This window comes from Halomonas sp. SS10-MC5, assembly GCF_015992245.1.
Classification (GTDB): domain Bacteria; phylum Pseudomonadota; class Gammaproteobacteria; order Pseudomonadales; family Halomonadaceae; genus Halomonas; species Halomonas sulfidoxydans.
Window position 1 is genome coordinate 2029487 of sequence record NZ_CP065435.1, and the last position, 54096, is coordinate 2083582.

60 protein-coding genes and 2 tRNA genes (1 of these 62 running past the window's edge) are annotated in these 54096 nt (G+C 65.4%); 44 read left to right on the plus strand and 18 right to left on the minus strand.

Annotation, left to right across the window (positions count from 1 at the left end):
• The 11 genes from urtD to I4484_RS09610 form a co-directional block, all read left to right on the plus strand.
• Window positions 1-531, plus strand: partial view of an urea ABC transporter ATP-binding protein UrtD gene (urtD, locus tag I4484_RS09560; protein ID WP_197450714.1) — the 3' portion only. Its footprint begins 309 nt before the window's first position; the window shows 531 of its 840 coding nt (coding positions 310-840); its start codon lies off the left edge, out of view; it ends in the stop codon at window positions 529-531.
• Complete coding sequence (gene urtE / locus I4484_RS09565) at window positions 531-1229, plus strand: urea ABC transporter ATP-binding subunit UrtE (RefSeq protein ID WP_197450715.1); 699 nt, start codon at window positions 531-533, stop codon at window positions 1227-1229. Before urtD ends, urtE begins: the two co-directional genes overlap by 1 nt.
• Window positions 1230-1498: 269 nt before the next feature.
• Complete coding sequence (locus I4484_RS09570) at window positions 1499-2392, plus strand: urease accessory protein UreD (RefSeq protein ID WP_197450716.1); 894 nt, start codon at window positions 1499-1501, stop codon at window positions 2390-2392.
• A gap of 18 nt (window positions 2393-2410) precedes the next feature.
• Complete coding sequence (ureA, locus tag I4484_RS09575) at window positions 2411-2713, plus strand: urease subunit gamma (RefSeq protein WP_159551673.1); 303 nt, start codon at window positions 2411-2413, stop codon at window positions 2711-2713.
• A gap of 149 nt (window positions 2714-2862) precedes the next feature.
• Entirely contained in the window at window positions 2863-3183 is a 321-nt protein-coding gene (locus tag I4484_RS09580; RefSeq protein WP_197450717.1) for an urease subunit beta, read from the plus strand.
• Window positions 3180-4883 carry an urease subunit alpha gene (gene ureC / locus I4484_RS09585; protein WP_197450718.1) on the plus strand — a complete coding sequence of 568 codons (1704 nt, stop codon included), beginning with the start codon at window positions 3180-3182 and terminating at the stop codon, window positions 4881-4883. The genes I4484_RS09580 and ureC overlap by 4 nt, the downstream gene beginning before the upstream one ends.
• Before the next feature lie 70 nt (window positions 4884-4953).
• Window positions 4954-5484 carry an urease accessory protein UreE gene (gene ureE / locus I4484_RS09590; protein WP_197450719.1) on the plus strand — a complete coding sequence of 177 codons (531 nt, stop codon included), beginning with the start codon at window positions 4954-4956 and terminating at the stop codon, window positions 5482-5484.
• Entirely contained in the window at window positions 5462-6193 is a 732-nt protein-coding gene (locus tag I4484_RS09595) for an urease accessory protein UreF (protein WP_197450989.1), read from the plus strand. Before ureE ends, I4484_RS09595 begins: the two co-directional genes overlap by 23 nt.
• 130 nt (window positions 6194-6323) lie before the next feature.
• On the plus strand, window positions 6324-6962 hold the full coding sequence (ureG, locus tag I4484_RS09600) for an urease accessory protein UreG (protein WP_197450720.1): 639 nt from the start codon (window positions 6324-6326) through the stop codon (window positions 6960-6962).
• A gap of 40 nt (window positions 6963-7002) precedes the next feature.
• A complete protein-coding gene (locus tag I4484_RS09605; RefSeq protein ID WP_197450721.1) occupies window positions 7003-7605 on the plus strand; it encodes a HupE/UreJ family protein in 603 nt (200 codons plus the stop codon).
• A 163-nt stretch (window positions 7606-7768) separates the two neighbouring features.
• Window positions 7769-7993: a lipopolysaccharide assembly protein LapA domain-containing protein gene (locus I4484_RS09610; protein WP_197450722.1), complete on the plus strand. Its 225-nt coding sequence runs from the start codon at window positions 7769-7771 to the stop codon at window positions 7991-7993.
• 25 nt (window positions 7994-8018) lie between these two features.
• Here the strand turns inward: I4484_RS09610 and I4484_RS09615 are convergent, their stop codons facing one another.
• Window positions 8019-8939 (minus strand): YihY/virulence factor BrkB family protein, encoded by a 921-nt coding sequence (locus I4484_RS09615; protein WP_197450723.1) that lies wholly within the window; start codon window positions 8937-8939, stop codon window positions 8019-8021.
• A gap of 395 nt (window positions 8940-9334) precedes the next feature.
• On the opposite strand from I4484_RS09615, the gene I4484_RS09620 reads away from it, so the two are divergent.
• The 4 genes from I4484_RS09620 to dcd all read left to right on the plus strand — a co-directional run bounded on the left by I4484_RS09620 (window position 9335) and on the right by dcd (window position 12971).
• On the plus strand, window positions 9335-9889 hold the full coding sequence (locus I4484_RS09620) for a hypothetical protein (RefSeq protein ID WP_197450724.1): 555 nt from the start codon (window positions 9335-9337) through the stop codon (window positions 9887-9889).
• A gap of 174 nt (window positions 9890-10063) precedes the next feature.
• Window positions 10064-11188: a hypothetical protein gene (locus tag I4484_RS09625; protein WP_197450725.1), complete on the plus strand. Its 1125-nt coding sequence runs from the start codon at window positions 10064-10066 to the stop codon at window positions 11186-11188.
• 161 nt (window positions 11189-11349) lie between these two features.
• Window positions 11350-12153, plus strand: a complete 804-nt coding sequence (gene apbC, locus I4484_RS09630) for an iron-sulfur cluster carrier protein ApbC (protein ID WP_197450990.1) — start codon at window positions 11350-11352, stop codon at window positions 12151-12153.
• Between the two features lie 251 nt (window positions 12154-12404).
• A complete protein-coding gene (gene dcd, locus I4484_RS09635; protein WP_197450726.1) occupies window positions 12405-12971 on the plus strand; it encodes a dCTP deaminase in 567 nt (188 codons plus the stop codon).
• A gap of 274 nt (window positions 12972-13245) precedes the next feature.
• On the opposite strand, the gene purN is transcribed toward dcd, so the two are convergent.
• Both purN and purM read right to left on the minus strand, forming a co-directional pair.
• Entirely contained in the window at window positions 13246-13971 is a 726-nt protein-coding gene (gene purN, locus I4484_RS09640) for a phosphoribosylglycinamide formyltransferase (protein ID WP_197450727.1), read from the minus strand.
• A complete protein-coding gene (gene purM, locus I4484_RS09645; RefSeq protein WP_197450728.1) occupies window positions 13968-15044 on the minus strand; it encodes a phosphoribosylformylglycinamidine cyclo-ligase in 1077 nt (358 codons plus the stop codon). The genes purN and purM overlap by 4 nt, the downstream gene beginning before the upstream one ends.
• A gap of 157 nt (window positions 15045-15201) precedes the next feature.
• Between purM and I4484_RS09650 the strand changes: the two genes are divergently transcribed.
• Both I4484_RS09650 and hda read left to right on the plus strand, forming a co-directional pair.
• Window positions 15202-16278 (plus strand): AI-2E family transporter, encoded by a 1077-nt coding sequence (locus I4484_RS09650; protein ID WP_197450729.1) that lies wholly within the window; start codon window positions 15202-15204, stop codon window positions 16276-16278.
• A complete protein-coding gene (gene hda, locus I4484_RS09655; protein ID WP_197450730.1) occupies window positions 16275-16976 on the plus strand; it encodes a DnaA regulatory inactivator Hda in 702 nt (233 codons plus the stop codon). Before I4484_RS09650 ends, hda begins: the two co-directional genes overlap by 4 nt.
• A 6-nt stretch (window positions 16977-16982) precedes the next feature.
• Here the strand turns inward: hda and I4484_RS09660 are convergent, their stop codons facing one another.
• The 3 genes from I4484_RS09660 to I4484_RS09670 form a co-directional block, all read right to left on the minus strand.
• Window positions 16983-17528 (minus strand): carboxypeptidase-like regulatory domain-containing protein, encoded by a 546-nt coding sequence (locus tag I4484_RS09660; protein WP_197450731.1) that lies wholly within the window; start codon window positions 17526-17528, stop codon window positions 16983-16985.
• Window positions 17529-17675: 147 nt separating this feature from the next.
• Window positions 17676-18035, minus strand: a complete 360-nt coding sequence (locus I4484_RS09665; protein ID WP_197450991.1) for a phasin family protein — start codon at window positions 18033-18035, stop codon at window positions 17676-17678.
• A gap of 123 nt (window positions 18036-18158) precedes the next feature.
• Entirely contained in the window at window positions 18159-19160 is a 1002-nt protein-coding gene (locus tag I4484_RS09670) for a sensor domain-containing diguanylate cyclase (RefSeq protein ID WP_197450732.1), read from the minus strand.
• A gap of 264 nt (window positions 19161-19424) precedes the next feature.
• Here I4484_RS09670 and I4484_RS09675 point away from each other — a divergent pair, with 264 nt between their 5' ends.
• Window positions 19425-20147: a helix-turn-helix domain-containing protein gene (locus tag I4484_RS09675; RefSeq protein ID WP_197450733.1), complete on the plus strand. Its 723-nt coding sequence runs from the start codon at window positions 19425-19427 to the stop codon at window positions 20145-20147.
• 14 nt (window positions 20148-20161) lie between these two features.
• On the opposite strand, the gene I4484_RS09680 is transcribed toward I4484_RS09675, so the two are convergent.
• Window positions 20162-20656, minus strand: a complete 495-nt coding sequence (locus I4484_RS09680; protein WP_197450734.1) for a hypothetical protein — start codon at window positions 20654-20656, stop codon at window positions 20162-20164.
• Window positions 20657-20931: 275 nt separating this feature from the next.
• On the opposite strand from I4484_RS09680, the gene I4484_RS09685 reads away from it, so the two are divergent.
• Window positions 20932-22311 carry a lyase family protein gene (locus I4484_RS09685; RefSeq protein ID WP_197450735.1) on the plus strand — a complete coding sequence of 460 codons (1380 nt, stop codon included), beginning with the start codon at window positions 20932-20934 and terminating at the stop codon, window positions 22309-22311.
• A gap of 9 nt (window positions 22312-22320) precedes the next feature.
• On the opposite strand, the gene I4484_RS09690 is transcribed toward I4484_RS09685, so the two are convergent.
• From I4484_RS09690 to I4484_RS09700, 3 genes are all read right to left on the minus strand, one after another.
• Window positions 22321-23391: an endonuclease/exonuclease/phosphatase family protein gene (locus I4484_RS09690; protein ID WP_197450736.1), complete on the minus strand. Its 1071-nt coding sequence runs from the start codon at window positions 23389-23391 to the stop codon at window positions 22321-22323.
• A gap of 66 nt (window positions 23392-23457) precedes the next feature.
• Window positions 23458-24960 (minus strand): glycerol-3-phosphate dehydrogenase, encoded by a 1503-nt coding sequence (gene glpD / locus I4484_RS09695; protein WP_197450737.1) that lies wholly within the window; start codon window positions 24958-24960, stop codon window positions 23458-23460.
• A 160-nt stretch (window positions 24961-25120) separates the two neighbouring features.
• A complete protein-coding gene (locus I4484_RS09700; RefSeq protein WP_197450738.1) occupies window positions 25121-25879 on the minus strand; it encodes a DeoR/GlpR family transcriptional regulator in 759 nt (252 codons plus the stop codon).
• A gap of 150 nt (window positions 25880-26029) precedes the next feature.
• On the opposite strand from I4484_RS09700, the gene glpK reads away from it, so the two are divergent.
• From glpK to I4484_RS09715, 3 genes are all read left to right on the plus strand, one after another.
• Window positions 26030-27517, plus strand: coding sequence for a glycerol kinase GlpK (glpK, locus tag I4484_RS09705; protein WP_197450739.1), 1488 nt, complete (start codon window positions 26030-26032; stop codon window positions 27515-27517).
• A 119-nt stretch (window positions 27518-27636) separates the two neighbouring features.
• A tRNA-Val gene (locus tag I4484_RS09710) sits at window positions 27637-27713 on the plus strand.
• 17 nt (window positions 27714-27730) lie between these two features.
• A tRNA-Val gene (locus tag I4484_RS09715) sits at window positions 27731-27807 on the plus strand.
• A gap of 47 nt (window positions 27808-27854) precedes the next feature.
• Here the strand turns inward: I4484_RS09715 and I4484_RS09720 are convergent.
• Entirely contained in the window at window positions 27855-28352 is a 498-nt protein-coding gene (locus I4484_RS09720; RefSeq protein ID WP_197450740.1) for a GAF domain-containing protein, read from the minus strand.
• 90 nt (window positions 28353-28442) lie between these two features.
• Here I4484_RS09720 and I4484_RS09725 point away from each other — a divergent pair, with 90 nt between their 5' ends.
• Entirely contained in the window at window positions 28443-28742 is a 300-nt protein-coding gene (locus I4484_RS09725; RefSeq protein WP_197450741.1) for an MTH1187 family thiamine-binding protein, read from the plus strand.
• A gap of 79 nt (window positions 28743-28821) precedes the next feature.
• Here I4484_RS09725 and I4484_RS09730 read toward each other — a convergent pair whose 3' ends face one another.
• From I4484_RS09730 to I4484_RS09740, 3 genes are read right to left on the minus strand one after another with little or no spacing between them, the layout of a single operon-like run.
• Window positions 28822-29646 (minus strand): MetQ/NlpA family ABC transporter substrate-binding protein, encoded by an 825-nt coding sequence (locus I4484_RS09730; protein ID WP_197450742.1) that lies wholly within the window; start codon window positions 29644-29646, stop codon window positions 28822-28824.
• Window positions 29647-29671: 25 nt separating this feature from the next.
• Window positions 29672-30325 (minus strand): methionine ABC transporter permease, encoded by a 654-nt coding sequence (locus I4484_RS09735; RefSeq protein ID WP_197450743.1) that lies wholly within the window; start codon window positions 30323-30325, stop codon window positions 29672-29674.
• Window positions 30306-31397: a methionine ABC transporter ATP-binding protein gene (locus I4484_RS09740; protein WP_197450744.1), complete on the minus strand. Its 1092-nt coding sequence runs from the start codon at window positions 31395-31397 to the stop codon at window positions 30306-30308. Before I4484_RS09740 ends, I4484_RS09735 begins: the two co-directional genes overlap by 20 nt.
• A 435-nt stretch (window positions 31398-31832) precedes the next feature.
• Between I4484_RS09740 and I4484_RS09745 the strand changes: the two genes are divergently transcribed.
• The 7 genes from I4484_RS09745 (at window position 31833) to I4484_RS09775 (ending at window position 37857) form a co-directional block, all read left to right on the plus strand.
• The gene (locus I4484_RS09745) at window positions 31833-32462 is read left to right on the plus strand and encodes a riboflavin synthase subunit alpha (RefSeq protein WP_197450745.1); all 630 of its coding nucleotides are present in this window, start codon (window positions 31833-31835) and stop codon (window positions 32460-32462) included.
• 210 nt (window positions 32463-32672) lie between these two features.
• Window positions 32673-33965: an NCS2 family permease gene (locus tag I4484_RS09750; protein WP_197450992.1), complete on the plus strand. Its 1293-nt coding sequence runs from the start codon at window positions 32673-32675 to the stop codon at window positions 33963-33965.
• Window positions 33966-33986: 21 nt separating this feature from the next.
• The gene (locus tag I4484_RS09755; protein ID WP_197450746.1) at window positions 33987-34532 is read left to right on the plus strand and encodes an adenine phosphoribosyltransferase; all 546 of its coding nucleotides are present in this window, start codon (window positions 33987-33989) and stop codon (window positions 34530-34532) included.
• A 7-nt stretch (window positions 34533-34539) separates the two neighbouring features.
• Window positions 34540-35019, plus strand: a complete 480-nt coding sequence (gene gpt / locus I4484_RS09760) for a xanthine phosphoribosyltransferase (RefSeq protein ID WP_111412089.1) — start codon at window positions 34540-34542, stop codon at window positions 35017-35019.
• 23 nt (window positions 35020-35042) lie between these two features.
• Entirely contained in the window at window positions 35043-35726 is a 684-nt protein-coding gene (ung, locus tag I4484_RS09765) for a uracil-DNA glycosylase (RefSeq protein ID WP_197450747.1), read from the plus strand.
• A gap of 114 nt (window positions 35727-35840) precedes the next feature.
• Complete coding sequence (upp, locus tag I4484_RS09770; RefSeq protein WP_197450748.1) at window positions 35841-36470, plus strand: uracil phosphoribosyltransferase; 630 nt, start codon at window positions 35841-35843, stop codon at window positions 36468-36470.
• Between the two features lie 142 nt (window positions 36471-36612).
• Window positions 36613-37857: a uracil-xanthine permease family protein gene (locus tag I4484_RS09775; protein WP_197450749.1), complete on the plus strand. Its 1245-nt coding sequence runs from the start codon at window positions 36613-36615 to the stop codon at window positions 37855-37857.
• Window positions 37858-37901: 44 nt separating this feature from the next.
• Here I4484_RS09775 and I4484_RS09780 read toward each other — a convergent pair whose 3' ends face one another.
• The gene (locus I4484_RS09780; RefSeq protein ID WP_197450750.1) at window positions 37902-38483 is read right to left on the minus strand and encodes a cupin domain-containing protein; all 582 of its coding nucleotides are present in this window, start codon (window positions 38481-38483) and stop codon (window positions 37902-37904) included.
• A 142-nt stretch (window positions 38484-38625) separates the two neighbouring features.
• On the opposite strand from I4484_RS09780, the gene mobA reads away from it, so the two are divergent.
• From mobA to I4484_RS09810, 6 genes are all read left to right on the plus strand, one after another.
• Window positions 38626-39255: a molybdenum cofactor guanylyltransferase MobA gene (gene mobA / locus I4484_RS09785; RefSeq protein WP_197450751.1), complete on the plus strand. Its 630-nt coding sequence runs from the start codon at window positions 38626-38628 to the stop codon at window positions 39253-39255.
• Window positions 39255-39833 carry a molybdopterin-guanine dinucleotide biosynthesis protein B gene (gene mobB / locus I4484_RS09790; protein ID WP_197450752.1) on the plus strand — a complete coding sequence of 193 codons (579 nt, stop codon included), beginning with the start codon at window positions 39255-39257 and terminating at the stop codon, window positions 39831-39833. The genes mobA and mobB overlap by 1 nt, the downstream gene beginning before the upstream one ends.
• 57 nt (window positions 39834-39890) lie before the next feature.
• Window positions 39891-40700: a cyclic pyranopterin monophosphate synthase MoaC gene (gene moaC, locus I4484_RS09795; RefSeq protein ID WP_197450753.1), complete on the plus strand. Its 810-nt coding sequence runs from the start codon at window positions 39891-39893 to the stop codon at window positions 40698-40700.
• 2 nt (window positions 40701-40702) lie between these two features.
• Window positions 40703-41173, plus strand: coding sequence for a molybdopterin synthase catalytic subunit MoaE (gene moaE / locus I4484_RS09800; RefSeq protein ID WP_197450754.1), 471 nt, complete (start codon window positions 40703-40705; stop codon window positions 41171-41173).
• A complete protein-coding gene (gene moaA / locus I4484_RS09805; RefSeq protein WP_234283499.1) occupies window positions 41157-42170 on the plus strand; it encodes a GTP 3',8-cyclase MoaA in 1014 nt (337 codons plus the stop codon). Before moaE ends, moaA begins: the two co-directional genes overlap by 17 nt.
• Before the next feature lie 153 nt (window positions 42171-42323).
• Window positions 42324-42614 carry an H-NS histone family protein gene (locus I4484_RS09810; RefSeq protein WP_111412080.1) on the plus strand — a complete coding sequence of 97 codons (291 nt, stop codon included), beginning with the start codon at window positions 42324-42326 and terminating at the stop codon, window positions 42612-42614.
• Between the two features lie 119 nt (window positions 42615-42733).
• Here the strand turns inward: I4484_RS09810 and I4484_RS09815 are convergent, their stop codons facing one another.
• Window positions 42734-44317, minus strand: coding sequence for a ribonuclease J (locus tag I4484_RS09815; RefSeq protein WP_197450994.1), 1584 nt, complete (start codon window positions 44315-44317; stop codon window positions 42734-42736).
• Between the two features lie 243 nt (window positions 44318-44560).
• On the opposite strand from I4484_RS09815, the gene purU reads away from it, so the two are divergent.
• Together purU and I4484_RS09825 are read left to right on the plus strand one after the other, a co-directional pair.
• Entirely contained in the window at window positions 44561-45415 is an 855-nt protein-coding gene (gene purU, locus I4484_RS09820) for a formyltetrahydrofolate deformylase (protein ID WP_197450755.1), read from the plus strand.
• Window positions 45416-45436: 21 nt separating this feature from the next.
• A complete protein-coding gene (locus I4484_RS09825; protein ID WP_197450756.1) occupies window positions 45437-46108 on the plus strand; it encodes an energy-coupling factor ABC transporter permease in 672 nt (223 codons plus the stop codon).
• A gap of 4 nt (window positions 46109-46112) precedes the next feature.
• On the opposite strand, the gene dinB is transcribed toward I4484_RS09825, so the two are convergent.
• Window positions 46113-47162 carry a DNA polymerase IV gene (gene dinB, locus I4484_RS09830; RefSeq protein ID WP_197450757.1) on the minus strand — a complete coding sequence of 350 codons (1050 nt, stop codon included), beginning with the start codon at window positions 47160-47162 and terminating at the stop codon, window positions 46113-46115.
• Between the two features lie 136 nt (window positions 47163-47298).
• Window positions 47299-47946, minus strand: a complete 648-nt coding sequence (gene lexA, locus I4484_RS09835) for a transcriptional repressor LexA (protein WP_197450758.1) — start codon at window positions 47944-47946, stop codon at window positions 47299-47301.
• Between the two features lie 198 nt (window positions 47947-48144).
• On the opposite strand from lexA, the gene I4484_RS09840 reads away from it, so the two are divergent.
• The 6 genes from I4484_RS09840 (at window position 48145) to I4484_RS09865 (ending at window position 54018) form a co-directional block, all read left to right on the plus strand.
• Window positions 48145-48810: a TetR/AcrR family transcriptional regulator gene (locus tag I4484_RS09840; protein WP_197450759.1), complete on the plus strand. Its 666-nt coding sequence runs from the start codon at window positions 48145-48147 to the stop codon at window positions 48808-48810.
• Window position 48811: 1 nt separating this feature from the next.
• Window positions 48812-49330 carry a L,D-transpeptidase gene (locus tag I4484_RS09845; protein WP_197450760.1) on the plus strand — a complete coding sequence of 173 codons (519 nt, stop codon included), beginning with the start codon at window positions 48812-48814 and terminating at the stop codon, window positions 49328-49330.
• A gap of 109 nt (window positions 49331-49439) precedes the next feature.
• Window positions 49440-50453, plus strand: a complete 1014-nt coding sequence (gene nagZ, locus I4484_RS09850) for a beta-N-acetylhexosaminidase (protein ID WP_197450761.1) — start codon at window positions 49440-49442, stop codon at window positions 50451-50453.
• A gap of 51 nt (window positions 50454-50504) precedes the next feature.
• Entirely contained in the window at window positions 50505-51083 is a 579-nt protein-coding gene (locus I4484_RS09855) for a hypoxanthine-guanine phosphoribosyltransferase (RefSeq protein ID WP_197450762.1), read from the plus strand.
• A gap of 204 nt (window positions 51084-51287) precedes the next feature.
• Window positions 51288-52559: an aspartate aminotransferase family protein gene (locus I4484_RS09860; protein WP_197450763.1), complete on the plus strand. Its 1272-nt coding sequence runs from the start codon at window positions 51288-51290 to the stop codon at window positions 52557-52559.
• Window position 52560: 1 nt separating this feature from the next.
• Window positions 52561-54018, plus strand: coding sequence for a DUF1338 family protein (locus I4484_RS09865; protein WP_197450764.1), 1458 nt, complete (start codon window positions 52561-52563; stop codon window positions 54016-54018).
• The last annotated feature ends 78 nt before the right edge of the window (window positions 54019-54096 follow it).

Here is a 54096-nt window from a genome sequence, read left to right on the forward strand (position 1 = left end):
ATCGCCAGCCTCGGCATCGGCCGCAAGTTCCAGAAGCCCACGGTGTTCGAGGCGCTCACGGTATTCGAGAACCTGGAGCTGGCGATGGCCGCCGACAAACGCATCCTGCCCACGCTCACGGCACGCATGAACGGCGAGATTCGCGACCGCATCGACGAGGTGCTGCTGACCATCGGCCTGGCCGAGCTGCGTGAGCGTCAGGCGGGCATTCTGTCCCACGGCCAGAAGCAGTGGCTGGAGATCGGCATGCTGCTGATGCAGCGGCCGCGGCTTCTGCTGGTGGACGAGCCGGTGGCGGGGATGACCGAGCAGGAGATGGAGCGTACCGCCGAGCTGCTGACCGGGTTAGCGGGAAAACAATCTGTTGTCGTCGTCGAGCACGATATGGGTTTCGTGCGTTCCATCGCACGCAAGGTGACGGTGCTGCATCAGGGTAGCGTGCTGGCCGAGGGCAGTATGGACCAGGTGTCGAGCGACCCGCAGGTGGTCGAGGTCTACCTGGGCGCCGAAGCCGAGGAGGAGGCGGTCTGATGCTCGAAATCGACAAGCTCAATCAGTTCTATGGCGAGAGCCACACCCTGTGGGATCTCGACCTGGCCGTGCCGGCGGGCCAGTGTACCTGCGTAATGGGGCGCAACGGGGTGGGCAAGACCACCTTGATGAAGGCGATCATGGGGGAGGTGGCGGTGGCCTCCGGCAGCATCCGCTATGCCGACGATGTCGAGCTTACCCGGCGGCGGGTGGAGGATCGTTCGCGGCTGGGGATCGGCTACGTGCCCCAGGGGCGGCAGATCTTCCCGCTGCTCACCGTGGAAGAGAACCTGCGTACCGGCCTGGCGGCACGCGGCGATGGTCGGCGCACCATCCCGGAGCGCATCTTCGAACTCTTCCCGGTGCTCGAGGAGATGAAGCACCGTCGGGGTGGCGATCTCTCCGGCGGCCAGCAGCAGCAGCTGGCCATCGGTCGGGCGCTGGTGATCGAGCCACGCCTGCTGATTCTTGACGAGCCGGGGGAGGGGATCCAGCCCAATATCGTCACCCTGATTGGCGAGGTGATTCGCAAGCTGATCGCCGAGGACGGTCTGACCGTGCTGCTGGTGGAGCAGAAACTGCCCTTCGCCCGCAAGTATGCCGATCGCTTCGCGATCATGGATCGCGGCCGGCCGGTGGCCAGGGGCGAGATCGGTGAGCTCACCGATGCCCTGATCAAGGAGCACCTGACGGTCTAGCCGTTTTGCCAAGGTGGGATTTTTCCATGCACCGTTCTGCGCCATGGCCAAGGAGTCGTCAGGCGCTCATGCGCGGAAACTGTGCGCCGCGCTGGCTTTCGCGCGCCAATCTGGTGCGAAGATGGTCCGTGCAGGTGTGGCTGTATACAAAATAAGCCAATGAATCGTATCCGTTTTTCCTGCATTTCACCGTTCTGGTACAGCGGTTGCCATGAATAGGGCAAAGCCTCGACGAAGAGGCCGAACCCTGTTGCTGAAGGCCGATGCCAATGACGGCTCGTTTCGACGCCAAGACACTGCTGCCGCCCTGTGCTTCCGGTCACCGCTTCGATGCCGGCCGTCGCTGGGTGGCGTCGCTGGAACTCGGCTTCGACCGGCGCCAGGGGGCCACCCGCCTGGTGCGGGCTCGTCATCAGGGCCCGCTGCGGGTGCAGCGGCCTTTCTATCCCGAGGGCCGCGGGGGCTCGTGTCATGTCTACCTGCTGCATCCGCCCGGAGGGCTGGTCAGCGGCGATCTGTTGCACGTCTCGGTTCAGGTCGAATCGGGCGCCCGTGCGTTGGTGACGACGCCTGCGGCCAACAAGCTCTATCGTGCCGACAGCCATGGCGTGGCCTGGTCCCAGCGTACCGAGCTGCAGGTGGCGCCGGGCGGCGTGCTCGAGTGGCTGCCCCAGGAGACCATTGCCTTCGATGGCTCGTGCGGTGAGCAGCACACGGCCATCGAGCTGGCCGGCGATGCGCGTTGCCTGGGCTGGGAAGTGTTGGCGCTGGGCCGACCGGCGAGCCGGCTGCCCTACGTGTCGGGCCGCATCGAGCAGCGCTTTCGGTTGTGTCGCGATGGCAAGCCGCTGTGGTTGGAGCGTCAGCCGCTCGACCCGGAGCACCCGCGCTTCAAGGGGCGCTGGGGGCAGGGGGGCGCCAGCGTGCAGGCCACGCTATGGGCCGTGGGCCTCGACGACGAAGCCAACGCCATCGAAGCGCTGCGAGATGCGATCCCGCCAAGCCCGCGCTGGGCGGTCACCGTGCGCCATGGCGTGCTGTTGCTGCGCTACCTGGGTCATGAGCGTAACGAGGCCTGGGACCTTTGCCAGCAGGCCTGGGCCTGTCTCAGGCCGCTGTTGATCGATTCTCCTCCCCATCCCCCCCGTATCTGGTTCACCTGACGATTGCAGGAGACTCGCATGGAACTGACCCCGAGAGACAAGGACAAGCTGCTGCTGTTCTCGGCCGCCCAACTGGCCGAGCGACGCCGGGCCCGCGGCCTCAAGCTCAACTACCCGGAGGCGGTGGCGCTGATCAGCTTCGAGATCATGGAAGGCGCGAGAGACGGCCGCAGCGTGGCCGAGCTGATGAGCTACGGCCGCGAGATCCTCGGCCGCGACGATGTGATGGAGGGGGTAGCCGAGATGGTGCACGAGGTGCAGGTGGAGGCGACCTTCCCCGATGGCACGAAGCTGGTCACGGTCCACACACCCATCGTCTAGCGGAGGTCGAAATGGCTGCGCTCGGCCATACCGCGTTGAACATCGGCTCGCCATGCTCATTGAACACCCAGTCAACTCCGCTGGCTCGCCTCTGTTCGCCTTGTCTGGCCGTCGCTCGCTCATTTCCGCAACGTTGTTAAGGAGGCGTCATGATTCCTGGGGAGTACCAATTACAGGACGGCGAGATCGAGCTCTGCGCCGGGCGCGAGCGGATCACGGTGGAGGTGGCCAATACCGGCGACCGGCCGATCCAGGTCGGCTCCCATTATCACTTCGCCGAGACCAACCCGGCGCTGGTCTTCGACCGCACCAAGGCGCGTGGTTTTCGCCTGGACGTGGCGGCGGGCACGGCGATTCGCTTCGAGCCGGGTCAGACGCGAGAAGTCACGCTGATTCCCTTTGCCGGCACGCGCCATATCTACGGCTTTCGCGGCGAGGTGATGGGTAAGCTGGATGGAGACGCTTCATGAAGATTTCACGCCAAGCCTATGCCGATATGTATGGCCCCACGGTGGGCGACCGGGTACGCCTGGGCGACACCGAGCTGTGGATCGAAGTCGAGCGCGACGCGACCCATTACGGGGATGAGGTGAAGTTCGGCGGCGGCAAGGTGATCCGCGACGGCATGGGCCAGAGCCAGCGCCTCGACGATACGGTGATGGATACCGTGATCACGAACGCGCTGATCCTCGACTGGTGGGGCATCGTCAAGGCGGACGTGGGCATCCAGGCCGGCCGTATCGCAGCCATCGGCAAGGCGGGCAATCCCGACACCCAGCCCGACGTCGACATCGTCATCGGCCCCGGCACCGAGATCATTGCCGGTGAGGGGAAGATCCTCACCGCCGGCGGCATCGACGCGCACATCCACTTCATCTGCCCCCAGCAGGTGGAAGAAGCCCTGATGAGCGGCATCACCACCATGCTCGGCGGCGGCACCGGGCCGGCCACCGGCAGCAACGCCACTACCTGCACGCCGGGCGCCTGGCACATCGGCAGGATGCTGCAGGCGGTGGACGCGCTGCCGATGAACATCGGCCTGCTGGGAAAGGGCAATGCCAGCCTGCCCGAAGCCCTGGAAGCCCAGCTTGAGGCCGGCGCCATCGGTCTCAAGCTGCACGAGGACTGGGGCACTACCCCGGCCTCCATCGACACCTGCCTGAGCGTGGCCGAAAAGTACGACGTACAGATCGCCATCCATACCGACACGCTCAACGAGTCGGGCTTCGTCGAGGATACGCTGGCCGCCTTCAAGGAGCGCGGCATCCACACCTATCACACCGAGGGCGCCGGTGGCGGTCATGCGCCGGACATCCTGATTGCCTGCTCCAAGCCCTACGTGCTGCCGTCGTCGACCAACCCGACCCGGCCCTACACGGTCAACACCATCGACGAGCACCTCGACATGCTGATGGTGTGCCACCACCTCGATCCCAACATTCCCGAGGACGTGGCCTTCGCCGACTCGCGCATCCGCCGCGAGACCATTGCCGCCGAGGACATCCTGCAGGACATGGGGGTGATCTCGATGATCGCCTCGGACTCCCAGGCCATGGGGAGGGTCGGCGAAGTGGTGTGCCGCACCTGGCAGACCGCGCACAAGATGAAGGTGCAGCGTGGGCTGCTGCCGGAGGACGAAGCGCTCGGCGCCGACAACTTCCGCGCCCGACGCTACATCGCCAAGTACACCATCAACCCGGCGATCACCCACGGCATCGCCCATGAGGTGGGCTCCATCGAGGTCGGCAAGCTGGCCGACCTGGTGCTGTGGAGTCCGGCCTTCTTCGGCGTCAAGCCGGCGCTGATTCTCAAGGCGGGCATGATCGCGGCGGCGCCCATGGGTGACCCCAACGCCTCGATTCCCACGCCGCAGCCGGTGCACTACCGCCCCATGTTCGGTGCCTTCGGCCGGGCGGCGAGCCTGTCGCGGTTGACCTTCGTCAGCCAGGCGGCGCTGGACGCCGGCATCAAGGAGCGGCTGGGCCTGCAAAGCGGGCTGGCGGCATGCAGGAACGTGCGCGGGGTGCGCAAGAGCGACATGAAGCTCAACGATGCCTGCCCCGAGCTCAGCGTCGATCCGCAGACCTATGAGGTGCGTTGCGACGGGGAGCTGCTGACCTGTGAGCCGGCCACCGAGCTGCCCTTGGCCCAGCGCTACCACTTGTTCTGAGCTACGGGCTACGGGCTACGGGCTACGAGCCCGAAGCCCGCGGCTCGTGGCCCGATACTGGGGTTGAATAATGCTGAAACTGACTGAACGCCTGGGACCCATCGAGGGGCGCCAGGCCGGCGATACCCTGACGCTGCCCTATGAGCTGCGCATTCGTGGCCGGCTCAAGGCGGTGAGCGATGCCGGTCGCGAGCTGGGCCTGTTCCTCGACCGCGGCCCGGTGCTGCGCGCCGGCGAGGGGCTGCGCGCCGAGAGCGGTGAGATCGTGCGGGTCAGGGCCGCTGCCGAGCCGGTGGTGACCGCCAGGGTCGCGGCGGGCCTGCCGCTGGCGCGGCTCGCCTATCACCTGGGCAATCGCCATGTGCAGCTGGCCCTGGGAGAGGACGGGCAGGGTGGTTACGTGCGCTTCCCGCCGGACCACGTTCTGGAAGAGCTGGCCGAGTTGCTGGGGGCGAGCCTGGAGCGGCACGAGGCGCCCTTCGACCCCGAGCCGGGCGCCTACCACCAGCTCGGCCATTCACATGCGCATGACCACGATCATGACCATGAGCACGGCCACGATCACGGTCACCACGGCCATGGCCATCACCATGCCCATTGAGGCGGCCTCATTGAGGATGGCGCAGGGCGACGATCTGGCGCTGCTGGGACTGCTGCAACTGGTCAGCCCGGCGCTGCCGATCGGGGCCTTCGCCTTCTCCCAGGGCCTGGAGAGCGCCTTCGAGCTGGGCTGGGTAAAGGATGAGGCGAGCCTCGGCGACTGGCTGACCGGCGTGCTCGACGACGGCCTGTCCCGCTGCGAGCTGCCGGTGCTGGCGCGTCTGCAGCAGGCCTGGGCGAGGGAAGACGAAGAGGCGATTGCGTGGTGGGACAGCTGGCTCGCCGCCAACCGTGAGACCGCCGAGCTGGCGGCAGAGGACTCGCGACTGGGTGCGTCGCTCTCCCGTCTATTGGGCAGCCTGAACCTGTTGCCCGAGGGGCCTTCGAGAGAGTCGCCAGCGATGCCGCCGGGCGCCGGCTATGTGACCGTGTTTGCCTGGGCCGCCCAGGTACGCGGGGTGGCCCCGCGCCAGGCCATGCTCGGCTTCGCCTGGGCCTGGCTCGAGAACCAGCTCGCCGTGGCCTGCAAGGCGCTGCCGCTGGGGCATACCGCGGCCCAGCGACTGGTCGAGCGGCTACGCCCGGCGCTGGTGGCCGCGGTGGATGAAGCGCTCGCGCTCGAGGACGACGAACTCGGCCCCGCGCTGCCCGGGCTGGCATTGGCCAGCGCGCTGCACGAAACCCAGTATTCGCGATTGTTTAGAAGCTAGTAGGAAGTAGGAAAGAGAGAAGAGAGAAGAGGGTAGGCAGGGCGTGAGTTTTCTTCCCTCTTCGAGTCGCGAAGCGACGTCTTCCTTCTCGTGACTTTCCGAATGTCGAATTCATGAAAGGAGCAAGACGATGACACATTGCCTACGCGTCGGCGTCGGCGGCCCGGTGGGCTCCGGCAAGACGGCCCTGCTCAAGCAGCTCTGCCTGGCGCTGCGCGACTACTACGACATTGCCGTGGTCACCAACGATATCTACACCCGTGAGGACGCCGATTTCCTGCTGCGCCACGAGGCGCTGCCGGCCGACCGCATCCTCGGCGTGGAGACCGGTGGCTGCCCGCACACGGCGATCCGCGAGGATGCCTCGATGAACCTCGCCGCCATCGACGAGCTGCAGGAGCGGCACCCCGGCCTGGAGCTGGTGCTGGTGGAGTCGGGCGGCGACAACCTCTCGGCCACCTTCAGCCCCGAGCTCTCCGACCTCACCCTCTACGTGATCGATGTTTCCGCCGGTGACAAGATCCCGCGCAAGGGCGGGCCCGGCATCACCAAGTCGGACCTGCTGATCATCAACAAAATCGACATCGCCGAGCAGGTGCACGCCTCGCTGGAAGTCATGGAGCGCGACTCCAGGAAGATGCGCGGCGAGCGTCCATTCGTCTTCACCAACCTCTACGACGGCGTGGGGCTCGAAGCGATCATCCGCTTCATTCTCGATCGCGGCATGTTGCCGGAGCGTCGTCCCCAGGCCCAGACGGTCAACGCCTGAGCCTAATCCCTTTTTCCTTATCGGCAAGGAGAGCGCCACCATGAAGCACCGTCATTCCCCCGCCGCGCGCCTGGCATTGGCGAGCGCCCCCCTCATGCTGCTGGTCGCGGGCATGGCCGTTGGCCACCCGGGCCACGACCATGCCCATAGCAGTGGCTTTGCCGCCGGCCTGGCGCATCCGTTGCTGGGGCTGGACCACCTGCTGGCGATGCTGGCCGTCGGGCTGTGGAGCCTGCGCCAGAGCCGTGCTTTCAGCCTGGCGGCGCCGCTGCTCGCCGCCGGTGGCATGCTGCTGGGAGCCGGACTGGCCTGGGTCGGGTTGGCATTGCCGGGCGTGGAGTTCGGCATCGCCATGTCGGTACTGCTGGCGGGGGTACTGATCGCCGCGCTGGTCAAGGTGCCGGCCGCGGTGGGCGCCGGCGTGGTGGTGCTGTTCATGCTGTTCCACGGCCATGCCCACGGCAGCGAGATCCCGCATGGCGCCTCCATGTTGACGTACCTGGCCGGTTTCACGCTGGCCACGCTGGCGGTCACCTATGCGGGCCGCCTGGCCGGTGGGTTGCTCATGCAGCGGGAGAACCGCTTCCTGCGGGCTCTGGGCGTGGCGATCACGGCAGCCGGGGCACTGCTTGCCTTCGGCTGATCGCGCGCCGAGCCTGAAGTCCCGCAACGTTTCTCCTCCCTGATGTCCCTCCACGCCCGGCTTTGGCCGGGCGTGTCATGTTGGACGAGACCGATCTTGGCTCGAGTTGACAGGAAACGCGCGACCGCCCAGCTTGAATAGGCAGAACGGCAAAGGAGGGCGCATGGATACGCTACTGCTGGCGATCAAGATCGTCATCACCCTGCTGGTCGCGATTCTCTTCGTGCAGAACATCGTCCTGGTCGAGGTGCGCTTCCTGGCATGGGGAACGCGCATGCCACTGGCGTTGCTGCTGCTCGTCATCTACGTGCTTGGCATGGTCAGCGGCAAGGCGCTGTTCACGCTCATACGCCGGCTACGGAGCGACCGAAAGCACGGTTCCCGGTAGTGAGGGGGTATCGGGAGCGCTCGCTTCAATCCACGTGCGTGATTGCCTCCCGCCGTGGGTCGACGTACCAAGGCAGGCCGCGGCGGGCGTTGTATTCGAGTTCGGCAATGACCTGGGCGCCTAGCAGCACGATCATGGCGCCGACCTCCAGGGTGAGCAGCACCACGATCAGCGTGGCGAGTGAGCCGTAGACGACGTTCACCAGCGAGACGTTGAGGAAGTAGAACATCAGCAGAAAGCGGACCCCTTCCCACAGCAGGGCGGCGACGAAGCCGCCTATCAGGGCTCGCTTCAAGGCGATCTTCACCACGGGCAGCACCTTGTAGATGGCACTGAAGAGCAGGAAGACCCCGAGGAAGCTGAACAGGTTGAGCAGCGGATCGGAGAGGCCGGCGAAGGGCATGTCGCGCCCAAGCACCACCCGCCACAAGGTGCTGATCGCCTCGGCCAGGGCCACCATCAGGCTCAGCGCGAATAGACCGGCGCCCAGCACCAGCATGAACAAATAGGGCAGCAGCACCGAGACCCAGATTCGACGTTTGGGATGTGCCTCCGGCGTATGGAAGATGATCGCCAGGGCGTCTTCCAGCATGCGAAAGACAAAGGAACTGAACACCAGCAGCATCAGGATGCCGAACAGCCCGATGACGTCGCGCGATGCCAGCAGCGCACGTACCGCCTCCAGCAAGCCTTCGGCATGCGCCGGGGCCAGGTGGGCCAACTGAACGCTGAGGACCTCGAGAAGCACGGCTTCGTCCACTACCCGTGTCAGCAGTACGGCGAGCAGGGCGAAGAGGGGCACGATGGAGAGCAGGATGTTGTAGCCGACGCCGCCCGCCAGGAGGATGCCGCGATTGCGCAGAAAGGCGCACAGGACTCGCCACAGGAAGCCGCCAATGCGTGGGATCAACACCATTGCCCGCTGCGACCTGTGATCTCGAGACATGGTGAGGCCGCTCCTTGTGCCGATTGGGATCCTGCTCGTTAAGGTATTAGGGTAGGGCGATGCCGACAAGCCTGGCGCTCCACTGGATGCCTGGCACAGGTCCGCTACACTGGGGCTGACGGAGCCCGGTGGCTTGCCGTGGCGTCCTTCCTGAACCGAACAGCAAGGAGAGCTGTATGCGCAATATCATCTATATCATTGGCTTGATCGTGGTGGTGCTTTTCATCCTGTCGATGCTGGGACTGCGCTGATCCACCTGGTCCCGGACGCAACCCCCCACCGCCGCGTCCCGCTGGACGCAGGCCCGGGCCAGCGGTACTCGGAGCCAGCGGTGCCATGGGGAGGGGCAGGACATGGGCAATCGACGCCGCCGGTCAGGCTGGCTGGGAACCGGTTTGTGTTTGCTTCTGGCCGGCTGCGTCGGTCATGTGCTGCCGCCCGAGCCGTCTTCCCTCGACAGGCCTGTCGAGGTCTACGTGCTCGATCACGGCCGTCACGCCAGCTTGGTATTGCCGCGTGAAGAGGGAGGTATGGTTCGCTACAGCTATGGCGAGTGGCGCTGGTACGTCGAGGGACGGCGCCACTGGCCGGCCGGCGCCGCGGCAATGCTCTGGCCCACTGCATCCGGGCTGGGGCGAGGCGAATATCCGGGAGTCGACTCGCCCGAGCAGTTCCACCGGCTGGCGCCGGAGGGGCTGGACGAGGTCTACCCGATTCAGGCCGAGGCGGGGCGCGTCCTGGCCCTGCGGCGGCGTCTCGATGGGCACTTCGAGCGAGCCGCTGTCGAGCCGGTGCCGAGTGAAGAGTTCGGCCTGGCGTTCGTCCCCCATCCGCGGAAGTACTCCGCCGTACACCAGTCGAATCTGGTCGTAGCCCGCTGGCTGCGTGCCCTGGACGTCGAGGTCCGGGGCTCACCCTGGTTTTCCCGCTGGCGCGTCGAGCCGCCCTGAGCGCAAGCAGGCTCTCCGCATGGCGTAGTATGCGGGGCCGAGCCACCGTCTTGAGCTTCCTTTCGCCTGAAGGTATCGCTATGTATGCTGAGGAAAGAGCGGTTGCCAGCACCTCGATACGCGGCTGTCGCCTGCCGGCGGCGGCTCATACGGACCATCTGGAGGGTCTAGCCCATGTCGGAGACACCCGAAAGCCCACTCTACAAGGATAGGCGCGTCCTGGCCCTGGTCGCCGTGGCCGTGCTCGCCATCATCTGGGCAATCTTCGCCCACAATAGTGCCAGCGATCACCGCGAGCGCAGCCAAGCGCTCGAAGAGCAGCTGTCCTCTGTCGAGGGCGAACACCAGGACCTGCTCGCTGAGCTCAACGAGCGCAACCAGGCCGGAGAGGATGTCGAGACGCTGCAGCAGCGGTTGGCCGAGCTGGAGGAGGAGCGCCAGTCGGTCGAAGCTGCCATGGGCGAGGAGCGACAGGCGGCACGCGGTGAGATCGAGCGACTCGAAGCCGAAGCCGGCGAAGCGGAAAATCGACTCGCGGAGCTGCAGGAGCAACAGGTGACCCTGGAGAGCGAGCTTGAATCGCGCCGCGGCGAGCAGGCCGAGATGGAGGAGAACCTCACGGCGCTGCGTGACGACTACCAGGCCGTGCAGCAGGCACGGGAAGAGGCGGAAGCGGCGCGCGAGGAGGCCGAGCAAGGGCTGCAGGAGACCGAGGCCGCCCGTCAACAGGCCGATGAAGAGCGCCAGCGGGCCGAGACTGAACGCGAGCAGGTGACCAACGAGCTGGGCCAGTTACGCGAAGAGGTCGAGTCTGCCGAGCAGCGCCTCGATACGCTCACTCAGGCAATCGACGAGCGCCAGCAGACACTCGATGCGTTGGAAAGCGATATCGAAGCCCTCGAGGCCTGGCGTGGCGAAGTGGAGAGCGAAGTCGGCGATCTGCAAAGTGAGCGCGACGACGTCGTGGCTGAAACGGAAGCGGCACGCCAGGAGCATGAACAGCTGACTGGCGATCTCGAATCGGGACGCAAGGAGCTCGAAGAGCTCCAGTCTCGCCTCGAACGGCGCCAGCAACAGCTACAGCAGATCGAGTCGCAGCTGGCGAGGTGGCGTGAGGCACTTGCCGAGCTGGAGCTGCAGACCGGGTCCTCTCAGCAAGGCCAGACGGAGCAGGAGGGCCAGCAGCGCGAAGGCCAGACGCAGCAGGAGGGCCAGCAGCGCGAAGGCCAGTCGCAGCAGGAGGGCCAGCAGCAACAGGATCGGCCACAGGAAGAGCCTGCCGATGAGGCACGCAGCTGACCGTCAATATCACGCGATGCGGCGGGCTACGGCTCGCCGCAAGCCGTTTCAGGCAAGGGTCGGCGTCGGTGTTGGCCGCCAGGCATCGGCATCGACGCGTATACTGTCGGAACAGCCCGATGGCGTTTTAGCCACATGAACCATACGAGGAGTCAATCGTGATCGAAGGGGTCAAGCATATCGTGGCCGTGGCATCCGGTAAGGGGGGAGTGGGCAAGTCCACCGTTACCGTCAACCTGGCGCTCGCCATGGTGGCCGAGGGCTATCGGGTCGGTATTCTCGATGCCGACATCCACGGCCCCAGTCAGGCCCAGATGCTGGGCGTTCCGGAAGGCGTGCGGCCCCAGCAGGCCGGTGAGAACAAGTTCAGGCCGCTGGAAATGCACGGCGTACAAGCCATGTCGATGGCATTCATGGTCGATACGCGCGAACCCATGGTGTGGCGCGGGCCGATGGTGGCGGGGGCCTTTCAGCAGCTGCTGACCCAGACGGCATGGCAGGATCTCGACGTGCTGTTCATCGACATGCCGCCGGGCACCGGGGACATCCAGTTGACCCTGGCGCAGAAGGTGCCGGTGGATGGCGCCGTGATCGTGACCACCCCCCAGGACATCGCCCTGCTCGATGCGCGCAAGGGGATCGAGATGTTCCGCAAGGTGAACGTGCCGGTGCTGGGTGTGGTCGAGAACATGAGCCTGCACGTGTGCTCCAACTGCGGCCATGCCGAACCGATCTTCGGCGAAGGAGGCGGCGAGCGCATTGCGGAGGAGTACGACACTCGCGTGCTGGGCAGGCTGCCGCTGGCACTGTCGATCCGTGAGCAGGTCGACGGTGGCCGGCCGACGGTGGTTGCCGAGCCGGAAGGGGAGGTGACCCATACCTTCCGCGACATGGCGCGGCAGATCGCCAAGGCGCTCGAGGGTCAGTCGACGGACGAGGGACCGAGCATCTCGTTCAGCGATTGAGTGCGCCACGGCCAGGAGCGTTGGCCGCTGGTCGTGACGCCTGCACCTAGGGCCGTTATGATAGCGGCCCTAGGCAATTTCTGAAAACTGGCTGCGCTTGGCCATACGGCGTTAAAAATCAGCTCAAAGTACTCATTTACAACACGTAAACTCCGTCTTTTCGCTGATTTTTGCCTTGTCTGACCTTCGCTCGCCGACTTTTCAGCCAAAGCCACTTCTTCATTCTTCGGCACAACATCTCAGGACGTTCCATGAGCATCAAGCCCGACAGTTGGATCCGCCGCATGGCCGAGCGGGAAGGCATGATCGAACCCTTCGAAGCCGACCAGGTGCGTTACGTGAACGATCAGCGGGTGATCTCCTATGGGACCTCCAGCTACGGCTACGACGTTCGCTGTGCCGACGAGTTCAAGGTGTTCACCAACATCCACTCGGCAGTGGTCGATCCCAAGGCCTTCGACGAGAAGAGCTTCGTCGACGTCAAGGGTGACGTCTGCGTGATTCCGCCCAACTCCTTCGCCCTGGCACGCACCGTGGAGTATTTCCGCATTCCGCGCAGCGTGTTGACCATCTGCCTGGGCAAGTCGACCTACGCCCGCTGCGGCATCATCGTCAACGTGACGCCGCTGGAGCCCGAGTGGGAAGGGCACGTGACCCTGGAGTTCTCCAACACCACCAACCTGCCGGCCAAGATCTACGCCAACGAGGGCGTGGCGCAGATGCTGTTCCTGGAATCGGACGAGGTATGCGCGACCTCCTACAAGGACCGCGGCGGCAAGTATATGGGGCAGAGGGGGGTGACTCTGCCCCGCACCTGAGAAAGCGCCGATTTATTGCTGCGCTCGACGACCCACATGGATGTGGGAAGTGCGTTGGTTCGTCGGGAACGAACCTGGCCATCCTGACCGCCGGCGGTGCCGAGGCGTCGGACCGTCAAAATGCTCATGTAGCAGGCAACACTCCGGTTGACTCGCAGCCTTCGGCTTCTCGCCCCTTCGGGGCCAGCCTACGGCTGTTTGTCGCTTCGCTCGGTATTGCGCTCCGGCGGCGATCAGCCTGTCTTCGCTCGCGACATAAATCGCCGGCTTTCTACTATTTCTCGTCCAGCTCCTCGGCGGCGTCGGCGTGGGAGAGGCGTAGCCCCTGGGGTGGCAGCGGGGTGCCGTCGAGCACGGCGGCCGCCCCCTCGAGGCGCAGGCGCCCCTCGAGGAACCACTTCACCGCGATGGGGTAGATCAGGTGCTCGCGGGCGTGCACCTTCTCCTTGAGACTGGCCTCGGTCTCGTCCTCACTCACGTTCACCACGGCCTGGATCGCTACCGGGCCGCCGTCGAGCTCCTCGGTGACGAAGTGCACGCTGCAGCCGTGCTCGGTCACGCCGTCGGCCAGCGCCTTGACGTGGGTGTTGAGGCCGCGATAGGCGGGCAGCAGGGAGGGGTGGATATTGAGCATGCGTCCATGGAAGCGCTGCACGAAGCGCGAGCTGAGGATGCGCATGAAGCCGGCCAGTACCACCAGGTCCGGTTCGTGGCGCTCGATCACCTTGATCAGGGCGCCGTCGTAGGCTTCACGGCTGTCGTATTCGCCGTGGGGTAGCACCACGGCGTCGATGCCGGCATCGCGGGCTCGCTGCAGGCCGTAGGCGTCCGCGACGTTGGAGATCACCGCGACGATCTCGCCGCCCAGGCGGTCATGGGTCTGCTCGTCGATCAGCGCCTGCAGGTTGCTGCCGTTGCCGGAGATCAGCACCACGACCCGACGCGCGCCGGTCGGCTCGGGGGTCAGGTCGTTGAGGGTGTCGCTGGCGTAGTCGCTCATGCCTCGAGGTTCTCCAACTGCACGGCTTCTTCTCCTTCGCGGCGGGCCACGATCTCGCCGACACGGTAGACCGTCTCGCCCTGCGCCTGAAGGTGGGCGCGAGCCTGGTCGGCCTGAGCGGAGGGCACGACGACGACCATGCCGATGCCGCAGTTGAGCACGCGATACATCTCATGCTCCGCCACGTTGCCCTGTTGCTGCAGCCAGTCGAACAGCGCCGGGCGGGTCCAGCTCTTCACGTCGATGCGTGCGGCAAGCGTTTCCGGCAGGACACGGGGCACGTTTTCCAGCAGCCCGCCACCGGTGATGTGGGACAGGGCGTGCACCGCCACACCGCTCTCCTTGATCAGCGACAGCAGCGGCTTGACGTAGATGCGAGTGGGGGCGAGCAGGGCGTCGCCAAGGGGCTGGCCGTCGATGGCGGTATCCAGCGACGCGCCGCTCACCTCGAGGATCTTGCGAATCAGCGAGTAGCCGTTGGAGTGAGCCCCGGTGGAGGCGATGCCCAGCAGCACGTCGCCTTCGCCGACTTGGCTGCCGTCGAGGATCTCGGATTTCTCCACCACGCCGACGCAGAAGCCGGCCAGGTCGTAGTCGCTGCCTTCGTACATGCCCGGCATCTCGGCGGTCTCGCCGCCTACCAGGGCACAGCCGGCGCGCTCGCAGCCTTCGCCGATGCCGGCCACCACGTCGGCGGCGATGTCCACATCGAGCTTGCCCGTGGCATAGTAGTCGAGGAAGAACAGCGGCTCGGCGCCGGCCACGACCAGGTCGTTGACGCACATGGCGACCAGGTCGACACCGATGGTGTCATGGCGACCCAGGTCCATGGCCAGGCGCAGCTTGGTGCCCACGCCGTCGGTGCCGGATACCAGGACCGGTTCACGATAGCCGGAGGGCAACTGGCACAGGGCGCCGAAGCCACCCAGCCCGCCCAACACCTCGGGGCGCATGGTGCGCTTCGCGACGCCCTTGATGCGGTCGACCAGGGCATTGCCGGCATCGATGTCAACGCCGGCATCCTTGTAGCTCAGCGAAGCCTTGGCGTTGTCGGGAGAGGTGGAATCGGTCATGGCCTGTCCTGTAGGAAGAAACGCGGTTAGTGGTCCGTTGGCTGGCGTCAGGCGATAGGTCGCCCGATGGCCGCAGCAGTGGGCAAGATCGGGCCGGAATTGTAGCATCACGAAACACGGCTCGCATCGCCGTGAACGACGAACGCAGGGAGGTGTGATGCGCAGAGAGTGGTGGATACTGGGCGGTGTGGTGGCGGTGGTATGGCTGCTGTTCCAGCTGGAGACGATGTTGATGCCGTTCATTGCCGGCATGATCCTGGCGTACCTGTGCGATCCCCTGGCCGATCGGCTGGAGCGCCTGGGCCTGTCGCGCATGCTGGCGGTGTGCGCTGTGTTCCTGCTCATGACAATCCTGCTGGCGATCGCGCTGTTGATCCTGATTCCGCTGCTCATGCAGCAGATCCGTCAGTTCAACCAGATGATCCCGGGGATCTTCGCCTGGGTACAGACGTCGCTGGCGCCTCAGCTGCAGGACTGGACGGGGCTCGACGTGACGGCCGATCTCGATGCCATCCAGCAGACGCTGGCACGCAACTGGCAGAACGCAGGGGAGTACGCGGCCCAGCTGCTGGGCCGGGTGGGCCGATCGGGCATGGCCTTCATCACCTGGGTCACCTACGTGGCGCTGATTCCGGTGGTGACCTTCTATCTGCTGCTCGACTGGGACAGGATGATGGCCAACCTGCGCGATATGCTGCCGCGCCACTGGGAGCCCGATGCGGTACGCCTGAGCCGCCGCTGCGACGAGGTGCTGTCGGCCTTCCTGCGCGGTCAACTGCTGGTCATGCTGTCGCTGGGCGTGATCTATGCGCTCGGGTTGACCCTGGTCGGCGTTCGTTTCGGGTTGTTGATCGGCATGGTCGCGGGGCTGGCCAGCATCGTGCCGTTCCTGGGCTTCATCGTCGGCATCAGCGTGGCGCTGCTGGTGGCTTTCTTTCAGTTTGGTACCTGGCTCGCGCTGTTCGGCGTCGTGGTCGTGTTCGCCATCGGCCAGGCGCTCGAAAGCACGCTGTTACAGCCCAAGCTGCTCGGGGATCGAATCGGCCTGCATCCGGTGGCGGTCATCTTTGCCGTGCTGGCCGGGGGCAACCTGTTTGGTTTCACCGGCGTATTGCTGGCGCTGCCGGCCGCGGCGGTGATCATGGTACTCTTGCGCGAGCTCAACGACCGCTACAAGCGCAGTACGCTCTACGACGTCGATGGGCCGCAGCATCGCCACGAGGATTCACCATGAGCCGAGCGCCTGCGCAGCTGCCATTGGGGGTGGGGCTGCGCGACGATGCCACCTTCGACAGTTTCCTGCCGGCGGCCAATGCCGCCCTGGTGGAACACCTCTCGCGTCAGCTCGATGCTGACGGCGAGCCGTTTCTCTACGTATGGGGAGCCTCTGGCAGCGGTCGCAGCCACTTGCTTCAGGCGGCCTGCCACGCCGCCTCGGATCGTGACCTGCGGGCCCTCTACCTGCCGCTTCAGGATCTCGGCCACTTTCCCCCCCTGATGCTCGAGGATGCCGAGCGCCTCGACCTGGTGGCCATCGACGATGTGGACAGCGTCATCGGGCGGCGGCGCTGGGAAGAGGGTCTCTTCCATGCCTTCAACCGCCTGCGTGATGCCGGCAAGCGCCTGGTGATGTCGGGCGCCGTGGCACCCCGCCAGCTGCCCGTGAAACTGCCCGACCTGGCCTCGCGCCTGAGCTGGGGTGTCACTTTTCATCTGCAGCGACTGGATGATGGCGAGCGACTGCAGGCCCTGCAGCTGCGTGCAAGGGTGCGTGGCATGCAGCTTCCTGATGAGGTGGCGCGCTACATCCTGCATCGCGGGCCGCGGCGTCTCGACGAGCTGTTCGAGGCACTGGCCTTGCTCGACCGGGCCTCGCTGTCCGCCCAGCGCAAGCTGACGATTCCCTTCGTCAAGCAGGCGCTGGGCTGGTAGCGTCGTTCAGCGGCTCAGGTTGACCTCGAGACGCTGGCCGTTACGCAGCGACACCTGGCGCAAGATCACCTGGCGCTCACCGCGTGAATTGACCATGCTGCCCGAGACGTAGAACTCCCCGGACGGGAGCCCATTGAGGCTGAAGTTCCCGCTGCCGTCGGTACGGGTCGTATGGGTGTATTCGCGTGCACGAGGGTCGGCAGGTTCGACCGCTCGCCCGGCCAGCGCGTGTTCGGCAGCCTCAGCCGAGTAGGTGGTGACGGGGGCCACGGCAATGGTCTCGCCGGCACCCGGCCTGCCGTTGAGGCTGAGCCGGCCGGTAATGCTTGCGCTGCCGGTTTTCGGTAGCGCGGCGTACTCCTCGGCGGGAAATGCCACCTGACGCGGGACGCGCGGCGGTGCGGGGCGCTGCTCGTCGGGGCGCTCGGCGTCAGGGCGTTGGGGCTCGCCGATCTCGATGATCTCGATGCGCTCGGGGGGCGGGCCCGGCTCCATCATCTGGCAACCACTAAGGAGCAGGCCCAGCAGGGCCAGGGAAATCCAGGCTTTCATACGATCGCTTCCTCACTGCCATGCCCGTGCGTATCGAGCATAAACGAAGGGGGCGGACGGTGACAGGCCCTGCGGCAAGCGAAAGGCCCGTCGAACCGGGTTCGACGGGCCTTCTTGGGTGTACGTCCGTGGGAGCGTACAGCCGCGTCACGACTTGGCGGAAGCCGCCTGCTGGGTCTGTTTCAGGCTGCTTTCGGCGAGCTTCTGGCTCTGCTGCACGAAATCCTGATTCAGGGAGACGACCTTCTCGGCATCGCCCTTGAGCCGTTCGGCCATGTCCTTGGCGAACTGCTGCTGCCCCTCGAAATAGTTGCGCAGACCATCGGCATCGCGTACCTCGAGCAGCCCACGGGCCTGAGCCAGGCCGGTGTCGGTATAAGCCTTGGCGGTATCCAACTGGGCGGTGAGAAGCTTCTCGGTGTAGTCGATGCTAAGCGCGGCATAGGCGCGGGCCGGGCCGAGAAGCATGGCTTCGAACGGCTTGGTGTCGAAGCTGAAAGTCTTCATCATTTCCTGTGAACCTCCGGGTTCGCGATTGGTGACGAAGTGAATTCGTCCTGCTGCGATGCAACATAGCAGAGTTGTTTGTGCACTGCAATATGCGTTTCGGTAAGCCTCTGTTGCTTCCTGTCAGGCGGCACATTCGATTCGGTTGCGTCCGTTCCGCTTGGCCTGCAACAGCATGGTGTCGGCACGATGAATCAGGTCGACGACGAAGTGATCGGTAGGCGCCAGGCAGGCGATGCCGATACTGACCGTGAACCGGGACGTCTGAGTCAGCGTCCGCCTTAGGCGCTCGGCAATCTCCCGAGCCCCGTCGGCCGTGGTCTCCGGCATCAGGATGAGAAACTCGTCGCCACCGTAGCGACCGACCAGATCGCACTCGCGGACCGTGGCCAGTATCGTGTGCGCGACGCAGCGCAGGGCTTCGTCGCCCGCAAGGTGGCCCTCGCTGTCATTGATCTTCTTGAAGTAGTCGATATCGAGCATCATCAGGCAGAGCGATTGCTCGTAGCGCGAGGCGCGGCGAAGCTCCAGTTCGGCCAGTTCCTGCAGGTAGCGGCGGTTGTAGGTGTCGGTCAGGCAGTCATGTGTCGCCAGGTGGGTCAGGTGCTCGTTGGCAGCGACGAGTTCTGCCGTGCGTTCATGCACCCGCCGTTCGAATTCCTTGCTCTCGGGGCTGGCGCCGACGGGCTGCTCGGGTAGCTGCGACATGTCGCGGGACACACCGAACAGATGGGTGACGCGTCCCTCCTGATTGGTGATCGGCACCAGCAGGGTCTGCCAGTGCCCTTGCTGGCAAGCCCCGTGGCGGTCGACGTAGCCGCCTTTCTCCTCATAGCGAATGGGGCTGCCGCACTCGGCGCAGCGATGCAGGTTGGCGATCACGCCATGGCACATGGGGGGAGGAAGCAACTGCTCGATACGCTTGCCGATGCAGGCAGTTTCATCGCCGAGCATGGCCTGGCGCGTCGAGTTCATGGCCTCGATCACAAAGTCGGCAGGACCCTCGACACGAACGATGAACATGTGCTCGGGGCAATATTCCCAGAGGCTGCGCAACAGCAGCATGCCAGCATTGGCGTTGAGCCGACCGAGAATGTCAGACGTCATCCAGGATGTCTTGTGCATGGCTAGATTCCCTTGAGTGGCGTTCCTCTTGTCCCAGAGGTAACGCTGAGCCTGCGGCAGTGCAGCATTAACACTAGGTCGCGGGATTTCATCGTGCAGCATGGTTTTCGTCATGACATAGGCGAGGGGAGGTTGACATTGCCCTGGTCGGAGCATGACGTAACTCAACCTGCGGTGCCGCAGCCCCCTCCCTATACTGTTCGCGTGTCCCATGGAACGAGGGCCGCTTTCATGTCTAGCTACGGGAAGGATGGACATGGCTGCATGGCCGAGGTTTCCGACTGCCTCGCGTGCTACCTCAACGTGCTGAGCAAACCTGAGGGGTTGCCGGACGAGGAAAGATTGCTGCTCGACGACATCGTCGTCCCCCCCCTCCGGCTCGAAAAGCGCGATGTACTCTGTTCCCAAGGAGCATCGTTCGATGCGCTCTACGCGGTACGTACCGGCTGCCTCAAGCAGGAGACCGCCATCGACAGCGCCGAGACGTTGCTGACCGCCTTCTGGCTTCCCGGTGACCTCATTGGTTGTGATGCCATCGACTCGGGGCGCTATGCCGGAACCGTCAGCGCGCTCGAAACCGCTACGCTTTGCCAGCTCCCGTTCGACCGGCTCGAGACCTTCAGGCACCGCTTGCCCAGGCTGTGCAGACGTCTCCAGAACTGCATCAGCCGAAGCCTGCGCGAGGAGCGGTTGAATCTGCACCAACTGCTGGGACGAACGGCCGAGGCGCGTGTGGCTTGCTTCCTGCTCGCGATATCGGCCTGCTTCCAACGCCGTGGTTACTCGCCCAGAAGCTTTCGTCTGCCGATGTCGCGAAGCGATATCGGCAGCTATCTGGGCCTGACCCAGGAGACCGTCGGCAGGACGTTCATGGCCTACCAGGCTCAGCGGCTGCTTGCCGTGCGTGGGCGTGAGTATCATCTTCTCGACCTGGCCCGGCTCGAGCGGTTGGCCTCTTCTCCCGGCAGGCGGCAGAAGAGACCTTGAGGCTGACGGATCGGTCAGGCTTGCCGTAACCGCACGGGCGATTGATGGTGCTGCTCCCAGAACTCGAGCAGCACGCGGCACTCACCCTCCTTCTCCCTGGCGAAGCTCAGGAAGGGCTGATGCAGTTCCGCCGTGGCGTTGGTGTCGACGAGCCACTCGAAGAAGTTCTTCGATTCCACTGCGGCGCGTATGGCCTGCTCGACCACCTGGTTTCCGGTGGCGTCGTCGACGATGAAAAAATGCCGGTCGTTCAGGGCACAGCGCGGCACCCCCGCGGGCAATGCCATGACGCAGGCATCGAGCTCGAGGCTGCGGGCCGCCTGGCGAAGGGTGTCGAGCCGCTTTTCGCACTGCAGGCCCAGCGTGGCCATCAAGCGGCTCGTCTGCGGCGCTTTCGGCAGGAAACTGAGCGCCAGCCGGCGGTAACGCCTCAGTTCGGCCGCCTCGTGGGTATTGGCGAGCGTCAGCTGTTCGTGTGGCAGGAGCAACAGGGAATCGGTCTGTGTCATGGGTTTTTCTGTCCGCTTTGTTTTGTCCGCGTTGTTTATCCGCGTGGTTTTGTTCAATGACTGCCTGGAGTGGGTAGGCGAAGCAATCTTAGGAAGGTGGCGTGGCCTGCTGCAACGACAGTTGTCATATTGTCCGTCGATGGTGAGCGTGTGCTCTGAAATGTGTTTGATCTTGCACAAGAAAAAGGCTTGGAAATCCGCAGCCGCCGAGATGCCTTGAACGCGCCGGCCGTTGCCGCCATGGTGAAGGAGAGGACGACAAGCGAGGGAGTGACATGAGCGAACATCGTATCGAGCGCGATAGCATGGGGGAGCTGCGGGTGCCGGGTTCGGCGCTCTACGGGGCCCAGACCCAGCGAGCCGTGGACAACTTCCCGGTGTCGGGCCAGCCGATGCCGGTGGCGTTCATCCACGCCATCGCCCGGATCAAGCTGGCCGCGGCCAAGGTCAATCGCGATCTCGACCTGCTCGATGGCGAGCGGGCCGAAGCCATCGTCGCGGCTGCCCAGGCCATCGTCGATGGCAAGCACGACGACCAGTTTCCCGTGGATGTGTTCCAGACCGGTTCGGGCACCTCCAGCAACATGAACGTCAACGAGGTCATCGCCCACCTCGCCAGCCGCGACGGGCTCGAGGTCGGGCCCAACGATCACGTCAACATGGGCCAGTCGAGCAACGACGTGATTCCCACCGCCATCCACCTCTCGGCGGCACTGGAGGTCACCGCACGCCTGCGCCCCGCGCTGGTGCAGCTGCGCGCGACCATCGACGAGCGGGCACAGGAGCTGGACGGGGTGGTCAAGACCGGGCGCACTCACCTGATGGACGCCATGCCGCTGCGCCTGGGGCAGGAACTGGGTGGCTGGTCGAGCCAGGTCGGCCAGGCCATCGAGCGTATCGACAGCGCGATGGTGCGGCTCTCTCGCCTGGCTCAAGGTGGCACGGCGGTCGGAACGGGGATCAATGCGCATCCCGAGTTCGCCCAGCGCATGGCGCGTGAGCTCAGCGCGCAGACCGGCCTCTCCCTCAGCCCCAACGACAGCTTCTTCGCCAGCCTGGGTGCCCAGGATGCCGCCGTCGAGCTGTCTGGCCAGCTCAGGGGGCTGGCCTGCGCGATCATGAAGATCGCCAACGATCTACGCTGGATGAACTCCGGCCCCTTGGCCGGGCTGGGCGAGATCGAGCTCGAGGCGCTGCAGCCCGGCAGTTCGATCATGCCGGGCAAGGTCAATCCGGTGATTCCCGAATCCGCCGCGCAGGCCGCCGCCCAGGTCATCGGCCTGGACACGGCGGTAACGGTGGCAGGGCAGAGCGGCAACTTCCAGCTCAACGTGATGCTGCCGTTGATCGCCAACAACCTGCTGACCTCGATCAAGCTGATGAGCAATACCGCACGGCTGCTGGGCGAGCGAGCGATCGCTACCTTCCGGGTCCGGGAGGAGAGCCTGGCCGCGCCGCTGGCACGCAACCCCATCCTGGTCACGGCGCTGAACGGCGTGATCGGCTACGACGCCGCGGCGGCCATCGCCAAGCAGGCCTACCAGGCTGGGCGGCCGATCATCGAGGTGGCCGAGGAGCAGACCGACCTGAGCCGCGAGGAGCTCGAACGCCTGCTCGATCCGGCCAAGCTGACCTTCGGTGGGCTTCCGGAGTAGTGGGCGGCCTCACGTCTGCTGGTCGCGAGCGCGGGCCTCGCGGATGGTCTGGCGCGCCCAGGCGCGCTCGTCACCGTCGGCCTCGGGCGTGTCGTGTTCGTCACTGCGCGACGGGCGAAAGCAGAGCGTGGCCAGGATCGGGAAGTGATCCGAGCCGAAGCCCGGCAGCCTCTCCAGCCTCTTCAAGGTGAAGTGCTCGCTGGTAAAGATGTGGTCCAGGGGCCAGCGCAGCAGCGGGTAGCGGGCGTGGAAGGTACTGTACCTACCACGCCCCCGACGCGGGTCGAGCATGCCGCTGATGCGGCAGAACAAGCGGGTGGTGCGCGACCAGGCCACGTCGTTGAGGTCGCCGGCGACGATGGTGGGCGTGGGGTGGCGATGGATCTCCTTGCCGACCAGGAGCAGCTCGGCATCGCGCCAGAGCGTCTCCTCGCTCTCGTTGGGGGCGGGCGGCCGCGGATGCAGGGCGTGTAGCGTCAGCCTGTCGCCGCTCGTGAGCGTCACTTCGGTATGGATCGAGGGGATATCGTCCTGAATCAGCCATTCGACGCGGGTGTTGCCCAGTGGCAGCCGAGAGTAGAGGTGCATGCCGTAGAGGTTGTCCAGGGGGATCTTGACGCTGTTTGGCCAGTGCTCCTCGAGTGCCTGATCGAGCCGTTCCTGCCACCAGCTGTCCGACTCGAGGGTCAGCACGACATCTGGGTCGTGCTGCCGAATGATCTCGATGAGTCGGCTGGCCTGGCGATTGGGCGTCAGCACGTTGGCAATCAGCAGTGTGAGGCAGCGCTCCTGTTGGCCGGGTTCCGCCGCCTGAACCTGGACGGGCCATAGGCGGGTCCAGGGCAGGATGAAGCGGGCCTGGAGCACCACCACGAGCAGGCTCGACGCGAGCAGCGCCCACCGCCAGGGAGGATCGAGGGGAAGCGAGAGCAGGGCGGTGACCAGGGCGGCACAGGCCAGCTGCAGCCGCGGGAATTCACAGGCGCGTATCCACCACCAGCGGAGCGGCAGCTTGGCGATGAGCGTGGCGGCGAGCAGCATGGCCGTCACCGCGGCGAGCGCGACGGAGGAGAAGGTCATGGGCCCCTGGCCTGGCGGCGAAAGAACGGTGAAGCGTCTTCACCTTCAGCCTAAGCGATATGAGCCTCATGCGGCCAGCCCGTGGCGGTGCTTTTCGGTATGCCGCTTGAGGGCCTCCACCTGGCGCGGCGTGAGGCGCAGGCCGAGCTTGGTCCGCCGCCACAGAATGTCCTCGACATCGAGCGCCCACTCATGCTCGATGAGATAGTCGGCTTCGGCGGCCGTCAAGCCGCCGCCGAACTCCTCTCCCAGGTCATCGGGCCCCTCGGCGCCTTCGAGAAAGCGCAGGCACAGGCTGCCGTAGCTGCGCGCGAAGCGCCGGGCGCGTGCCTCGCCGAGCCAGGGATACTCGCGAAGCAGGCGGGTCATGAAGGGCTCCTGGCCGTCGATGTCGCCTCCCGGCAAGGCAGCCGTTGCGGTCCAGCTCGGCCCCATGCCCGGCAGGGCTGGAGCGAGCTGTTTCAGGGCGGCCTCCGCCAGCTTGCGGTAGGTGGTGATCTTGCCACCGAACACCGAGAGCAGCGGGGCGCCGGTATCGTCCAGTGCCAAGGTGTAGTCGCGGGTCATGGCAGAAGGGTCGGCCGATTCGTCGTCGCACAGGGGACGTACGCCCGAAAAGCTCGTGATCACGTCGCGGCGGTCGAGCTGGCGGCGGAAGTGCTGGTTGACCACGCCGAGCAGGTAGTCGGTCTCCTCCTCGCTGATGGCGGCCTGCCTCGGGTCGCCGCGATAGTGGCGGTCCGTGGTGCCGATCAGGCTGAAATCGTCTTCGTAGGGCAGCACGAAGACGATGCGGCGATCACTGTTCTGCAGGATGTAGGCACGCTCGTCGGCGTTGAGGCGCGGCACGACGATATGGCTGCCTTGAATCATGCGAATGGCGTAGCGCGAAGGACGCGCCGCCTGTTCGCGCACCACTTTCTCGACCCAGGGCCCCGCGGCGTTGACCAGGGTTCGCGCGTGGCGCTCGAAGCGCTCACCGCTGCGCACGTCCTCCAGTTCGATGCGCCAGGCCCCGTTTTCTTCCTGCGCTCCGGTGCAGCGCGTGCGCACCAGGATTTCCGCTCCGCCCTCACGCGCCTGAAGCGCATTGAGCACCACGAGGCGTGCGTCGTCGACCCAACAGTCCGAGTATTCGAAACCGCGCATCAGCTCCGGCTTGAGCGGGGAATCGACGGTAAAGCGCACGCCACGCGAGCCGGGCAGCGTCTTGCGCTTGCCCAGATGGTCGTAGAGGAACAGCCCGGCGCGGATCATCCAGGCGGGTCGCAGGTGGGAGCGGTGGGGCAGGATGAAGCGCAGCGGCCAGATGATGTGTGGCGCCTTGCGCAGCAGGACCTCCCGCTCGCGCAGGGCTTCACCGACGAGGCGGAACTCGCGATGTTCCAGATAGCGCAGGCCGCCATGGATCAGCTTGCTGCTCGCCGACGACGTGGCGCCGGCCAGGTCGCCCTGTTCGCACAGGCCGACCGTCAGCCCGCGGCCGGCGGCGTCGTTGGCGATGCCGGCCCCGTTGATGCCGCCGCCGATGATGAACATGTCGAGTAGCTTGCGAGACGTCTGTGCCATGGGAGAAGAGACTCCGAACTTGGGGCCGCGGAAGCGGTGCCGATCCCACCGTTGATGTTTGAAAACGAACATAGAGCAATCGAAAGCGAACATCAAGGGTTCGAAGACGACATTGCCGACACCAGGGTGTCGGCAATGTCGTCTGGCCGGCGAGTCGGGGTCAGGCGATGTGCAGGGCGACGTCGTTGACCTGCATGAGATGCACGATGCGCTCAGGCGGCTGGCGGTCGGTGAAGAGCGCATCCAGCTGAGCGATGTTGCCCTGGCGGACGACGGGATTGCGATGGAACTTGGAGTGGTCGGCGGTCAGGTAGACTTGGCGGGAATTGAGAATGATGGCCTGGGCGACGCGGGCTTCCTGGTAGTCGAATTCCAGCAGCGAACCATCCTCGTCGATGCCGCTGATGCCGATGATGCCGAAGTCCACCTTGAACTGGTTGATGAAGTCGATTGTCGCCTCGCCGATGATGCCGCCATCCCGCGAGCGAACCTGGCCGCCGGCGATGATGACGTTGAAGTCCTCCTTGTGCTGGAGGATGGCCGCCACGTTGAGGTTGTTGGTGATCACCTCGAGACCCTGGTGGTCGAGCAGGGCTTCTGCGACCACTTCGTTGCTGGTGCCGATGTTGATGAACAACGAGGCGTGATCGGGTATGTGCCTGGCCACCAGGGCGGCGATGCGTCGCTTGGCGTCGAGATTGAGGTTCTTGCGCGTGCTGTAGGCGGTGTTGACGGTGCTCGACTCGAGCCCCGCCCCGCCATGCACGCGGCGGATCATGCCCTCTTCCGCCAGCGCATTGAGGTCGCGACGAATGGTCTGGGGGGTGACGGAGAAGTGTTCGGTCAACTGCTCGATGCTGGCATAGCCCTGACGGCGCACGAGGTCAATGATGGCATCTTGGCGCTGTTGCTGGTTCATGTCGGCTCCCTTTCGATCACGCGAGTGTAAGCGATTCGGCGCGCCGTCGGCAGGCGGTTACGGCCGTATTCTACGAAAGTCGTAAAGCAATGCGAACATTCTCAAGTACTCTTGGTGATCATAAACGAACATACAATGACGAGACCTAACATGGCCGACTATCTTCTTGCCATCGACCAGGGCACCACCAGCTCACGCGCGATCCTCTTCGACCGCGGCGCTCATGTGGTGCGTGTGGCACAGCGTGAGTTTCCCCAGCACTTCCCCCGTGACGGCTGGGTCGAGCACGCGCCCCAGGACATCTGGGACACGGTGCTGGCGACATGTCGTGAGGTGGTGGAAGCCTCGGGCGTTGCGCCCGAGGCGCTGGCCGGCATCGGCATGACCAACCAGCGCGAGACCACGCTGCTGTGGGACCGAGCGACGGGGCGACCGCTCTACAACGCCATCGTCTGGCAGGACCGGCGTACCGCCGACTTCTGCCAGCAGCTGCGCGACCAGGGCCATGGCGCGCTCGTCCAGTCGCGCACCGGGTTGCTGATCGACCCCTACTTCTCGGCGACCAAGCTGGCTTGGCTGCTGGACAACGTCGAGGGGGCCCGGGAGCGCGCCGAGCGCGGCGAACTCGCCTTCGGCACGGTGGACAGTTTCCTGCTGTGGCAGCTGACCGGTGGCCGCGTGCATGCCACCGACGCCACCAACGCTTCGCGCACGATGCTGTTCAACATCCATACCCAGCAGTGGGACGACGAGCTGCTCGGGCTGTTCGGCATCCCGCGGGGGCTGTTACCCGAGGTGCGCGACAGCAGCGACGACTTCGGTACCGCGCAAGCCGAGTGGCTGGGGGCCGAACTGCCGATCGGCGGGATAGTCGGCGATCAGCAGGCGGCGCTGGTGGGGCAGGCCTGTTTCGAACCGGGCATGGGCAAGAGTACCTATGGTACCGGTTGCTTCATGGTGCTCAACACCGGCGACAGGCCGGCGGCATCGCGCAATCGGCTGCTGACCACGGTGGCCTATCGGCTGGGTGGCAAGACCACCTATGCCATGGAGGGCAGCATCTTCGTGGCCGGCGCGGCGGTGCAGTGGCTGCGCGACGGGCTCAAGCTGTTCAAGGAGGCGGCCGAGACCGAGGCCTTGGCCCGACAGACTCGCGACGGTCATAGCGTCTACCTGGTGCCTGCCTTCACCGGCCTCGGGGCGCCGCACTGGGATCCCAAGGCGAGAGGGGCGATTCTCGGCCTGACCCGGGACACCGGTATCGCCGAGATCGTGGCTGCCGGACTGCAGGCGGTGTGCTACCAGACCCGCGACCTGCAGGCCTGCATGAGCGACGACATGGGGGTGTCCCCGGGCACGCTGCGCGTCGATGGCGGCATGGCGGCCAACTCGTGGCTGGTGCAGTTCCTGGCCGACATGCTGGGGGTGCAGGTCGACCGGCCCACGGTGCTCGAGACGACGGCGCTGGGGGCCGCCTACATGGCTGGGCTGCGCTTCGGCTGGTACCGCGACCTGGAGGAGATCGCCGAGCTCTGGCGCTGCGAGAGGAGCTTCACGCCTAGCATGCCGGAAGCCGAGCGTGAGCGGCTTTACGGAGGCTGGCTCGAAGCGGTGGGGCGTGTAAAAAGCACCGCCTGAAGCTTGCAAAAGGCAGCGATATCGGTAAGATATGCATCCGTTGCCGCAGCGCAGATGTGGCGGTGACAGGCGGCCTGTCATTCGCAAGATGTGAAGGCAGGCGCAAAAAAGCCGGAAGCAGGACCATAGCTCAGTTGGTTAGAGCGCCACGTTGACATCGTGGAGGTCGGCGGTTCAAATCCGCCTGGTCCTACCAGCTTTCACATCGCCTTCAGGACCATAGCTCAGTTGGTTAGAGCGCCACGTTGACATCGTGGAGGTCAGCGGTTCAAATCCGCTTGGTCCTACCAGTTTCTCGGAACGCCCCATGGCCCTGTGCCATGGGGCGTTTCTGCTTTCATCCGAGCGGCGTCGGTGCGGCGAGCAGGTCCGGCAGCCGGGTGCGCTCGATGAACACCGCGACCAGCCGCTCGAGGCCGGCCTGGTCCTCGGCGCTGAAGCGGGCGTGGCGAGGGCTGTCCAGGTCGAGCACGCCCCACAGCGTGCCCTCGCGCAAGAGCGGTATCACCAGCTCCGAGTTCGACACGGCGTCGCAGGCGATATGGTCGGCGATGGCGTGAACGTCGTCGATGCGTTGCGTCTGGCGGCTGCGGGCGGCCGCGCCACACACGCCCTTGGCGAACGGGATCGGGTTGCAGGCGGGCTTGCCCTGGAAGGGGCCGAGGGTGAGTCGCTCGGGCTGGCGCTGCAGGTAGAATCCCGCCCAGTTGAGCTCGGGTACCTGCTGCATGATGAAGGCGCAGGTCTGGGCGGCATTGGCCAACCAGTCGTCGTCATCCAGCAGGGCGTCGAGCTGTCGCGCGAGCAGCGCGTAATCGAGAGCGGCCGATGGCATGGGGCCTCCTTCTAACGGGGTTTGAACAATGGCCGGGGCGACACTAGCTTTCGGGTAGGGATATCCGTTGGTCGATCAGGAGGATTGAGTATGCGTGTGGTTGCCGATGTCAATGTCACCCCAATCGGGGCCGGGGCCTCGCTGTCGTCCCATGTCGCCGCCTGCGAGGAGGTGATCGAGGAGGCCGGGCTCAAGTATCGCCTGCATGCCCATGGTACCAACCTGGAGGGCTCGTGGGAGGACGTGATGCGGGTCGTCCAGCGCTGCCATGAGGTGCTGCACGAGCGCGGCGCGCCGCGGGTGGACAGTGCGATCCGCATCGCCACGGCCACCGACAAGGATCAGAGCCTGGAGGGGCGGATCGAGAAGGTCGAGCGCAAGATAGGCTGATTCGAGACCGCCTCTGGCAAACGAACGGGCCGACGCATGGCGTCGGCCCGCTGCCGTCAACAGGAAGGCGCGGCTAGGTTTACTCCCAGCCGGGCACTGCCCCGCCGTCGAATAGCTCCTGAGCTTTGGCCACGACTTCCTCGCTCTGGTAGGCCGAGACCAGTTGCTGGATCTCCTCACGCTCCTCGTCGCCGGCGCGTACCGCGATCAGGTTGACGTAGGGCGATTCTGGACCCTCCTTGATCAAGGCATCGTCCAGGTGCAGGCCGGCCGGCTGGGCGAAGGTATTGTTGATGAAGGCCAGGTCGACGTCCTGCAGCACGCGCGGCAGTTGGGCCGCCTCGATCTCGCGGAACTGGAAGTCGCGGGGGTTCTCGACCACATCGACCGGCGTGGCCTCGAGGTTCTCGGGATCGTCGAGTTCGATCAGGCCGGCATTGTGCATCAGGATCATCGCGCGGCCGCCGTTGGTGGGGTCATTGGGCAGAGCGATGATGGCACCGTCTGGCAGCTCGTCGATGCTGTCGTGTTTCTCGGAGTAGGCGCCGATGGGGTAGACGAAAGTGTGCCCGGCCACGGCCAGCTCATAGCCGCGGTCGTCGATCATGCTCTGCAGGTAAGGCTCGTGCTGGAAGGCATTGGCATCGAGGCTGCCGTCGGCCAGCGCCGCATTGGGCGAGACGTAGTCGGTGAACTCGACGATCTCGACCTCGAGATCGTAGCGCTCCTTGGCGATCTGCACCGCGACCTCCATCACTTCCGACTCGGGGCCGGACATGGTGCCAACCTTGATCGAGCGGGTCTCGCCGGCGTCGTCGTTGCCGCAGCCGGCGAGCAGGCTGGTAGTGGCGAGAGTGCCGACCAGCGTGGCGGCGCCGAGCAGGCGGGTCAGGGTTGCTTGCATTGGGTCGTTCTCCTTGGGTGTGGCGTCACTTGCGATCCGACTTGCGTACCAGGTAATCCCCCAGGCTCTGGAAGCCCTGCACCATGACCACCAGGATGGCCACGGTGATCAGCATGACGGTGGGGTTGAAGCGGTTGTAGCCGTAGCGGATGCCGAGGTCGCCCAGGCCGCCACCGCCCACGGCGCCGGCCATGGCCGAGTAACTCACCAGGGTGACCACGGTGATGGTGAGGCCGGTGACGATGCCGCCGCGGGCCTCGGGCAGCAGTACCTTGGTGATGATCTGCCGCGGCGTGGCGCCCATCGACTGGGCGGCCTCGACAAGACCCGGTGGAATCTCGTTGAGCGCCCCCTCCACCAGGCGGGCGACGAAGGGAATGGCGGCGATGGTCAGCGGCACGATGGCGGCATTGGTACCGATGGAAGTGCCGACGATCACGCGCGTAAAAGGGATGATCGCCACCATCAGGATGATGAAGGGGATCGAGCGGCCGACGTTGGTCACCATGCCCAGCGCCTGGTTGAGCACCGGATGTGCGAGGATCTGGCGCGGGCGGGTGACGTAGAGCATTACGCCCAGCGGTACGCCGAGCAAGGCCGAGATCACGCCCGAGACGGCGACCATGTAGAGCGTGTCCAGGGTCGCCTGCAGGATCAGGTCAATCATCGCGCTGGACATGGCCGAGCACCTCCACGTGAAGATCATGGGTTTCGAGGTAGTCGATGGCGCGGCGGGTCTGCTCCGGCGAGCCCAGCAATTCGGCGATCATCAGGCCCAGGGTGCGCTCCTGGATCGACTCCACCTTGGCCTGGAGGATGCTCACGTCCACACCGCACTCCCGCGCCAGGCGCGAGATGAGCGGCGTGGAGACTGCATCGCCGGAGAACGCCAGGCGGACCACCGGGTGGGTGTGCTCGCCGGGCGCCTCCTCCAGCCGCTCGACCAGCGCCTTGGGCGGCTCGAGCTGCAGGAAGTCGTTGAGGAACTCGCGGCCGAGCCGGGTGCGCGGTGCGGTGAAGAAATCGCCCACCTCGGCTTCCTCGACCAGCTCGCCGTCAGAGATCAGGCTGACCCGGTGGCAGATCGACTTGACCACCTCCATCTCATGGGTGATCAGCAGGATGGTCAGGCCGAGCTTCTGGTTGATCTCGCGCAGCAGGGCGAGGATCGAGCCGGTGGTCTGGGGGTCGAGCGCCGAAGTCGCCTCGTCGCACAGCAGCACTCGCGGCTCGCTGGCCAGCGCCCGGGCGATGGCCACGCGCTGCTTCTGCCCGCCGGAGAGCTGGGCCGGATACTGGCGGGCCTTGTCGGAAAGGCCGGTCAGCTCGAGCAGCGGCAGCACGCGTTCGCGAATGGCGCCGCGCTTCATGCCCATCAGTTCCAGCGGCAGCGCCACGTTGTCGAATACGTTGCGCGTGGTCAGCAGGTTGAAGTGCTGGAAGATCATGCCGATGCGGTGGCGCGCCTGGTTGAGCTCGGCGGGGGAGAGATCGGTCATCTCCTGGCCATCGACGACGACGCTGCCGCCGGTGGGGCGCTCGAGCAGGTTGACGCAGCGGATCAAGGTCGACTTGCCGGCGCCGGACAGGCCGATGACGCCGTGGATGCTGCCCTGGGGAACATGCAGGTCGACGTTCCTGAGGGCCTCGATCGTCCGTGACGGAGTGTCGCGTCGACGGGCGGCGAACGGCAGCCGGCTTCTCGAGCCGGCGAGATGGTAGGTCTTGGAGACGTTGCTTAGCGTGATCATCTGGCTTCCTGAGAGGCCGTCCCGGTGGGGCGGGCGCAGCGACGACCAAGGAGGGAGAGCCGGAACGAAAAAAAGGCCACCCTGACGGGTGGCCATCAACGCTGGACACACCCTTTTAGCTGCACTTCACGTCGCTGGGGATGGAGCGTTCCATTTCCCAGCGGCGTGGGCGCCCGCAATCCGGGTACAAATCGGCGCCTGAAATGTGATGGCGAATACTAGGACCAAAGAAGCATGCTGTCAATGCGTTGGTGTATGTTTGTAGCCTGAAGCCATGTTTTCAGTAAGATGTTCCGTCTTCTTGGATTCCGGCATGACATCGTCCTGTCGACGGTGCGGTGCCTGACGTCCATGCCGATGGACGTTGCGGTCGCGAATTCTTACACTGCGAGCCCAATCCTTTCTCACCATTGTCGGGACTGCCCAGGAGGCGTCATGTTCACAGGCATCGTTCAGGGGACGGCCGAGATCGTCGCCATCCACGAGGCGGAGGCATTCCGGACCCATGTGGTGAGCCTGCCGGAATCTCTGCGCGAAGGGCTCGAGCTCGGGGCCTCGGTGGCCCACAACGGCGTCTGCCTGACCGTCACCGCCATCGAGGGCGAGCGGGTCAGCTTCGACCTGATGCGCGAGACGCTGCGGGTGACCAACCTCGGTGCGCTGCGCGAAGGGGATCGCGTCAATATCGAGCGTGCGGCGCGCTTCGGTGACGAGATCGGCGGACACGCCATGTCCGGGCACGTCATGGCCATGGCCGAGCTGGTGGAGCTGGACCAGGCGCCCAACAATCGCCGGTTGTGGTTCGAGGTGCCGCGCGCCCTGGGGCGCTTCCTGTTCGACAAGGGCTATATCGGGGTCGATGGCATCAGCCTGACCATTGGGGCGGTGAGGCACGCCGCGGCCGACCACGGGCCGCGCTTCTGCGTCGATCTGATTCCCGAGACGCTGGAGCGCACCATTCTGGTCGATCGCGTGCCGGGGGACCGGGTCAACATCGAGATCGACCCCCAGACCCAGGCCATCGTCGAGACGGTAGAGCGTGTGCTCGCCTCGCGTGGCGTCTGACGAACAGGTTCAAATGACCGTTTCGTCAAGTCTGCGTTGGCAGCCGCGCTGGCGCATGGCGCAGAGTTTGCTTATACAGAGCGAACCGTGCCGCGGCATGGCATTCAGGGTGGCCTCGCAACGCCGGCGGCCTTTGGGTACCATGTGCGGCTTTTCTCGCCCCCTGGCCGAATACAGCCCTTGTGCGCAGGAATGCCAAAAATGAAGAACATGCTCGATAGCCGCTTCAAGCTGACGGAACACAACACCAGCGTGAAGACCGAGGTCATCGCCGGGATCACCACCTTCCTGACCATGGCCTACATCATCTTCGTCAACCCCAGCATTCTCTCCGAGGCGGGCATGGACTACGGTGCCGTGTTCGTCGCCACCTGCCTGGCCGCGGCCGTCGGCTGTCTGATCATGGGCCTGTGGGCCAACTACCCGATCGCCCAGGCGCCGGGCATGGGGCTCAACGCCTTCTTCACCTACGGCGTGGTGCTCGGCATGGGCTACACCTGGGAGGCGGCGCTGGGGGCCGTGTTCTTCTCCGGTCTGTGCTTCTTCCTGCTCAGCATCTTCAAGATCCGAGAATGGATCATCAACTCCATTCCGCTCTCGCTGCGACTGGGGATTGCTGCCGGAATCGGCCTGTTCCTGGCCATGATCGCGCTGAAGAACGCCGGCATCGTGGTATCCAACCCGGCCACCTACGTGGCGCTGGGGGATCTCTCCGAGCCGGCCGCGCTCTACGCGCTGCTGGGCTTCTTCGCCATTACCGCCATGGCTTACCTGCGCGTCACCGGGGCGGTGATGATCGGCATCCTCGGCGTGACCGTGCTGGCCATGATCCTGGGGCACAACGAGTATGGCGGCCTGATGTCGATGCCGCCTTCCATCGCCCCGACCTTCATGGCGTTGGACCTGGCTGGCGCGCTCGACGTCGCCATGCTCAGCGTCATCTTTGCTTTCCTGTTCGTCGACCTGTTCGACACCTCGGGTACGCTGGTGGGGGTGGCCCACAAGGGTGGGCTGCTCGACAAGGACGGCAAGCTGCCGCGCCTGGGTCGCGCCATGATGGCCGACAGCGGCGCCTCCATGGCGGGAGCGGTGCTGGGGACTTCGACGACGACCAGCTACATCGAGTCCACCGCGGGTATCGTCTCGGGCGGCCGCACCGGACTGACCGCGGTAGTGGTGGCCCTGCTGTTCCTGGTCAGCCTGTTCTTCGCCCCGCTGGCGGGCTCGATCCCGGCCTATGCCACCGCCGGTGCACTGCTCTACGTGGCGGTGCTGATGGCCGGCAGCCTGTCCCACGCCAACTGGGACGACCCGACCGATGCCGCGCCCGTGCTGATTGCCGCCCTGGCCATGCCGCTGACCTTCTCCATCGCCGAGGGCATCGCGTTGGGCTTCATCAGCTACGCTGCTATCAAGACCCTCTCCGGTCGCTTCCGCGATCTCAACCCGGCGGTGGTCGTGCTGGCGATCCTGTTCGTGCTGAAGTTCCTGTTCCTAGACTGACATTCCTCACCGAGAGCTGCGATGAGCATTTACGGCGACTACATCAAGTCCGTGATCCGAACCGTCCCCGACTGGCCGCAGCAGGGGGTCAACTTTCGCGATATCACCCCGCTGCTGCAGAACAGCTCGGCCTTTCGCAAGCTGATCGACAGCTTCGTGCACCGCTATCAGGACATGGAGCTCGATGCGATCGCGGCCATCGACGCGCGCGGCTTCATCATCGGCGCGCCGGTGGCCTACGAGCTGGGGTGCAGCTTCGTGCCGGTGCGCAAGAAGGGCAAGCTGCCGTTTCGTACCATCAGCGAGACCTATACGCTGGAGTACGGCCAGGCCGAGGTGGAGCTGCACTCCGATGCGTTCCGCCAGGGCGACAGGATCCTGATCATGGACGATCTGATCGCCACCGGTGGCACCATGCTGGCCGCCGCCAAGCTCATCACCCGTTCGGGCGGGCAGGTGGTGGAGACCGCTACCATCATCGACCTGCCGGAGATCGGCGGGTCGGCCAGGATTCGCGAGGCCGGTTTCGGCGTCTTTGCGGTCTGCTCCTTCAGTGAGGACGAGTGACATCACCATGAGCAACGCCCGCTACCACCAGCACTTCACCGTCTCCTGGGACCAGCTGCATCGTGACGTGCGCGAACTCTGCCACCGTCTCGTCGAGCGCGACTTCAAGGGCATCGTGGCGATCACCCGAGGCGGCCTGATCCCGGCGGCGCTGATCGCCCGGGAGCTCAACGTGCGCCTGATCGATACCGTGTGCATCAAGAGCTACGACCACATGGACCAGGGCGGGCTGGACGTCATGAAGGGGGTCGACCACGATGGCGACGGCTGGCTGCTGGTCGACGACCTGGTCGATACCGGCAAGACGGCGCGGAAGGTGCGCGAGATGCTGCCCAGGGCACATTTCGTCACCGTCTATGCCAAGCCGGAAGGTCGCCCCCTGGTCGACCAGTACCTGACCGAGGTGGCGCAGGACTGCTGGATCCAGTTCCCGTGGGACATGGGGGTGGCCTATGTGGAGCCCCTGGTCGACCAGGTCAAACGTTGAGTCTCAGCTGTGAAGAGCGAATCATGAGCTGCCCGTTGCCCGATAGTTGGCAGCGCTGGCTGGGGGGCGAATTCGAAGCCCCCTACATGCAGGCGCTGCGTGATTTCCTGGCCGCCGAGAAGGCCGCCAGGAAGGTGATCTACCCCCACTCGTCGAACTGGTTCCGTGCCTTCGAGCTGACACCGCTGGAGCGGGTCAAGGTGGTGATCCTGGGGCAGGACCCCTACCACGGGCCCGATCAGGCTCACGGGCTGTGCTTCTCAGTGTTGCCGGGGGTGGCGACGCCGCCCTCGCTGGTCAACATCTACAAGGAGCTGGTCGCCGACGTCGGCTTCCAGCCGGTCGACCACGGCAACCTGGAGTACTGGGCGCGGCAGGGCGTGCTGCTGCTCAACACCTCGCTGACGGTGGAGCAGGGCAACGCCGGCTCGCACCGGGGCAGGGGCTGGGAGACCTTCACCGATCGTGCCATCGAGACGGTCAACGCCCATGCGCCGCCCTCCGTCTTCCTGCTGTGGGGCAGCCATGCCCGGCAGAAGAAAGCCCTGATCGATACCTCGCGTCATCTGGTGCTGGAATCGCCGCATCCTTCGCCGCTCTCCGCGCACCGGGGCTTCTTCGGCAATCGCCATTTTTCCCGGGCCAACGCCTTTCTCGAGGCGAAGGGGCGCGAGCCGATCGACTGGCAGCTTCCCGCTGTGCCCTGAGGTGTCGAGCCGGCATGGCCGATGCCTTAACCTGCCCGCGGGTTGCAGGTAAAATGCCGCGACTCGTCCCTGCGACGAAGGTCGCCACTTTCATCCCACGCCGAGAGGTCCGTCATGAGCGTCCATGCCATCCAACATCCGCTGGTCCAGCACAAGCTCGGGCTGATGCGCGAAGCCGGCATCAGCACCAAGAGCTTTCGCGAGTTGGCCGGTGAGCTGGCCAAGCTGCTCACCTACGAGGCGACCAAGGACCTGGAGCTGGAAGCGCAGGAGATCGGCGGCTGGAGCGGCAAGCCGATCCCGGTGAAGCTGCTCAAGGGCAAGAAAGTGACCATCGTGCCGATCCTTCGCGCAGGCCTCGGCATGCTCGATGGCGTGACGGACCTGATCCCGAGCGCAAGGATCAGCGTGGTGGGGCTCTATCGCGACGAGGAGACGCTCGAACCCGTGCCGTACTTCGCCAAGTTTGCCAACGATCTTGACGAGCGTATGGCGATCGTCATCGACCCGATGCTGGCGACCGGCGGCACCATGGTGGCGACGCTCGACATGCTGCGCGAGCGCGGCTGCCAGCAGATGAAGGTGATCGTGCTGGTGGCGGCTCCCGAGGGTATCAAGCGGGTACAGGACGCTTATCCCGACATCGAGATCTACACCGCCGCGGTGGACGATCATCTCGACGAACACGGCTATATCGTCCCCGGTCTCGGCGATGCGGGGGACAAGATCTTCGGAACGAGGTAATTTTTGCCATCAACCTGCCTGCGCTCGGCGAGGTTCATCGGCAAAACACAAGAGGCTGCCCCTGAGATCGCGATCCAGGGGCGTTTTTCTGGGCTGGGATGCCTTCATTCGAACGAACGACACAGAAGAAGGATAGCTTCGCATGAACGAACACGTGGCGACTGCGCAGGCGCCGACCCAATCCTTGCCCAGGCTGCTCCTGACCGGGGCGCAGATGCTCTTCGTTGCCTTTGGTGCCCTGGTGCTGGTGCCGCTGTTGACTGGGCTCGATCCCAGTGTGGCGCTGTTCACCGCGGGGATCGGTACCCTGGTATTCCACGGCGTGACCCGGGTCACCGTGCCGGTGTTCCTGGCCTCGTCATTTGCCTTCATCGCACCGATCCAGGGGTCGGTAGCCAATTTCGGGGTGCCGGCGACCATGGGCGGGCTGATGGCGGCGGGGCTGGTCTACGTGGCGATCTCCCAGGCGGTGCGCATGAAGGGCACGGCCTGGCTGCATCGCCTGCTGCCGCCGGTGGTGGTGGGGCCGGTGATCATGGTGATCGGGCTGGCGTTGGCCCCGGTGGCGGTGAGCATGGCCACCGGCGAGACCAGCGACCATATCGACTACGGTCCGGCGTTACTGCTATCCATGGCCAGCCTGCTGGTGACGCTGGTGCTGGCGGTGTTCGGCCGCGGCCTGCTGCGCCTGGTACCGATCATGGGCGGCATCCTGGTGGGCTACGCCATGGCGCTGATGATGGGGCTGGTGGACTTCGCGCCGGTGCGCGAGGCGGCCTGGCTGGCCATGCCTGCGTTCACCGCGCCGAGCTTCCACTGGGCGGCGATCCTGTTCATGATCCCGGTGGCCATCGCCCCCGCCGTCGAGCATATCGGCGACATGATCGCCATCGGCTCGGTCACGCGCAAGAACTACCTGGAGAAGCCCGGGCTGCACCGCACCCTCCTGGGCGACGGCCTGGCGACCTCCGCCGCGGCGCTGTTCGGCGGCCCGCCCAATACCACCTACTCGGAGGTGACCGGGGCGGTGACGCTCACCCGCGCGTTCAACCCGAAGATCATGGTGGTAGCGGCCTGCTGCGCCATCGGGCTGGCGTTCGTCGCCAAGCTCGGAGCGGTGCTGCAGACCATTCCCGGGCCGGTGATGGGCGGCATCATGACGCTGCTGTTCGGCTCCATCGCGGTGGTCGGCATGAACACCCTGGTGCGCGCCGGTCACTCCCTGACGGCGCCGCGCAACCTGGTGGTGGTCTCTCTGATCCTGGTGTTCGGTATCGGTGGCATGCAGTTCGGCGGTGGTCAGTTCACCCTGCAGGGCGTGAGCCTGGCCGCACTGGTGGGTATCGTGCTGAACTGGGTGCTGCCCGGCGCCGAAGAGGAGAACTGAGCTTCGTTCGAAAGTCGGTGAGCGCAGCCGGTTTTCCGCCGAGTTCAAGCGTGATGCAGCTCCCTGCCGCCCTCGGAAAAGGTCGGCGGGGAGTTGGCGCTGACGATCACGCACTCCTCCTCGCCTACATTGCGGAAGCGGTGCGGCAGGCGTGAATCGAAGTAGTAGGCATCGCCGGTGCGCAGCAGCCGGGCTTCACCGGCCACGGTGAGCTCGATCTCGCCGGCCACCACCACGCCGCCTTCCTCGCCGTCGTGCTCGAGCATTTCGTCCCCGGTATCGGCCCCGGGCGGGTAGCGTTCATGGATGATCGACATGCTGCGGTCGGGGCGGCGTGCCGCCACCAGGCGCCACGAGAGGTGACCGTCGCCGATCTCGGTGAGCTCCTCGGCGGGATAGAAGGCGCGCGGCGGTGAGGGTTCGTCGCCGGCGAAGAAGGCGCTGATCGACACCGGCATGGCATCGAGTATCTTCTTCAGCGAGCTGACCGATGGGCTGACGCTGTTCTGTTCGATCAGCGAGATGGTACTGTTGGTGACGCCGGCGCGCTTGGCCAGCTCGCGTTGGGACAGTTTGCGTGCCTTGCGCAGCTCGCGCAGGCGTGTGCCCACATCAAATCCTTCCATCGTCAGGTCCAGGGTCGTTCGATTTGTTTGACACATGATACCTGCTGCAGCCGTCATGCATAAGATGATCCGGATCATGACGTGCTGGCGATTGGCTCGCGAGCCATGGCACCGGCGTGCCGGCTGAGGCATCATGGAGGGTATGTGCGAACGTCCCGCCCTCAGCGTACCGAATCCATCGACCGACATCACCGGCCTGATCCTGGCCGGCGGCCGAGGCCGCCGCATGGGCGGGCGCGACAAGGGGCTGGAGCGGCTGGACGGGGTGACACTGGTCGACCATGTCCGGGCTCGCCTGGTGGGCAACGTCGCGGAGCTGTTGATCAGTGCCAACCGCCACCTGGCGCGCTACCGGGGCCTGGCCGATCGTGTCGTGACCGATACCGAGGGTGGCTTTCAAGGGCCGCTGATGGGGATCTACAGCGGGCTGTGTGCCGCCCATACCCCCTGGGTGCTGGTCGTGCCCTGCGACACGCCGATGCTTCCACGCGACCTCGTGGCCAGGATGGCGGCCGGCATCGGCGGCCATCGCATTGCCGTGGCCCATGACGGGGAGCGTCTGCACCCGGTCGTGGCGCTGCTGGAGCGGGCCCTGGCGGCAGACCTGCATGCCGCCTTGGTGGCGGGGGAGCGCAAGGTCGGCCGCTGGTACGAGCGCCACGCCTGGACCCGCGTGGATTTCAGCGATTGCCCCGAAGCCTTCGGCAATCTCAATACCGAAGAGGACAGACGGCGCCTGGAGACGCGCCTGAACGAGGAGAGTCGACCCTGATGTCACGTCCGCTGCACGGCCCGCTGAACCTCGACGATGGGCTGCCGCTGCTCGGCATTGCCGCCTGGAGCGGCACCGGCAAGACCACGCTGCTGGAAGGCCTGTTGCCCCGCCTGGCGGCACGCGGCTTGCGTGTCGCCGTGATCAAGCACGCGCATCATGGTTTCGATGTCGATCAGCCGGGCAAGGACAGCCACCGCCTGCGCCAGGCCGGTGCCGCGCCGATGTTGGTTGCCTCCCGTGCCAGGTGGGCCATGATGATGGAGACCCCTGGGTTGGAGGAGGCCGACCTGGCGCAGCTGATCGAGACAGTGCGCGGACAGGATCCCGACCTGGTGCTGGTGGAGGGATTCAAGGCCTGGCCCCTGCCCAAGCTGGAGCTCTACCGCGAGGAGCTCGGCAAGACGCTGCGCGTGGCGGAGGATCCCTGGGTCAAGGCGGTGGCCAGCCAGCCACCCGTCAGCGTACCGGCCGGTGTCGATTGGCTCGACCTGGGCGATCTGGAGGCCATTGCCGAGTGGGTCAGCGCCTGGCCGGCGCGCTGGCCGTCGGAGCGGGCGCCGCGCTGCCTGGCCTGAGCGAGCGTCCGCTTGCCACGAACCGCATTCGATCAACCGATACCGAGGCTGCTTCACATGAGTCTGACCCATCTCAACCAGCGCGGCGAAGCCCATATGGTCGATGTCGCCGACAAGGCGGAGAGTCGCCGTGAGGCAACCGCTTCCGGCCACATCCAGATGAAGCCCGCGACGCTGGCGCTGCTGGTCGAAGGCGGGCTGCCCAAGGGCGACGTCCTGGCCACCGCACGTATCGCCGGCATCCAGGCGGCCAAGCGCACCCACGAACTGATTCCGCTGTGTCATGCGTTGCCGCTGTCGAAGGTAACGATCGATTTTCATGTGGACGAGGAGAACGCCCGGGTCGAGGTCATTGCCTCATGTCGCCTCAATGGTCGAACCGGCGTGGAGATGGAGGCTTTGACGGCGGTGTCGGTGGCCTGCCTGACGCTCTACGACATGTGCAAGGCGGTGGACAAGGACATGGAGATCGGCGCCATCCATGTCGATGCGAAGCGTGGCGGAAAGTCGGGCGACTACCAGCGGCAACCCAGTGCCGCGACGACGCCGATCGTTACCGGCCAGGGCGCCGTGGGACAGGTCTCGGTGGGTACCCGCTGCGATATCGACTCTCCCTGCGTCAGGGTGAAGTTCCTCGCCGAACTGCGCGAGCGGCTGGGGGTCAGCGATCTCACCCTGCCGCTCGATACCCTCCCCAGCACCGATGTCGGCGGACTCAAGAATGCACTGGTGAAACGGGATTCGCGCTTTGCGCGCCTTGGCGAGGGGCGGGTGCTGTGCGCCGTGAACCAGGTCATGGCACTGGACGCGACGCCGATCACCAACGACGATGAAGTGGCATTTTTCCCGCCGGTAACGGGAGGCTGAAGGTGACGATCCGAGTTCAGCAGGCCGCCTTCGATGCCGGCAGCGAACAGCGACAGCTGCTACAGGGGCGTTCGGACATCGGGGCTGTGGTCAGCTTCACCGGGCTGGTACGCGACTTCAACGAGCGTCCCGACGTGAACGCGCTGACGCTGGAACACTACCCGGGCATGACCGAGGCCGCGCTAGGCGATATCGTGGCCGAAGCCGAGTCACGCTGGCCGCTCCAGGGCGTGCGCCTCATCCACCGGGTTGGCCGTCTTTCCCCCGGTGACCCTATTGTCCTGGTGGTGGTGGCCAGTGCCCATCGACGTGCGGCCTTCGAGGCGTGCGACTTCATCATGGATTACCTCAAGACTCGCGCGCCTTTCTGGAAAAAGGAGCACAGCATCACCGGAGATTACTGGGTTGCCGAGCGTGAGTCGGACCACCGCGATGCCAGCCGCTGGGAGAGCGAAAATGACAAATCTTCCTGAGACCTTGCCTTCGGAATTGGTCGACGGTTTCGGTAGGCGGGTTCGCTATGTACGGATCTCCGTCACCGACCGCTGCGATTTCCGCTGCGTCTACTGCATGAGCGAGGAGATGACCTTCCTGCCGCGTGCGCAGATCCTGACCCTCGAAGAGCTGGGCATGGTGGCGCGGGCGTTCGTCGAGATGGGCGTGGAGAAGATCCGCCTGACAGGCGGTGAGCCCCTCGTGCGGCGGGGTATCGACCAGCTGATCGAGCAGACCAGTGCGCTTCCCGGGCTGCGCGACCTGGCCATGACGACGAACGGGGCGGGGCTCGTCAAGCACGCCAGGCGTCTGCGTGAGGCCGGCCTGGGTCGGCTCAATATCAGCCTGGATACGCTCGATCCCGAGCGTTTCCGACGGCTGACGCGCACCGGCGACCTGACACGCGTACTGGAGGGCTTGCAAGCGGCCAAGGAGGCCGGTTTCGCGCAGATCAAGCTCAATGCCGTGATCCTCAAGGGGCGCAACGACGATGAGGTGCTCGACCTGGTCGAATTTGCCAGAGCCCAGGGGGGCGACCTGAGTTTCATCGAGGAGATGCCGCTGGGGGATGTATCCGATCACTCCCGTGCCGAGACCTTCTGCTCGAGCGATGAGGTCAAGGCAGTGATCGAGCAGCGCTACGAGCTGATTCCCACTGCCGAGTCGACACTCGGGCCATCGCGCTATTTTCGCATGGCCGATAGTGCCAGCCGTATCGGTTTCATTTCCCCGCACAGCCACAACTTCTGCGCCAGCTGCAATCGCGTGCGTGTCACGGCCGAAGGGCGGTTATTGCTCTGCCTGGGCAACGAGCACTCGGTCGATTTACGCGCCGTGCTGCGCCAGCACCCGGGCGACCTCGATGCCTTGAAGCGGGCTATCGTCGCGGCGCTGCCGCTCAAGCCCGAACGCCACTATTTCACCACCGACGGTGACGTCCAGATCGTTCGCTTCATGAACATGACCGGCGGCTGAGCGCCTGCAAGAAGGCGGCTATTCCGCGTTCTCTTTCCCGATTATCCTCCTCGCGTTCGCGTGGACTTTTCTTGCCAATTCGGCAAATCGGCATATACTTTTGACGAGTGAGCCTTAGGGCTGACTCGTCGTTTTCTTGCATGGAGGAGGCCAATGTCCAGCGAAACCCTGGAGCGTATCGCCCGTAACAAGAACGTGGCTCGTGCCGCGGCTCGCCAGTTGAGCATGGAGCAGCTGCACAAGCTCTCCGATGTGATCGGCGAGGTCATCGAGCAGAAAAATGAAGAGGAGAAGCTCCGCAAACAGGAAGAAGCGGACAAGGAAAAGAAACTGGCTGAGATCCGCGAGGCCATGAGTGATGCCGGTCTCTCCGTGGAAGATCTCGTAGGGGAACAGCCGCGCCGCCGGCGTGGTCGTCCGCCCAAGAATGCCAGCGGTTCGTGATCCGGTCGGACCCGAATCGTCTGCTCGCGCAACGCGGGTCGGGGGAATGCATGAGGCGTCACCCCCGACCTGTTGACCACATCTTGCCCCGCCTCGGGCCGGTCATGGTCCGGTGGGAATCAGCGGTAGGCCGGTACCTCCACGGGGATCAGCTGGAGGTGAACGTCCGGTAATTGGCGAAGGTGCTGTCCCAGCCAGGAGGTAATGAGAGGCTGCAGGGCGGTACGGAGTTCGGCCAAGGTTTCCGCCTCGACTTCTTCCAGGCGCTCGTCCAGCCATTCGGTGAAGCTCTCTTCGTCCATGGCGCTGACTCGATGCGCGTCCATCATCAGGCGTCCGATACGTGTCCATCCGGTTCTCGTCGAGGCGACCGACAGGGCGAGGTGCAGGATGCCGTGGCGCGGCGAACCATGCTCGGCGGTAAGCCCCGGAAGGGGCGTAACGGCATTCTGGCTGACGATGCAGGGTCGCTGAGGGTGTCTCGATTCCAGCGTCAGCCCCTCGCCATCGAGGCGAATCAAGTCGCCATTGACCGGCGCCAGGGGGGCCTGTATTCCCATCGCTTCCGCCACCTCCTGGTGCGCCTGCTGGTGACGACGCTCGCCATGTACCGGCAGTAGATGACGTGGCTTTATCCAACCATAGAGGGTGCGCAATTCGTCCTGGGCGGGATGGCCTGAGGCGTGAAGTTCGGGGTGGTTGAATTCGTCCCACACCGCCACGTCGAGATGACTCAGGGCATGCTTCAGGCGCTCGATCTGGCGCTCGTTGCCGGGAATCGCCTTGGCCGAGAAGAGAACGGTATCGCCTGCCATCAGTTCGAAACTGGGATGCCGGCCGTTGGCCAGCCGGCTGAGGGCGGCGCGTGGCTCGCCCTGGCTGCCGGTGGCGATGACCAGGACTTCCGTCGGAGGGAGATAGCCAAGATCGCTGGTCGGTACCAGCGCCGGCATGTCGTCCAGGTAGCCGAGGCCTCGGGCTACCGCCACCATGCGCTCCATGGCCCGACCCATCAGGCTGACCCGGCGCCCGCAGCGCTCGGCGGCTCGGGCCACGGCCAGCACGCGGGCCAGGTTGCTGGCGAAGCAGCTCACCACGACGCGCCCCGTGCACTGGGCGAGGCGGTGTTCGAGCGCCCTGGCCACTTCGCCTTCGCTGCGCGAGTGCCCCGGCATGGGGGCGTTGGTGGAGTCGCCGACCACCAGGTCCACCGGCGCCAGGGCACGAAACAGTGCACCCTTGACCGGTGGGCCGATCAACGGCTCCGGGTCGAGCTTCCAGTCGCCGGTATGCAGCACGCGGTAATCGCCGACGGCGATCAGCAGGGCGCAGCTCTCGGGGATGGAGTGCGTCAGCGGCAGGTAGCGCAGGGTGAAGGGGCCGTTCTCCAGGGCTTCGCCAGGCTCGATCACACGGATGGCGTCGACGGCGAGGCCGCGCTCGTGAAACTTGGCCCGCAGCAGGCCGGCCGCCAGCGGAGTGGCGTATACGGGACATTGCCACTTGGGCCACAGCCAGGCGGCAGCGCCGATATGATCTTCGTGTCCATGCGTGATGATCAGCGCCGAGGGGCGGATGTCCAGCGCCTCGGGCGTCTCGAGACTGGGTACCTGTAGCGGGGAATCCGGCAAATCCTGGCGAATCATCATGCCGCAATCGACGGCAATCCAGTCGTTCTCATGCCCGTAGAGCCCCAGGTTCATGCCGATCTCGCCGCAGCCCCCCAGTGGCAGGAAGTAAAGCGGGGAGCGGCGGCGGGGACGAATCGTGGCGTGAGTCGAAGGCATCGGCAAATCTAGACCAGACAATGGAAACTTCACTATACGGATCGTCGCGACCCTCCACAATGCGATGCCGGTGGCGTGTGCGGGAGCAGGCGTGTCGCGGGTCTGCCGAGTTCGCTACAATGCGTGCTCTTCGAACACCGCTCCGTACCAGGTTGGCCCATGTCCCACTATTATCGACTCGTCGTTTCCTGCCCCGACCGCCGCGGCATCGTGGCCCGCGTCTCCGGTTTCATTGCTGGTCACGGCGGTTCCATCACGGAAGCCAGCCAGCACTCCGACCTTGAGGCCGGACGCTTCTTCATGCGCTACGAGATCCTGGCCGACTCCATCGGCATGACCGCCGCCGAGTTGCAGGAGGCCTTCGAGCCTGTGGCGCGGGAATTCGACATGGAATGGGCGCTGCGCGATACGCGCCGTCGGCCGCGGGTGGTGCTCATGGTCTCGCGGGAATCCCACTGCCTGGTCGACTTGCTGTACCGCTGGACGGCCGGTGAGCTGGAGGGCGACATCGTCGGTGTGATCTCGAACCATGACGACATGCGCAGCATGGTCGAGTGGCATGGCCTGCCCTATTACCACGTACCGGTTGGAGCCGATGACAAGAGCGCAGCCTTCGCTGAAGTCGAGCGACATGTGGAGGCAATGGAGGCCGACATCGTGGTGCTCGCCCGCTACATGCAGATCCTGCCGCCGCGGTTGTGTGAGCGCTATGCCGGGCGGGTCATCAACATCCACCACAGTTTCCTGCCGTCGTTTGCCGGGGCACGGCCCTATCACCAGGCCCACTCGCGGGGCGTCAAGTTGATCGGTGCCACCTGTCACTACGTGACCGAGGAACTGGACGCCGGGCCGATCATCGAACAGGACATACACCGCGTGAGCCACTGCCACACGCCGCAGGACCTGGTGCGCTTCGGCCGCGACGTGGAGAAGGCGGTACTGGCGCGCGGCCTGCGCTGGCATCTGGAGGACCGGGTGCTGATACATGGCAACAAGACCGTCGTCTTCGCCTGATCCCTGACTGGTAGTGCGGCAATGACCTTTTCCGAGCCGATTCTGGCCCCCTGGCTGCTGATCGCATGCGGGCTGATCTCGCTGACGGTGCTGGGCCTGGCGCTGGTGCAGCGCCCTTGGCAGCCGCTGCTGGCCGACCACGGCCTGCAGCATCGCTGGCTGGCGGCCAGTGTGGCCGTCGTGCTGCTGTGGCAGCTCAGGGCCCAGTCGGTCGATTGGCTGGCGCTGCAGCTGATGCTGACGGCACTGCTGACGCTGGTCTTCAAGGCGCCGCTGGCACTGGTGACCAATCTGCTGGCCAACCTCTCGCTGGTCGCGTTGGGCAAGGCAGGCTGGCCTCTGCTCGGCGTCAACGTGCTGATTACCGGGTTGGTGCCGGTCCTGGTGATGGTGTCGATATGGCGCATCGTCGATCGCTACCTGCCCGACAACCTGATGATCTTTCTTTTCCTGTGCGGCTTCTTCGGTGCAGCGCTGGCGACGCTGGGCACGGGGCTTGCCGGTCTGGGGCTGGTCATGCTCGGTGCTACCGACCCGGATGCCGTCCATCTGGCCAAGGAGTACGCCCTGTTCCTGCCACTGCTGATGCCGTCGGAGGCCTTTCTCACCGGCATGCTGCTCAGCGTGCTGATGGTCTATCACCCCGACTGGGTCGCCACCTTCAACGACCACCGCTATATCGATACCAAGTGAATCTTTAAAACGGCAGGCTGAGCTGGCGCCGAGCATCGTCCGTCACCAGCCTGACTCCTACGCCGAGCAGCCGTACCGGGCGCGCGCGACGCGCCCAGGCCTGTTCCATCAGGGCAGCGAAATTTTCCAGGTCAGGCAAGCCGCCTCGTGAGTCGAGGGTGGTGAGGGAAAAGTCGTCGAAGCGTACCTTGACGAAAATGCCGGCGACGGGCGGATGCCCGTGGCGGGCGAGCCGGGCGTCGAGGCGCTCGCACAGCGGTGCTAGCTCGGCGTAGCAGAGCGCGAGCTCGGGCAGGTCGCTGGCGAAGGTGGTCTCCGCGCTCACCGACTTGCGTTCGCGCTCGATGCGCACCGGCCTGTCGTCAATGCCTCGCGCGAGTTCGAACAGGCGTCGGCCGAACTTGCCGAACTCCTGCAGCAGGCGTTCCAGCGGCATTGTCTGCAGATCGCTGCAGGTGTCGATGTCGAGCGCCTGCAAGCGCTTGGCCGTGGCCGGGCCGACGCCGTGCAGCTTGGTGACCGGAAGTTGGCGCACGAAGTCGTCCACCTGGGAAGGGGAGATGACGGTCAGGCCGTCGGGCTTCTCCCAGTCGCTGGCGATCTTGGCCAGAAACTTCGACGGGGCGGCGCCTACCGACACCGTGATGCCGACGCGCTTCAGGCACTCCTCCTTCAGCCAGCGTGCCATCCAGGTGGCGCTGCCCGAGAAGCGCGTCACCTCGGTGACGTCGAGAAAGGCCTCGTCCAGTGACAGCGGCTCCACCAGCGGTGTCAGTTCGTGGAAGATCGCCGATATCTGGCGTGACGCTTCGCGGTAGCGGTCGAAATCCCCGCGCAGCAGAGTCAGGTGGGGGCACAGCCGCAGTGCCCGCGCCGTCGGCATGGCGGAGTGAATGCCGTAGGCACGGGCAGGGTAGTTGCAGGTCGCGATGACCCCGCGCCCCTCCGCACTGCCACCGATGGCCAGCGGTACCTCACGCAGCGCCGGGTTGTCACGCATCTCCACCGCGGCGTAGAAGCAGTCACAGTCGGCATGCAGAATCTTGCGGCTCATGGAGATTCGCCAGGACGTCGGAGCTGAGCGAGCGAAGGCCAGACAAGGCAAAAATTGGCGAAAAAGCGGAGTTTGCTGTTGCAAATGAGCATTTTAAGCCAATTTTTAACGCCGTATGGCCAAGCGCAGCCAGCTCTTACCCCAAGGCTTGGCCGTTGCCGCCGCGAATGACCCCCACCCCAATCCCCTCGATCTCGAGTTCTTGGTGGCGCAGATCCACCTCTATCGGAGCGAAGTCGGCGTTCTCGGCCTCCAGCACAACGCGATGACCCTGGCGATGAAAGCGCTTGACCGTGACCTCGTCTTCCAGGCGCGCGACCACGATCTGGCCGTCGCGCACGCGATCGGTGCGATGCACGGCCAGCAGGTCGCCCTCGAGGATGCCGACGTCCTTCATCGAGAGCCCGCGAACCTTGAGCAGGTAGTCGGCGCGAGGCGTGAAGAAATCCGGGGGCAGGGGGCAATAGCGGTCGATGTGCTCGGCGGCGAGGACGGGGCTGCCGGCAGCCACTTCGCCGATGATCGGCAGCCCCTCGCCGCTCGGCTCACTGACGATGCTGTCGGCTTCCTGAGCCGGCAGGCGTATGCCGCGTGAGGTGCCGCGTATCACCCTGATCACGCCCTTGCGTTCCAGTGCGCGCAGGTGCTCCTCGGCGGCATTGGGCGAGCGGAAGCCCAGCGCTCGGGCGATCTCGGCCCGCGTGGGGGGGTAGCCGAATTCGTTCATGGTCTTGACGATGAAGTCATAGACGTTTTGCTGACGCGAAGTGAGCGGGCGTGTCATGGCGAACTCCAGAGGCGTGAAGGCCGTATTGGTCAAGTATACAGCATGGAAGCCCATACAGTAAAAGGCAGCGTGCGGGATCGCGCGGCGTTCGTAAATCGTTTAAAACGCTTCTGGCTGTCGTGACATTGAGCCGTGCATCGTAATGGCGTAGACTTTTGTAATGTTTAAAACAGTCGTTTCCAGTGGGAACTGATCATGGCCCAGACCGATACCGTCACGCGCATCCTCGACACCGCCGAGGTGCTGTTCGCCGAGCGCGGCTTCGCCGAGACCTCGCTGCGCACCATCACCAGCAAGGCTCGCGTCAACCTCGCCGCGGTCAACTATCATTTCGGCTCGAAGAAAGCGCTGATCCAGGCGGTCTTCTCACGCTACCTCGACCCCTTCACGGTGCGCTTCCACCATGCCCTCGACGAGCTCGAGGCTCAGCATGCCGGCAATGTCATCCCGCTGGAGGTGCTTCTGGAAACCATGGCTCGCACCGTGCTCGAGGTGCCGGCCGAGAAGCACAGCCTCAAGGTGTTCATGAAGCTGCTGGGGCTTGCCTACAGCCAGGCCCAGGGACATTTGCGTCGTCACATCCAGGAAGAGTACGGCAGCGTCTTCACCCGCTTCACCGACCTGGTGCGCCGCGCCACCCCGGAGCTTCCCGATGCCGAGCGTTTCTGGCGCCTTCACTTCGTCCTGGGAACGGTGATCTTTACCCTCTCGGGTCTCGACGCGCTGCGCGACATCGCCGAGAAGGACTACCACGAGCATGTTTCGGTGCGCGACTTGATTCGTCGCCTGCGTCCTGTGGTGGTCGCCGCAATGAACGCCCCTCTGCCGCCGCCTGCCGCGCAGCCGGCCAGGGCGAGCTGACATGCATACTCCGCGGCTGGAGGCGTTGCCGCCCCGGGACGGGTGCTGGTTCGAAGTCGACATCGGGCGCCAGTGCCTGGTCCAGTGGCAGGGCGACAGACGCCTGCTGGAGTGGCCCGTATCGACGGCGTTGGCGGGAACGGGCCAACGCGAAGGCAGCGGCTGCACGCCGCTCGGTTGGCATTACGTCAGGGCCGCCATCGGCCATGGGCAGCCGCCGGGTACCGTTTTTCGTGGCCGGCGTTCCACCGGCGAGGTCTATAGCGCGACGCTGGCCGCCGCCCACCCCGGGCGCGACTGGATCCTGACCCGCATCCTGTGGCTGTGCGGACTCGAGCGGGGTATCAATCGCGGCGGCGACGTCGATTCCCAGAGGCGCTATATCTATCTACACGGTACGCCGCCGGATCAGCCGATGGGGGTGCCCCGTTCGCATGGCTGCATCCGCATGCGTGACCAGGCGCTGCTGGAAGTCTTCGCGCTGGCACTGCCGGGCACTCCCGTCTGGCTGCACGAGTGAGCTAGGGAGGAAGCGCCGTTTCCGGTACGGTTCTTACCGCACCGATGGCTGTTGCCGTAGACGGCTTTGGTCTAGAATCAGCTCCCTTTCATGCCCAAGGACTCCGATCATGACCCAGACCCTCGGCCCGGTGATGCTCGATCTGGAAGGCACCGCATTACGCAAGGAAGAGCGTGCGCTGCTCAAGCGCCCCGAAGTGGGGGGCGTCATCCTGTTTTCTCGCAACGTCGAGAATGCGCGGCAGGTGCGGGAGCTTTGCGATGCCATACGGCGCGTACGCCCGGAGCTGTTGCTCGCCATCGACCAGGAGGGCGGTCGCGTGCAGCGGCTGCGTGAAGGGGTGACGCGCCTGCCGGCCATGGGGCGGATCGGCCGGGATTATGCCGTGGCCCCGGAGGTGACCCTGAGGCTGTGTCTCGATGCCGGCTGGCTGCTGGGCATGGAGATGGCGGCCTGCGGCCTTGATCTCAGCTTCGCCCCGGTGCTCGATGTCGATGTTGGCCTTTCCAGCGTGATCGGCGATCGCAGCTTCTCCTCCGACCCCCAGGCCGTGGCGGCCATGGCCGGCGCCTTCGTCAGCGGCTTGCACGAAGCCGGCATGGCGGCGGTGGGCAAGCATTTCCCCGGCCACGGCGGGGTGGCGGCGGATTCCCACCTGGAGCTGCCGGTCGACGAGCGCCCGCTCGAGGCGCTGCGCCGGCACGACCTGGTGCCGTTCGCCGAACTCGCCGGCCGGCTCGACGGCGTGATGCCGGCTCACGTGATCTATTCCGCCTTCGATTCGCGCCCGGCGGGCTTCTCGACAAGCTGGCTGGGCCTGCTGCGCGAGTCGCTGGGCTTCAAGGGGGCTATCTTCTCCGACGACCTCGGCATGGCCGGTGCCGGCTTTGCCGGGGCGCCGGGCGAGCGGGCCATGGCCGCGCTGAGTGCCGGTTGCGACATGGTGCTGGTGTGCAATGACCGTGCGGCGGCACTCGAGGTGCTGGACGCCTGCCAGGGGCGAACCACGCGGCTGACGGCGCGCCTGCGTTACGGCCGGGCGCGTCCCGACATCGAGGCGCTCGAGGCCCTGGGGCGCTGGCGCCGGGTGCATGCGCGCCTGGAAGCCATGGCCACGCTCTGATCCGTCTTGTCGTTTTCCCTATTCGTTTACCTGCTTTGACACGAGTCCTTCATGCCCAAACTCGAAGCCGATTTTCACGACTCCCTGGCTACCATGCGCGACGTCATGGAGAATGCCGACTGCCTGATCAGCCACGCAGAGGTCGAACGCGCCCTGGATCGCATGGCCGAGCAGATCACCGCCGACCTGGGCGACAAGCTGCCGGTGTTCTACTGCGTGATGAACGGCGGCCTTATCACCACGGGACACCTGCTGACCCGGCTGGGATTCCCGCTGGAAGTCGATTACCTCCACGCCACCCGCTATCGCGGCGGCCTGCGTGGCGGAGAGCTGTTCTGGCGTGTGTCGCCCGAGATCCCCATGGCCGATCGTCATGTGGTCATCGTCGACGACATCCTCGACGAAGGCGCGACGCTTGCCGCCATTCTCGACTACTGCCGCGAAGCCGGTGCGGCGAGCATTTCCACCGCCGTGCTGGTGGACAAGCGCCATGATCGCAAGGCGGTGCCGGGCCTCAAGGCCGACTACTGCAGCCTCGAAGTGGTCGACCGCTACGTGTTCGGCTTCGGCATGGACTACAAGGGGTATTGGCGCAATGCGCCGGGGATATTCGCGCCTAAAGGGCTCTAGCTCGCGAATACCTCATCCGCGATAGTTTTCGGAATGCCAACGCAAGCCATGGATGCAGATTGCTGAAAGTTTGGTGGAAAAAGTATAAGACGCCTTTTTTCATGACTTTATGGAATGCATAGGCGTCTTTTTTTCGTTTGAGCATGCCCTCGGCCATCTGCTCTCATTGCGCTTCTGACCTCTCATGCTTGCGGGACATTGTTCATGGATTTACCTCACGTCAGCCAGGGCCTGGGCATCGTGCACCCCATCTGTATCGAGCGGGGGCGTAATGCCGAGGTGTGGGACGAGCGTGGCGCGCACTATATCGACTTCATTGGCGGTATCGGCGTCCTCAACCTGGGACATTCGCATCCCGCGATCGTCGAGGCCGTGAAGTCGCAGGCCGATACGCTGATACATTCGGCGTTCAACGCCGTACCACACCGCGGCTACCTGGAAGTCGTCGAGGCGTTGGATGCCTTCGTGCCCGTCTCCTATCCGCTCTCCTGCATGCTCACCAACAGCGGTGCCGAAGCCACCGAGAACGCCTTGAAGGTGGCGCGTGCGGCGACCGGGCGCCAGGCGGTCATCGCCTTCGACGACGGCTTCCATGGGCGCACGCTGGCGGCGTTGAATCTCAATGGCAAGGTGAAGCCCTACAAGAACCGCCTGGGCGCCTTGCCGGGCCCGGTCTACCACGTGCCTTTCCCCAGCGGCGACAGCGATGTCGATGCCGACCAGGCCATGGCCGCCCTGGAGCGCCTCTTCGAGGTCGAAACACCTGCCGATGAAGTGGCGTGCATCATCGTCGAACCGGTCCAGGGCGAGGGTGGTTTCCGCGTGCTATGTGGCGACTTCGCCAAGCGGCTGCGTGCCCTGTGCGACAGCCACGGCATCGTGCTGATCCTCGACGAAATCCAGTCGGGGTTCGGGCGTACCGGGACCCGCTTCGCCTTCTCACGGCTGGGCGTCGAGCCCGATCTGCTGCTGATGGGCAAGAGCATGGCGGCGGGGCTGCCATTGGCGGCGGTGGCGGGTAGGGCGGAGTTCATGGACGCCGTGCCCAAGGGCGGGCTGGGCGGTACCTACTCGGGCAACGCCCTGGCCTGCGCTGCGGCGCGTACGGTGATGGCCCTGATGAGCGAAGAGGCCCTGGCGAGCTGGGGAACGCGCCAGGAGGCGCTGATCGTCGAGACCCATCGACGCTGGCAGGCCAGTGGGCGCTTCCCGATGCTGGGCAAGCTCACCGGCGTGGGCGCCATGCGCGGGATCGTCTTCGAGGACACCGACCGGGCCAGCGGTGCCGAGCACCTGGCTGCGCTGCTGGCGGCGGCGCGCGAGGCCGGCGTGTTGCTGATGCCCAGCGGCCGACGGCGCAACGTGCTGCGTTTGCTGGCGCCGCTGACCGCCGAGCCCGACACCCTGCAAGAAGGACTCTGGCGGCTCGAGCGCGCCCTGGAATCGCTCGTTCAACCCAATACCGAGGAGGCCTGAATTGCCTGCCCCCTACCTTTCTTCCGATGAGATCCGCGACCGCTTTTCCCGGGCCATGTCGGTGATGTACCAGGCGGAAGTGCCGCAGTACGGGGCGCTGCTCGATCTGGTCGAGCGCGTCAACCGGCAAGTCCTGGAGGCCGATCCCGCCCTGGCCGAGCGTCTTGCCGCCCATGGCGAACTGGAACGCCTCGGTGCCGAGCGTCATGGTGCCATTCGCGTGGGCACGGCCCAGGAGCTGGCCATGCTGCGTCGCCTGTTCGCCGTCATGGGCATGCATCCGGTGGGCTACTACGACCTCTCCGAAGCCGGCGTGCCGGTACACTCCACGGCCTTCCGCCCGGTGGATGACGCGGCGCTGGCGCGTAACCCCTTCCGCATCTTCACGTCGCTGCTACGCCTCGAGCTGATCGAGAGCCCCGCACTGCGGGAGCGGGCCGCGGCCATCCTTGCCGGCCGCGATATCTTCACCCCGGGCTGTCGCCAACTGATCGGAGTCCATGAAGCGCAGGGCGGGCTCGATGAAGAGCAGGCCGAGCGCTTCATCGGCGAGGCCCTGGAGACGTTCCGCTGGCATCGCGACGCCACGGTAGACCTGGACACCTACCAGGCGCTGCATGCCGAGCACCGGCTGATCGCCGACGTGGTCTGCTTTCGCGGCCCGCACATCAATCACCTCACGCCGCGCACGTTGGACATCGACGAAGTGCAGGGGCGCATGCCCGACGCCGGCATGCAGCCCAAGGCGGTGATCGAGGGGCCGCCCCGCCGCAACTGTCCCATCCTGCTGCGCCAGACCAGCTTCAAGGCGCTGGAGGAGGGAATCCGTTTTGCCGGTGAGCGGCAGGGGACCCATACCGCCCGCTTCGGTGAAATCGAGCAGCGCGGCATGGCGCTGACCGCCAGGGGACGTGAGCGCTACGACAGCCTGCTTGGCGAAGCGCGGCGCCGCTCCGCCGGGCTCGACAACGAGGCGCATCAGCGTGTGCTCGAAGACGTCTTCGCCGACTTCCCCGATGACGAGACCGTTCTGCGACGCGAGGGGCTGGCCTTCTTCCACTATCGCCTCACCGACGCCGGCACGGCGGCGGTCCGTGTGGAGAGTGACGCCGGCACGGCAGCGGTCCATGGGGAGAGTGACGCCGGCACGGCAGCGGTCCGTGGGGAGAGTGACGCCGGCACGGCGGCAGGCCGAGTGGAGGGCGCCAGCCTGGAGGCGCTGATCGCCCAGGGCCTGGTGGAGGCGTTGCCACTTACCTACGAAGACTTTCTGCCGGTCAGTGCGGCAGGGATCTTCCAATCGAACCTGGGGGGCGGGCAGAACGGGGCCTATGCCGGCAACGCCAATCGCGAGGCCTTCGAGCAGGCCTTGGGGGCGCCGGTCAGCGATGAGCTGGCACTCTATGCCGAGCGTGAGCGGGCCTCCCGCAAGGCGGTGCTTCAAGCCCTGGGGCGCTGAGCAGCGCCTGTCACCCGAACGCTCAAGCCGTGAGAATGGCGCAAATGAAAAAGCCGAACCAGGAGACCTGGTTCGGCT

What these genes read in the sequence shown, in the direction of transcription:
- I4484_RS09745 (WP_197450745.1), top strand. Translation starts at nt 31,833, where the DNA reads ATGTTCACAGGCATCGTTCAGGGGACGGCCGAGATCGTCGCCATCCAC.
- nagZ (WP_197450761.1), top strand. Translation starts at nt 49,440, where the DNA reads ATGACCCAGACCCTCGGCCCGGTGATGCTCGATCTGGAAGGCACCGCA.
- I4484_RS09625 (WP_197450725.1), top strand. Translation starts at nt 10,064, where the DNA reads ATGTCGGAGACACCCGAAAGCCCACTCTACAAGGATAGGCGCGTCCTG.
- I4484_RS09665 (WP_197450991.1), bottom strand. Translation starts at nt 18,035, where the DNA reads ATGAAGACTTTCAGCTTCGACACCAAGCCGTTCGAAGCCATGCTTCTC.
- I4484_RS09815 (WP_197450994.1), bottom strand. Translation starts at nt 44,317, where the DNA reads ATGAACCTGGGGCTCTACGGGCATGAGAACGACTGGATTGCCGTCGAT.
- I4484_RS09780 (WP_197450750.1), bottom strand. Translation starts at nt 38,483, where the DNA reads ATGGAAGGATTTGATGTGGGCACACGCCTGCGCGAGCTGCGCAAGGCA.
- I4484_RS09775 (WP_197450749.1), top strand. Translation starts at nt 36,613, where the DNA reads ATGAACGAACACGTGGCGACTGCGCAGGCGCCGACCCAATCCTTGCCC.
- I4484_RS09675 (WP_197450733.1), top strand. Translation starts at nt 19,425, where the DNA reads ATGGCCGAGGTTTCCGACTGCCTCGCGTGCTACCTCAACGTGCTGAGC.
- I4484_RS09740 (WP_197450744.1), bottom strand. Translation starts at nt 31,397, where the DNA reads ATGATCACGCTAAGCAACGTCTCCAAGACCTACCATCTCGCCGGCTCG.
- lexA (WP_197450758.1), bottom strand. Translation starts at nt 47,946, where the DNA reads ATGACACGCCCGCTCACTTCGCGTCAGCAAAACGTCTATGACTTCATC.
- I4484_RS09685 (WP_197450735.1), top strand. Translation starts at nt 20,932, where the DNA reads ATGAGCGAACATCGTATCGAGCGCGATAGCATGGGGGAGCTGCGGGTG.
- I4484_RS09825 (WP_197450756.1), top strand. Translation starts at nt 45,437, where the DNA reads ATGACCTTTTCCGAGCCGATTCTGGCCCCCTGGCTGCTGATCGCATGC.
- I4484_RS09735 (WP_197450743.1), bottom strand. Translation starts at nt 30,325, where the DNA reads ATGTCCAGCGCGATGATTGACCTGATCCTGCAGGCGACCCTGGACACG.
- mobA (WP_197450751.1), top strand. Translation starts at nt 38,626, where the DNA reads ATGTGCGAACGTCCCGCCCTCAGCGTACCGAATCCATCGACCGACATC.
- urtE (WP_197450715.1), top strand. Translation starts at nt 531, where the DNA reads ATGCTCGAAATCGACAAGCTCAATCAGTTCTATGGCGAGAGCCACACC.
- I4484_RS09670 (WP_197450732.1), bottom strand. Translation starts at nt 19,160, where the DNA reads ATGCACAAGACATCCTGGATGACGTCTGACATTCTCGGTCGGCTCAAC.
- I4484_RS09750 (WP_197450992.1), top strand. Translation starts at nt 32,673, where the DNA reads ATGCTCGATAGCCGCTTCAAGCTGACGGAACACAACACCAGCGTGAAG.
- I4484_RS09650 (WP_197450729.1), top strand. Translation starts at nt 15,202, where the DNA reads ATGCGCAGAGAGTGGTGGATACTGGGCGGTGTGGTGGCGGTGGTATGG.
- dinB (WP_197450757.1), bottom strand. Translation starts at nt 47,162, where the DNA reads ATGAGCCGCAAGATTCTGCATGCCGACTGTGACTGCTTCTACGCCGCG.
- I4484_RS09730 (WP_197450742.1), bottom strand. Translation starts at nt 29,646, where the DNA reads ATGCAAGCAACCCTGACCCGCCTGCTCGGCGCCGCCACGCTGGTCGGC.
- purU (WP_197450755.1), top strand. Translation starts at nt 44,561, where the DNA reads ATGTCCCACTATTATCGACTCGTCGTTTCCTGCCCCGACCGCCGCGGC.
- I4484_RS09840 (WP_197450759.1), top strand. Translation starts at nt 48,145, where the DNA reads ATGGCCCAGACCGATACCGTCACGCGCATCCTCGACACCGCCGAGGTG.
- moaC (WP_197450753.1), top strand. Translation starts at nt 39,891, where the DNA reads ATGAGTCTGACCCATCTCAACCAGCGCGGCGAAGCCCATATGGTCGAT.
- upp (WP_197450748.1), top strand. Translation starts at nt 35,841, where the DNA reads ATGAGCGTCCATGCCATCCAACATCCGCTGGTCCAGCACAAGCTCGGG.
- ureA (WP_159551673.1), top strand. Translation starts at nt 2,411, where the DNA reads ATGGAACTGACCCCGAGAGACAAGGACAAGCTGCTGCTGTTCTCGGCC.
- I4484_RS09570 (WP_197450716.1), top strand. Translation starts at nt 1,499, where the DNA reads ATGACGGCTCGTTTCGACGCCAAGACACTGCTGCCGCCCTGTGCTTCC.
- I4484_RS09845 (WP_197450760.1), top strand. Translation starts at nt 48,812, where the DNA reads ATGCATACTCCGCGGCTGGAGGCGTTGCCGCCCCGGGACGGGTGCTGG.
- I4484_RS09855 (WP_197450762.1), top strand. Translation starts at nt 50,505, where the DNA reads ATGCCCAAACTCGAAGCCGATTTTCACGACTCCCTGGCTACCATGCGC.
- gpt (WP_111412089.1), top strand. Translation starts at nt 34,540, where the DNA reads ATGAGCAACGCCCGCTACCACCAGCACTTCACCGTCTCCTGGGACCAG.
- I4484_RS09725 (WP_197450741.1), top strand. Translation starts at nt 28,443, where the DNA reads ATGCGTGTGGTTGCCGATGTCAATGTCACCCCAATCGGGGCCGGGGCC.
- I4484_RS09660 (WP_197450731.1), bottom strand. Translation starts at nt 17,528, where the DNA reads ATGAAAGCCTGGATTTCCCTGGCCCTGCTGGGCCTGCTCCTTAGTGGT.
- ureE (WP_197450719.1), top strand. Translation starts at nt 4,954, where the DNA reads ATGCTGAAACTGACTGAACGCCTGGGACCCATCGAGGGGCGCCAGGCC.
- mobB (WP_197450752.1), top strand. Translation starts at nt 39,255, where the DNA reads ATGTCACGTCCGCTGCACGGCCCGCTGAACCTCGACGATGGGCTGCCG.
- hda (WP_197450730.1), top strand. Translation starts at nt 16,275, where the DNA reads ATGAGCCGAGCGCCTGCGCAGCTGCCATTGGGGGTGGGGCTGCGCGAC.
- moaA (WP_234283499.1), top strand. Translation starts at nt 41,157, where the DNA reads ATGACAAATCTTCCTGAGACCTTGCCTTCGGAATTGGTCGACGGTTTC.
- I4484_RS09860 (WP_197450763.1), top strand. Translation starts at nt 51,288, where the DNA reads ATGGATTTACCTCACGTCAGCCAGGGCCTGGGCATCGTGCACCCCATC.
- I4484_RS09700 (WP_197450738.1), bottom strand. Translation starts at nt 25,879, where the DNA reads ATGAACCAGCAACAGCGCCAAGATGCCATCATTGACCTCGTGCGCCGT.
- purN (WP_197450727.1), bottom strand. Translation starts at nt 13,971, where the DNA reads ATGAGCGACTACGCCAGCGACACCCTCAACGACCTGACCCCCGAGCCG.
- I4484_RS09605 (WP_197450721.1), top strand. Translation starts at nt 7,003, where the DNA reads ATGAAGCACCGTCATTCCCCCGCCGCGCGCCTGGCATTGGCGAGCGCC.
- I4484_RS09755 (WP_197450746.1), top strand. Translation starts at nt 33,987, where the DNA reads ATGAGCATTTACGGCGACTACATCAAGTCCGTGATCCGAACCGTCCCC.
- I4484_RS09615 (WP_197450723.1), bottom strand. Translation starts at nt 8,939, where the DNA reads ATGTCTCGAGATCACAGGTCGCAGCGGGCAATGGTGTTGATCCCACGC.
- ureG (WP_197450720.1), top strand. Translation starts at nt 6,324, where the DNA reads ATGACACATTGCCTACGCGTCGGCGTCGGCGGCCCGGTGGGCTCCGGC.
- glpK (WP_197450739.1), top strand. Translation starts at nt 26,030, where the DNA reads ATGGCCGACTATCTTCTTGCCATCGACCAGGGCACCACCAGCTCACGC.
- I4484_RS09810 (WP_111412080.1), top strand. Translation starts at nt 42,324, where the DNA reads ATGTCCAGCGAAACCCTGGAGCGTATCGCCCGTAACAAGAACGTGGCT.
- ung (WP_197450747.1), top strand. Translation starts at nt 35,043, where the DNA reads ATGAGCTGCCCGTTGCCCGATAGTTGGCAGCGCTGGCTGGGGGGCGAA.
- I4484_RS09610 (WP_197450722.1), top strand. Translation starts at nt 7,769, where the DNA reads ATGGATACGCTACTGCTGGCGATCAAGATCGTCATCACCCTGCTGGTC.
- dcd (WP_197450726.1), top strand. Translation starts at nt 12,405, where the DNA reads ATGAGCATCAAGCCCGACAGTTGGATCCGCCGCATGGCCGAGCGGGAA.
- ureC (WP_197450718.1), top strand. Translation starts at nt 3,180, where the DNA reads ATGAAGATTTCACGCCAAGCCTATGCCGATATGTATGGCCCCACGGTG.
- I4484_RS09720 (WP_197450740.1), bottom strand. Translation starts at nt 28,352, where the DNA reads ATGCCATCGGCCGCTCTCGATTACGCGCTGCTCGCGCGACAGCTCGAC.
- I4484_RS09580 (WP_197450717.1), top strand. Translation starts at nt 2,863, where the DNA reads ATGATTCCTGGGGAGTACCAATTACAGGACGGCGAGATCGAGCTCTGC.
- I4484_RS09595 (WP_197450989.1), top strand. Translation starts at nt 5,462, where the DNA reads ATGGCCATCACCATGCCCATTGAGGCGGCCTCATTGAGGATGGCGCAG.
- purM (WP_197450728.1), bottom strand. Translation starts at nt 15,044, where the DNA reads ATGACCGATTCCACCTCTCCCGACAACGCCAAGGCTTCGCTGAGCTAC.
- glpD (WP_197450737.1), bottom strand. Translation starts at nt 24,960, where the DNA reads ATGGCACAGACGTCTCGCAAGCTACTCGACATGTTCATCATCGGCGGC.
- I4484_RS09680 (WP_197450734.1), bottom strand. Translation starts at nt 20,656, where the DNA reads ATGACACAGACCGATTCCCTGTTGCTCCTGCCACACGAACAGCTGACG.
- I4484_RS09690 (WP_197450736.1), bottom strand. Translation starts at nt 23,391, where the DNA reads ATGACCTTCTCCTCCGTCGCGCTCGCCGCGGTGACGGCCATGCTGCTC.